Source organism: Pseudoalteromonas sp. Isolate3, from assembly GCF_022398505.1.
GTDB lineage: Bacteria > Pseudomonadota > Gammaproteobacteria > Enterobacterales > Alteromonadaceae > Pseudoalteromonas > Pseudoalteromonas apostichopi.
In genome coordinates, this window is sequence record NZ_JAKEVN010000006.1 from 1 (window position 1) to 57,671 (window position 57,671).

51 protein-coding genes and 1 tRNA gene (1 of these 52 running past the window's edge) are annotated in these 57,671 nt (G+C 40.5%); 48 read left to right on the forward strand and 4 right to left on the reverse strand.

Annotated elements, in window-relative coordinates:
* Positions 1 to 251 precede the first annotated feature (251 nt).
* From L1D46_RS02500 to L1D46_RS02545, 10 genes are all read left to right on the forward strand, one after another.
* The gene (locus L1D46_RS02500; RefSeq protein WP_130050418.1) at positions 252 to 2,486 is read left to right on the forward strand and encodes an ABC transporter permease subunit; all 2,235 of its coding nucleotides are present in this window, start codon (positions 252 to 254) and stop codon (positions 2,484 to 2,486) included.
* A 15-nt stretch (positions 2,487 to 2,501) separates the two neighbouring features.
* On the forward strand, positions 2,502 to 4,151 hold the full coding sequence (gene pstA, locus L1D46_RS02505; protein ID WP_130050419.1) for a phosphate ABC transporter permease PstA: 1,650 nt from the start codon (positions 2,502 to 2,504) through the stop codon (positions 4,149 to 4,151).
* A 26-nt stretch (positions 4,152 to 4,177) separates the two neighbouring features.
* Entirely contained in the window at positions 4,178 to 5,005 is an 828-nt protein-coding gene (gene pstB / locus L1D46_RS02510) for a phosphate ABC transporter ATP-binding protein PstB (protein WP_130050420.1), read from the forward strand.
* A gap of 47 nt (positions 5,006 to 5,052) precedes the next feature.
* Positions 5,053 to 5,754 carry a phosphate signaling complex protein PhoU gene (phoU, locus tag L1D46_RS02515; protein WP_130050421.1) on the forward strand — a complete coding sequence of 234 codons (702 nt, stop codon included), beginning with the start codon at positions 5,053 to 5,055 and terminating at the stop codon, positions 5,752 to 5,754.
* Positions 5,755 to 5,905: 151 nt separating this feature from the next.
* The gene (locus L1D46_RS02520; protein WP_130050422.1) at positions 5,906 to 6,583 is read left to right on the forward strand and encodes a TIGR00153 family protein; all 678 of its coding nucleotides are present in this window, start codon (positions 5,906 to 5,908) and stop codon (positions 6,581 to 6,583) included.
* 42 nt (positions 6,584 to 6,625) lie between these two features.
* Positions 6,626 to 7,894 carry an inorganic phosphate transporter gene (locus L1D46_RS02525; RefSeq protein WP_130050423.1) on the forward strand — a complete coding sequence of 423 codons (1,269 nt, stop codon included), beginning with the start codon at positions 6,626 to 6,628 and terminating at the stop codon, positions 7,892 to 7,894.
* Positions 7,895 to 7,970: 76 nt separating this feature from the next.
* On the forward strand, positions 7,971 to 8,900 hold the full coding sequence (locus tag L1D46_RS02530; protein ID WP_130050424.1) for a hydrogen peroxide-inducible genes activator: 930 nt from the start codon (positions 7,971 to 7,973) through the stop codon (positions 8,898 to 8,900).
* Positions 8,901 to 9,032: 132 nt separating this feature from the next.
* Complete coding sequence (locus L1D46_RS02535; protein WP_239976725.1) at positions 9,033 to 9,575, forward strand: RNA polymerase sigma factor; 543 nt, start codon at positions 9,033 to 9,035, stop codon at positions 9,573 to 9,575.
* Entirely contained in the window at positions 9,568 to 10,167 is a 600-nt protein-coding gene (locus tag L1D46_RS02540; RefSeq protein WP_239976726.1) for a hypothetical protein, read from the forward strand. The genes L1D46_RS02535 and L1D46_RS02540 overlap by 8 nt, the downstream gene beginning before the upstream one ends.
* 1 nt (position 10,168) lies before the next feature.
* On the forward strand, positions 10,169 to 11,077 hold the full coding sequence (locus L1D46_RS02545) for a hypothetical protein (protein WP_167658395.1): 909 nt from the start codon (positions 10,169 to 10,171) through the stop codon (positions 11,075 to 11,077).
* A gap of 29 nt (positions 11,078 to 11,106) precedes the next feature.
* Here L1D46_RS02545 and L1D46_RS02550 read toward each other — a convergent pair whose 3' ends face one another.
* Positions 11,107 to 11,310: a hypothetical protein gene (locus L1D46_RS02550; RefSeq protein WP_054563535.1), complete on the reverse strand. Its 204-nt coding sequence runs from the start codon at positions 11,308 to 11,310 to the stop codon at positions 11,107 to 11,109.
* Positions 11,311 to 11,543: 233 nt separating this feature from the next.
* Positions 11,544 to 14,054 carry an EAL domain-containing protein gene (locus L1D46_RS02555; RefSeq protein ID WP_239976727.1) on the reverse strand — a complete coding sequence of 837 codons (2,511 nt, stop codon included), beginning with the start codon at positions 14,052 to 14,054 and terminating at the stop codon, positions 11,544 to 11,546.
* Positions 14,055 to 14,269: 215 nt separating this feature from the next.
* Here L1D46_RS02555 and queA point away from each other — a divergent pair, with 215 nt between their 5' ends.
* From queA to L1D46_RS02595, 8 genes are all read left to right on the forward strand, one after another.
* Positions 14,270 to 15,301, forward strand: coding sequence for a tRNA preQ1(34) S-adenosylmethionine ribosyltransferase-isomerase QueA (gene queA / locus L1D46_RS02560; protein WP_239976728.1), 1,032 nt, complete (start codon positions 14,270 to 14,272; stop codon positions 15,299 to 15,301).
* A 138-nt stretch (positions 15,302 to 15,439) separates the two neighbouring features.
* Complete coding sequence (gene tgt / locus L1D46_RS02565; RefSeq protein ID WP_058583935.1) at positions 15,440 to 16,567, forward strand: tRNA guanosine(34) transglycosylase Tgt; 1,128 nt, start codon at positions 15,440 to 15,442, stop codon at positions 16,565 to 16,567.
* 29 nt (positions 16,568 to 16,596) lie between these two features.
* Positions 16,597 to 16,935 (forward strand): preprotein translocase subunit YajC, encoded by a 339-nt coding sequence (gene yajC / locus L1D46_RS02570; RefSeq protein ID WP_036973302.1) that lies wholly within the window; start codon positions 16,597 to 16,599, stop codon positions 16,933 to 16,935.
* 22 nt (positions 16,936 to 16,957) lie between these two features.
* The gene (secD, locus tag L1D46_RS02575; protein WP_167658393.1) at positions 16,958 to 18,817 is read left to right on the forward strand and encodes a protein translocase subunit SecD; all 1,860 of its coding nucleotides are present in this window, start codon (positions 16,958 to 16,960) and stop codon (positions 18,815 to 18,817) included.
* Positions 18,818 to 18,825: 8 nt separating this feature from the next.
* On the forward strand, positions 18,826 to 19,773 hold the full coding sequence (gene secF, locus L1D46_RS02580) for a protein translocase subunit SecF (RefSeq protein WP_130050431.1): 948 nt from the start codon (positions 18,826 to 18,828) through the stop codon (positions 19,771 to 19,773).
* Between the two features lie 52 nt (positions 19,774 to 19,825).
* Complete coding sequence (locus L1D46_RS02585; protein WP_239976729.1) at positions 19,826 to 20,377, forward strand: hypothetical protein; 552 nt, start codon at positions 19,826 to 19,828, stop codon at positions 20,375 to 20,377.
* A gap of 87 nt (positions 20,378 to 20,464) precedes the next feature.
* Complete coding sequence (locus tag L1D46_RS02590) at positions 20,465 to 22,255, forward strand: GGDEF domain-containing protein (RefSeq protein ID WP_239976730.1); 1,791 nt, start codon at positions 20,465 to 20,467, stop codon at positions 22,253 to 22,255.
* 83 nt (positions 22,256 to 22,338) lie between these two features.
* Complete coding sequence (locus L1D46_RS02595; RefSeq protein WP_130050438.1) at positions 22,339 to 23,169, forward strand: transporter substrate-binding domain-containing protein; 831 nt, start codon at positions 22,339 to 22,341, stop codon at positions 23,167 to 23,169.
* A gap of 36 nt (positions 23,170 to 23,205) precedes the next feature.
* On the opposite strand, the gene suhB is transcribed toward L1D46_RS02595, so the two are convergent.
* On the reverse strand, positions 23,206 to 24,009 hold the full coding sequence (gene suhB, locus L1D46_RS02600; RefSeq protein WP_130050439.1) for an inositol-1-monophosphatase: 804 nt from the start codon (positions 24,007 to 24,009) through the stop codon (positions 23,206 to 23,208).
* 745 nt (positions 24,010 to 24,754) lie between these two features.
* Here suhB and trmJ point away from each other — a divergent pair.
* From trmJ to L1D46_RS02655, 11 genes are all read left to right on the forward strand, one after another.
* A complete protein-coding gene (gene trmJ, locus L1D46_RS02605) occupies positions 24,755 to 25,477 on the forward strand; it encodes a tRNA (cytosine(32)/uridine(32)-2'-O)-methyltransferase TrmJ (protein ID WP_239976731.1) in 723 nt (240 codons plus the stop codon).
* 192 nt (positions 25,478 to 25,669) lie between these two features.
* A complete protein-coding gene (gene iscR, locus L1D46_RS02610; protein ID WP_130050441.1) occupies positions 25,670 to 26,161 on the forward strand; it encodes a Fe-S cluster assembly transcriptional regulator IscR in 492 nt (163 codons plus the stop codon).
* A 22-nt stretch (positions 26,162 to 26,183) separates the two neighbouring features.
* Positions 26,184 to 27,401, forward strand: a complete 1,218-nt coding sequence (locus L1D46_RS02615; protein WP_036973293.1) for an IscS subfamily cysteine desulfurase — start codon at positions 26,184 to 26,186, stop codon at positions 27,399 to 27,401.
* Positions 27,402 to 27,441: 40 nt separating this feature from the next.
* Positions 27,442 to 27,825, forward strand: coding sequence for a Fe-S cluster assembly scaffold IscU (gene iscU, locus L1D46_RS02620; protein WP_054552501.1), 384 nt, complete (start codon positions 27,442 to 27,444; stop codon positions 27,823 to 27,825).
* Positions 27,826 to 27,836: 11 nt separating this feature from the next.
* Complete coding sequence (iscA, locus tag L1D46_RS02625) at positions 27,837 to 28,160, forward strand: iron-sulfur cluster assembly protein IscA (RefSeq protein WP_054552502.1); 324 nt, start codon at positions 27,837 to 27,839, stop codon at positions 28,158 to 28,160.
* Between the two features lie 78 nt (positions 28,161 to 28,238).
* Entirely contained in the window at positions 28,239 to 28,766 is a 528-nt protein-coding gene (gene hscB / locus L1D46_RS02630) for a co-chaperone HscB (protein ID WP_130050442.1), read from the forward strand.
* A 47-nt stretch (positions 28,767 to 28,813) separates the two neighbouring features.
* Complete coding sequence (gene hscA / locus L1D46_RS02635) at positions 28,814 to 30,676, forward strand: Fe-S protein assembly chaperone HscA (protein ID WP_130050443.1); 1,863 nt, start codon at positions 28,814 to 28,816, stop codon at positions 30,674 to 30,676.
* A gap of 11 nt (positions 30,677 to 30,687) precedes the next feature.
* Positions 30,688 to 31,026 (forward strand): ISC system 2Fe-2S type ferredoxin, encoded by a 339-nt coding sequence (gene fdx, locus L1D46_RS02640; protein WP_130050444.1) that lies wholly within the window; start codon positions 30,688 to 30,690, stop codon positions 31,024 to 31,026.
* Positions 31,027 to 31,130: 104 nt separating this feature from the next.
* Positions 31,131 to 32,558, forward strand: coding sequence for an NAD-dependent succinate-semialdehyde dehydrogenase (locus tag L1D46_RS02645; protein ID WP_239976732.1), 1,428 nt, complete (start codon positions 31,131 to 31,133; stop codon positions 32,556 to 32,558).
* A 530-nt stretch (positions 32,559 to 33,088) separates the two neighbouring features.
* Complete coding sequence (locus L1D46_RS02650) at positions 33,089 to 35,737, forward strand: family 20 glycosylhydrolase (RefSeq protein ID WP_239976734.1); 2,649 nt, start codon at positions 33,089 to 33,091, stop codon at positions 35,735 to 35,737.
* A gap of 547 nt (positions 35,738 to 36,284) precedes the next feature.
* A complete protein-coding gene (locus L1D46_RS02655; protein WP_130050447.1) occupies positions 36,285 to 37,568 on the forward strand; it encodes a sugar MFS transporter in 1,284 nt (427 codons plus the stop codon).
* 487 nt (positions 37,569 to 38,055) lie between these two features.
* Here the strand turns inward: L1D46_RS02655 and L1D46_RS02660 are convergent.
* Positions 38,056 to 38,131, reverse strand: a tRNA-His gene (locus L1D46_RS02660).
* A gap of 279 nt (positions 38,132 to 38,410) precedes the next feature.
* Here L1D46_RS02660 and L1D46_RS02665 point away from each other — a divergent pair.
* From L1D46_RS02665 to L1D46_RS02755, 19 genes are all read left to right on the forward strand, one after another.
* Positions 38,411 to 39,229 (forward strand): mechanosensitive ion channel domain-containing protein, encoded by an 819-nt coding sequence (locus tag L1D46_RS02665; protein WP_054563554.1) that lies wholly within the window; start codon positions 38,411 to 38,413, stop codon positions 39,227 to 39,229.
* Between the two features lie 36 nt (positions 39,230 to 39,265).
* A complete protein-coding gene (locus tag L1D46_RS02670; protein WP_130050448.1) occupies positions 39,266 to 40,045 on the forward strand; it encodes a DUF481 domain-containing protein in 780 nt (259 codons plus the stop codon).
* 107 nt (positions 40,046 to 40,152) lie between these two features.
* A complete protein-coding gene (locus L1D46_RS02675) occupies positions 40,153 to 42,834 on the forward strand; it encodes an SLBB domain-containing protein (protein WP_178926292.1) in 2,682 nt (893 codons plus the stop codon).
* A 33-nt stretch (positions 42,835 to 42,867) separates the two neighbouring features.
* Entirely contained in the window at positions 42,868 to 43,935 is a 1,068-nt protein-coding gene (wecA, locus tag L1D46_RS02680) for a UDP-N-acetylglucosamine--undecaprenyl-phosphate N-acetylglucosaminephosphotransferase (RefSeq protein WP_130050450.1), read from the forward strand.
* Positions 43,936 to 43,955: 20 nt separating this feature from the next.
* Positions 43,956 to 44,351 (forward strand): type II secretion system major pseudopilin GspG, encoded by a 396-nt coding sequence (gspG, locus tag L1D46_RS02685; RefSeq protein ID WP_130050451.1) that lies wholly within the window; start codon positions 43,956 to 43,958, stop codon positions 44,349 to 44,351.
* A complete protein-coding gene (locus L1D46_RS02690) occupies positions 44,351 to 46,000 on the forward strand; it encodes a GspE/PulE family protein (protein WP_239976735.1) in 1,650 nt (549 codons plus the stop codon). The genes gspG and L1D46_RS02690 overlap by 1 nt, the downstream gene beginning before the upstream one ends.
* Positions 46,000 to 47,202 (forward strand): type II secretion system F family protein, encoded by a 1,203-nt coding sequence (locus tag L1D46_RS02695; protein ID WP_130050453.1) that lies wholly within the window; start codon positions 46,000 to 46,002, stop codon positions 47,200 to 47,202. Before L1D46_RS02690 ends, L1D46_RS02695 begins: the two co-directional genes overlap by 1 nt.
* A complete protein-coding gene (locus L1D46_RS02700; protein WP_239976736.1) occupies positions 47,202 to 47,609 on the forward strand; it encodes a type II secretion system protein in 408 nt (135 codons plus the stop codon). Before L1D46_RS02695 ends, L1D46_RS02700 begins: the two co-directional genes overlap by 1 nt.
* A complete protein-coding gene (locus L1D46_RS02705; RefSeq protein ID WP_239976737.1) occupies positions 47,606 to 48,037 on the forward strand; it encodes a prepilin-type N-terminal cleavage/methylation domain-containing protein in 432 nt (143 codons plus the stop codon). Before L1D46_RS02700 ends, L1D46_RS02705 begins: the two co-directional genes overlap by 4 nt.
* A complete protein-coding gene (locus L1D46_RS02710) occupies positions 48,030 to 48,710 on the forward strand; it encodes a prepilin-type N-terminal cleavage/methylation domain-containing protein (protein ID WP_239976738.1) in 681 nt (226 codons plus the stop codon). The genes L1D46_RS02705 and L1D46_RS02710 overlap by 8 nt, the downstream gene beginning before the upstream one ends.
* Positions 48,707 to 49,564 carry a type II secretion system protein GspK gene (locus L1D46_RS02715; protein ID WP_239976739.1) on the forward strand — a complete coding sequence of 286 codons (858 nt, stop codon included), beginning with the start codon at positions 48,707 to 48,709 and terminating at the stop codon, positions 49,562 to 49,564. Before L1D46_RS02710 ends, L1D46_RS02715 begins: the two co-directional genes overlap by 4 nt.
* 8 nt (positions 49,565 to 49,572) lie before the next feature.
* Positions 49,573 to 50,715 (forward strand): hypothetical protein, encoded by a 1,143-nt coding sequence (locus tag L1D46_RS02720; protein ID WP_239976740.1) that lies wholly within the window; start codon positions 49,573 to 49,575, stop codon positions 50,713 to 50,715.
* Complete coding sequence (locus L1D46_RS02725; RefSeq protein WP_178926285.1) at positions 50,712 to 51,278, forward strand: GspMb/PilO family protein; 567 nt, start codon at positions 50,712 to 50,714, stop codon at positions 51,276 to 51,278. Before L1D46_RS02720 ends, L1D46_RS02725 begins: the two co-directional genes overlap by 4 nt.
* Positions 51,271 to 51,768: a hypothetical protein gene (locus L1D46_RS02730; RefSeq protein ID WP_178926284.1), complete on the forward strand. Its 498-nt coding sequence runs from the start codon at positions 51,271 to 51,273 to the stop codon at positions 51,766 to 51,768. The genes L1D46_RS02725 and L1D46_RS02730 overlap by 8 nt, the downstream gene beginning before the upstream one ends.
* 31 nt (positions 51,769 to 51,799) lie before the next feature.
* Positions 51,800 to 53,884 (forward strand): secretin N-terminal domain-containing protein, encoded by a 2,085-nt coding sequence (locus L1D46_RS02735; RefSeq protein WP_239976741.1) that lies wholly within the window; start codon positions 51,800 to 51,802, stop codon positions 53,882 to 53,884.
* A 432-nt stretch (positions 53,885 to 54,316) separates the two neighbouring features.
* Positions 54,317 to 55,663 (forward strand): hypothetical protein, encoded by a 1,347-nt coding sequence (locus L1D46_RS02740; RefSeq protein ID WP_239976743.1) that lies wholly within the window; start codon positions 54,317 to 54,319, stop codon positions 55,661 to 55,663.
* A 242-nt stretch (positions 55,664 to 55,905) separates the two neighbouring features.
* Entirely contained in the window at positions 55,906 to 57,009 is a 1,104-nt protein-coding gene (locus L1D46_RS02745; RefSeq protein ID WP_239976745.1) for a DegT/DnrJ/EryC1/StrS family aminotransferase, read from the forward strand.
* A 26-nt stretch (positions 57,010 to 57,035) separates the two neighbouring features.
* Positions 57,036 to 57,608 (forward strand): acyltransferase, encoded by a 573-nt coding sequence (locus L1D46_RS02750; RefSeq protein WP_178926280.1) that lies wholly within the window; start codon positions 57,036 to 57,038, stop codon positions 57,606 to 57,608.
* 5 nt (positions 57,609 to 57,613) lie between these two features.
* Positions 57,614 to 57,671 carry the 5' portion of a TDP-N-acetylfucosamine:lipid II N-acetylfucosaminyltransferase gene (locus L1D46_RS02755; RefSeq protein WP_239976746.1) on the forward strand. It continues 989 nt past the right edge of the window, so the window shows 58 of its 1,047 coding nt (coding positions 1-58); it begins with the start codon at positions 57,614 to 57,616; its stop codon lies off the right edge, out of view.

The window sequence follows — 57,671 nt, forward strand, 5'->3', positions numbered from 1 at the left end:
GAGTATTGATGTAGTTTTATTGTTTGTCCAATTTTTTCCATATAGTTATAAAAAATTAGTTATAACAATTTGTTAGCTTGTGAATTTGGTCGTTATAAATACGCAGAACAATGTCGCAATTTGGTCATTTGTTAACGTTAAAATACGTTCCTTAAATACATGCTTTATTACACTGAATTATGACGTTTGTAACATTACTGTCATCTTGGTGAAATATAATGCGCGCAACGTTAAGTTTTAAGGGTGTTTTGATGACTTCCAATCCGAATAAACCTACCTTTCATACGGATAGAAGCCGTCTATTTAAAGACAGGTTTGCCAAGTGGGGTATTTCCGCAGGTGGCGTAATGGTGCTAGTAGCACTACTACTCATATTCTTTTACCTTCTTTATGTTGTTCAACCTATTTTTGAGTCAGCAAAAGTAGAGACACGTAACAGTGTAAAACTACAAAATGCGTCAGAAGTTGTTGGTCTTGGCATTGAAGAGCAAACAGAAGTTGCCTTTTTACTTGGTGAAAAAGGAAATGTTGACTTTTACAGTGTTGAAAAAGAGCAGTTTGGTAAAAAGATCACCACTCTTAATACAGAATTACCTAGCGATGTAAGCAGCTTTGCAAGCTCTGCACCGTTCCAAGGTCAATACGCATATGGCCTTGAAAATGGTTCTGTTGTTGTGGTTGCACCAAAATTCTTAGTGACATTCCCTAACAACCAACGTCAATTAACACCACGTTTAGATTACCCGCTGGGTGATTTGGCGCTAGAGGTCGATGACCAAGGTGCGGCAATCACTAAATTTGCATTTAGCCACTATGAAGATAAAACAGCGGTTGTTGCTTTAACGGCTGATAGGCGCGTTTTGTTTAGCAGCTTTGTAGGTGAAGAAAACATGTTCACTGGCGAAGTTGAGTGGGTTGTTGAACGAACTGAGCTTGATATTGAAGGTCGTGTTGATGAGCTATTAATCTCACCTGATACAACACGTACATTCGTGCGTTCAGCAAATCAAATTTACGTATACGATACGCGTTACCCTTCAGAGGTTGAGCAAATCCAACTGCTTGCTGCGAACGAAGAAAACGCGAACCTAGTTTCAACTCAACTATTAGCTGGTGCAAACTCACTGATGCTTGCCAACGATAATGGTGAAGTATCTCAGTGGTTTGAAGTAAACACTGAAGATGGCCGTGAGTTCCAAAAGATTCGTGCATTTGAAACCAGCAAGCAATCTAAACTAAACATTTTTACAGAATTCTACCGACGTACTTTCTTCACAACAGGTGCTAACGGTGAGCTAGGTATTTATTACACAACTAGCGATGCCAAACTGTGGCAAGGTAAAGTAAGTGAAGGTCCAATTCAAAACTTTGCAATTGCACCACGTTCTAACGCGGCATTGATTCTTGCAGATGACGCGTTGAAAGTAATTGAAATTCATAATGAGCATCCAGAAGTCACTTGGTCTGCACTATGGCAAGAAGTATGGTACGAAGGTTATCCAGAGCCGGGTTATATCTGGCAGTCAACGTCGGCAAGTGATGACTTTGAATCTAAGTTCTCATTAGTGCCAATTTCATTCGGTACGATTAAAGCTGCAATGTACGCGATGTTATTTGCGGTACCCATTGCACTTTCAGCGGCAATTTACACGGCGTACTTTATGTCGAGTGAACTACGTAAAGTAGTTAAACCGACTGTAGAAATCATGGAAGCATTACCAACGGTAATTCTAGGCTTCTTAGCAGGTCTTTGGTTAGCACCATTAATTGAAGAACATTTACCAGCGATTGTCGGATTATTAGTGTTGCTACCAATTGGTATCTTATTAACCGCTTTTGGCTGGAACAAATTACCGGCGTCTATCCGTCACCGTGTTCCTGAAGGTTCTCACTCAATATTACTGATTCCAGTGGTTATCTTTATTGGTTGGCTATCGTTTGCGATGAGTAACTCAATTGAGTTATGGATGTTTGACGGTAATGTGCGTCAGTACTTAACCAATGAATTAGGTATGACATTCGACCAACGTAACTCGTTAGTTGTTGGTATTGCTATGGGCTTTGCTGTAATCCCAACTATTTTCTCAATTGCTGAAGATGCGGTATTCAGTGTTCCAAAGCACTTATCAAACGGTTCATTAGCACTAGGTGCAACGCAATGGCAAACATTGGTTCGCGTAGTACTACTAACAGCAAGCCCAGGTATTTTCTCAGCAGTGATGATGGGTCTAGGCCGCGCTGTAGGCGAAACAATGATTGTTCTAATGGCAACAGGTAATACACCTATTATGGACTGGAGTATTTTCCAGGGTATGAGAACACTTGCTGCGAATATCGCAGTAGAGATGCCAGAATCTGAGGTAGGCAGCTCGCATTATCGCATCCTATTCTTAGCAGCATTTGTATTATTCATATTCACATTCGTTTTCAACACAGTGGCTGAGTTTGTTCGTCAGCAACTGCGCGAAAAATACAGTTCAATGTAGGTGGAGAAACACGACATGGTAAAGCAGTGGTTTAAGTCTGGTTCTCCTTGGATTTGGATGACCGGCGGTGCGGTAAGCATCAGTTTAATCTCGGTTCTTGGCTTACTAGCCATGATTGCTTGGAAAGGTTTAAGCTTTTTCTGGCCATCAGAAGTAGTGCAACTTGAGCTGCAAGGTTCAGTAGCAAAGCAAACAGTGATCGGTGAAGTTTATGACCGAGAACTAGTTGCAAAATCACGTATTGAGGCGACGGGCGTTGATTTATCTGATTACGACAAAGAGCAACTAGAGCGCTTACTCATTAAAACAGGTAACCGAGAGTATGTAGATCTAGATTTCCGTTGGGTACTAGAGACAGATATTACATCACGTACTACGCCAGCTGAGCTTGCTGTATTCGAGCGTAGCAAAAACGGTAACTTTTACGGTTATGTTGAACAGGTTATTAAAGACGGTGAAGTTATCACAGATAACAAAATCGAAGAGCTTTATGATCTTGTTGACCGCGCAGTTGACCTGAATGACCAAGCCTTAGATTTACAAAATGGTGAAATTGGCCATATCAACTATGAGCTTGAGCGTTTACGTTTAAAAGAAAAAGCATACCAGCTTGATAACGAACTAACAGATGAGCGTGTTGCAGAGCTTGCACAAGCGCGTGCTGAGCTACGCGCTGAGTACACTGTATTAGAAAAACAGTTATTCGCACTTCGCAAAGCAGCTAAGCGTGACCAAGTAACGGTTAAAGACATGCGTGGTGAAGTGGTTACTTTGCCACTTTATCAAGTTCTTGATGTGTGGTTCCCTAATGACATGGGCTTCTTTGCTAAGCTTGGTCATTACTTTGTACAACTTGGTAAATTTGTTTCGGATGACCCTCGTGAAGCCAACACTGAAGGGGGTGTATTCCCTGCGATTTTCGGTACTGTGTTTATGGTCTTACTAATGGCAGTGATTGTGACGCCATTTGGTGTAGTCGCAGCGATTTACTTACATGAATACGCAGCAAAAAACGCCATTACTAAGATGATCCGTATCGCGGTAATCAACCTTGCCGGTGTACCTTCAATTGTATACGGTGTATTTGGCCTAGGTTTCTTTGTATACATGCTAGGCGGCAGTATTGACCAATTGTTCTACCCTGAGTCGTCGCCAAGCCCTGTATTTGGTACGCCAGGTGTTATTTGGTCAGCATTAACGCTAGCAATTCTAACGCTACCCGTTGTAATTGTTTCGACTGAAGAAGGTTTATCACGTATTCCTAGTACAGTGCGTCATGGTTCACTTGCACTTGGCGCAACAAAAGCAGAAACGCTATGGCGTATCATCATTCCGATGGCAAGCCCAGCGATTATGACCGGTTTAATCTTAGCGGTTGCACGTGCAGCCGGTGAAGTAGCACCACTAATGCTTGTTGGTGTTGTTAAGATGGCGCCAACACTGCCACTTGACGGTAACTTCCCATACATACATTTAGATAGAAAATTTATGCACTTAGGTTTCCACATTTATGATGTTGGTTTCCAAAGCCCTAACGTAGAAGCGGCACGCCCGCTGGTATATGCCACGGCATTCTTACTGGTATCAGTAATTATCGCCCTGAATATCACCGCGATTGGTATTCGTAACCACTTACGCGAAAAGTTTAGAGCTCTTGAGCATTAATACAGAATTTTTATAGGTAGACAGAGATGATTACAGTTGCACCACAAGTAAACCAAGCGAAAAGCGCGGCAAAGCTAGATTTAGATAACCTAACTGCAGAGCAAACTGCATTAGAAATTAAAAACTTAGATCTATACTACGGTGATAAACAGGCACTTAGCAGCGTAAATATGAACATCCCGAAGGGTCAGGTAACGGCATTTATCGGTCCATCGGGTTGTGGTAAATCAACACTTTTACGTTGTATCAACCGTATGAATGACCTAGTTGATAGCTGTCGTATAGATGGTGAGATCTTACTACATGGTCACAATATCTATGATAAGAATGTAGATGTTGCTGCACTACGAAGAAATGTCGGGATGGTATTCCAACGCCCTAATCCATTTCCAAAATCGATCTACGAAAATGTCGTTTATGGCCTACGCTTACAAGGTATTAAAGAAAAGCGTAAACTAGACGAAGTGGTTGAACAATCTTTACGTGGCGCAGCGTTATGGGATGAAGTTAAAGACCGCTTACACGATAGCGCATTTGGTCTATCTGGTGGTCAGCAACAGCGTCTTGTTATTGCTCGCTCAATTGCTATCGAGCCTGAAGTACTACTTCTGGATGAGCCTACATCGGCACTAGATCCAATTTCTACTTTAGTTATCGAAGAGCTAATTAACGACTTAAAGAACAAGTTTACCGTGGTAATCGTTACTCACAACATGCAACAAGCCGCTCGTGTATCTGACCAAACTGCGTTTATGTACATGGGTGAGTTGATTGAGTATTCAGATACCAATACGTTATTTACAACACCAAGCAAGAAGAAAACAGAAGACTACATTACAGGCCGTTACGGTTAGTCAATAAAGTCACTTGGTCTCGTAGACGAAATTTATAGAGGTAGACAATGGAACATAATATCAATAAACACATTTCGGGCCGTTTTAATGAAGAGCTTGAAAATGTGCGAAACCATGTATTGAACATGGGAGGGTTAGTTGAGCAACAACTAAACAGTGCACTAGATGCTGTTAGCAATGGTGATGCAGAACTTGCACAAAAAGTACGTGAAAACGACTATAAAGTGAATGCAATGGAAGTGAACATCGACGAAGAGTGCACGCGCATCATTGCTCGTCGTCAGCCAGCAGCAAGTGACCTACGCCTTGTGATTGCAATTGCTAAAACAATTGCTGATTTAGAGCGTATTGGTGATGAAGCTGAGCGCATTGCTAAAGTAGCGCTGGACTCATTCACAAAAGATCAGCAAGACCTACTGGTGAACATTGAAAACATGGGTCGCCAAGTATCGAAAATGCTTCACGATGTTCTTGATGCATTTGCACGTATGGATGTGCAGTGTGCGTTTGAAGTACACAAAGAAGATGCCAAAGTTGACCGTGAATATGAAGCAATTACACGTCAGATCATGACATACATGATGGAAGATCCACGCTCAATTCCGAAAATTATGGATTTAGTGTGGTCAGTTCGTTCATTAGAGCGAATTGGCGATCGTTGCCAAAATATAGCTGAATACATCATCTATTTTGTAAACGGTAAAGATATTCGTCATACATCTCAAGAAGATATAGAAAAGTCGCTGTAAATTAAGCCGCTCCTTTTCATTATTAAATCGAGCGGCCCTTGGGCCGCTTTGTGTTTTATTGGTGATGTAAGGCAGAAAAAGCGTTCACAATCGAACACAATGCTGTAAAATTCGCAGCTGCCAAAGCATACTAATTTATAAAGGGTCAGTTATGCCTACAAATGCATTTTTAGGGGTTTTTGCTAAATCACCTATTAAGCCTATGGAAGATCACATTAAGAAAGCACATCAAGCAAGTAAAGCATTGATACCTTTCTTTAATCACGTTTTTAAAGCAGAGTGGCAAGAAGCGGAAGAAATCCGCCTAAACATTCGCAATTTAGAGCGTGAAGCTGATGAAATGAAACGTAACATCCGCCTTCAACTACCACGTGGTTTATTCATGCCCGTTGAGCGTACCGATTTGCTTGAGCTTGTTACCCAACAAGACAAAATTGCTAACAAAGCAAAAGACATTGCAGGTCGTGTAGTTGGTCGTGAGATGACTATTCCCACTGAAATACAAGAAGATTTCCTTGTTTATTTAACGCGTTGTGTTGATGCGACTAAACAAGCATCAAAAGCAATCAACGAGCTAGATGAGCTGCTAGAAACTGGCTTCAAAGGTCGCGAAGTTACTTTAGTTGAGAAAATGCTCGTTGAATTGGACGCTATTGAACAAGACACGGATGACATGCAAATCAAAATTCGCCGTCAATTGCGCGCCATCGAAAATGAACTTAATCCTGTCGACGTAATGTTCTTATACAAGATCATTGAATGGGTAGGCGAGCTTGCAGATATTGCTGAGCGCGTAGGTTCTCGTCTTGAGCTGATGTTAGCTCGTTAATTTCAAATCAGTTCAAAAACGAAAAAATTAAAGGTTCACACAATGGATATCATTGCAAATTACGGCACGATACTGGTTTTAACTGCCGCCGCAGTTGGTTTCTTCATGGCTTATGGTATTGGTGCAAATGATGTTGCCAATGCGATGGGTACATCAGTTGGCTCAAAAGCACTTACAATTAAACAAGCAATCATCATCGCGATGGTGTTTGAATTCGCTGGCGCATACCTTGCTGGTGGTGAGGTTACATCTACAATCCGAAAAGGAATTATTGATGCGACGCCATTTATGGACATACCGGAACTTATGATCCTTGGTATGATTGCCGCACTATTCGCTGCGGGTAGCTGGTTATTGATTGCCTCTTTCTTAGGCTGGCCTGTATCTACGACTCACTCAATCATTGGTGCCATCATTGGTTTCGCTCTGGTTGCTGTCGGTAGCGAAGCAATCCAATGGAACAAGGTAATGGGTATTGTTGGTAGCTGGATTGTTACCCCTGCTATTTCTGGTTTTATTGCATACCTGATCTTTATGAGTGCGCAAAAGCTAATTTTTGACACTGATGCACCACTTAAAAATGCTAAGCGTTTCGTACCTGTGTATATGGGTCTAGCAGGCTTTATCATGTCACTGGTAACAATTAAGAAAGGCTTGAAGCACATTGGTATTGATTTAGGTGCTGTTGAAGGCTACGCGCTTTCTATCGCGATTGCAGTTGTCGTAGCTGTTATTGGTAAGATTGCTATTGCGCGTCTGAAAATCGATCCTAAAGCTGACAAAGCAATGCAATTTAACAACGTTGAGAAAGTGTTCGCAGTACTTATGGTACTAACAGCATGTTGTATGGCTTTCGCACACGGTTCAAACGATGTTGCTAACGCGATTGGTCCACTAGCTGCTGTTGTAAACATTGTTGAGCACAACGGTGAAATCGCTAAGAAAGCGGCTATCGCATGGTGGATTTTACCACTAGGTGGTTTAGGTATTGTTGCTGGTCTTGCTATCTTAGGTAAGAAAGTAATTAAAACAATCGGTGAAGGTATCACGCACTTAACACCAAGCCGTGGTTTTGCTGCAGAACTTGCTGCGGCTTCTACAGTTGTTATCGCTTCAGGTACTGGTTTACCTATTTCTACTACACAAACACTGGTGGGTGCGGTACTAGGTGTAGGTATGGCACGTGGTATTGCGGCACTTAATATGGGTGTTGTAAGAAACATTGTAGTTTCTTGGGTAATTACATTGCCAGTTGGCGCAGCCCTTGCTATTGTTATTTTCTACGTACTGAGAACTGCCTTCGGGGTATAAAAAGTACTAAAAGACTTTTAGCTTGAAAAGATCTCAATGCCTTAGGTATTGGGGTCTTTTTATTTTCAGGTAGAGTATGAATAACTTACCAAGTATAAAACAACTACAGTATTTACTAGCAGTCCATCAACATCAACACTTTGGCCGCGCAGCCAGCGCCTGTTTTATTGGTCAATCTACATTAAGTAGTGCAATTCAAAATTTAGAAGAAACTTTAGGTTGCCAGCTCATAGAGCGCGAAAACCGCAGTTTAATGTTTACAGCTATTGGCGAGGAAGTTGTAGAGAAAGCCCGTAAAATTATTGACGACACTCTTAGTCTAAAAGAGCTTACAAAGAGCTTTTTAACGCCTTTAAGCGGGACACTTACTCTTGGTGTGATCCCAACGATTGCCAGCTTTATTGCTGCACCCTTATATCATTTCTGCAAACAAACCTTTACTGAGTTAGAGTTAGTCTTGGTTGAAGATACCAGCGACAAGCTACTCGATAAGCTAGAGCACGGACAAATTGATATGGCTTTACTGGCCTTGCCATTTGATACTGAAAAGTTTCATACCCAAGTACTTGCCAAAGATCACTTCAGTCTAGTGCATCATAAAGATTACACTCCAGCGGATGGTGTAGAAGATTTTAATCTGTTACCTGATGCTAGCGTGTTTTTACTTGAACGTGAGCATTGTATGACTGGGCACGCGCTAAGTGCCTGTCATTTAAATCGCTCAAGCTGTATTAATCCATTTGAAGCGGCAAGCTTACATACTTTATTAAGTATGGTTGAACACCAACTGGGTGTTACTTTCCTACCTCAAATGGCCATAAATGCCGGCATTTTAGATAAGAAAGATATGGTCGCAACGCCATCTCAAGGCGATGCTTACCGAGAAATAGGTATCGTGTGGCGTAAAACCACAGGCCGGATCAGAGACTTTAGGCTGTTTAGCCAACAGTTAGAGCTATTTCTTAACAAGCAATGTAGCTTAGACGGTCAGTGTGACAACGAATAAAGCCTCTACCTCTAAATAAAACCCCAAATAAAAAATTTGGGGTTTTTTATTATTTAAACAAACTATTTTTTTCCTTCCCTCGACTAACATAATAACAAAACCATAAAAGGCAGATCAGATGACGAGGCTAGTGTGTTTTTTCAATCACTTGAAACATTAATTGCTAAAGCGCAGCAAGGTAATAAACGGGCGTGGTTGAAATTAGTCAAGCAGCACGAAACACAGGTGTATAACTATTGTTTAAGGATGCTAAGCCACCCTGATGATGCAATGGATTTGATGCAAGAAGTGTTTATTTCTGTATATAAAAGCTTGCCAAGTTTTCGCGGGGAATCGAGTTTTAACACTTGGCTTTATCAAATTGTGCACAGGCGCAGTGTTGAATATTATCGCCGCCGTAAGCTGCATCAGAGCTTGGATTCTGTACCAGAAGAAAGTTGTGAGCAGAGTGAGTTAGAAGCGAATCGACTGCAATCCGAGCAACATTATGAGCTCAAAGAAATGATGAATAATTTACCCTGGGAGCAACGCTTGGTGGTGGAGTTAAAATTTTTTCAGCACTGTACGTTTGAAGAGATAGCTGAGCAATTAGGTATTTCAACCAATACAGCTAAATCGAGACTATACAGTGCACTTGGTAAGTTAAAAGTGCATTTGGAGGCCGTAGATGGCTAATTTAGATTCATTGTTTAGCGCATGGTTAGAAGGCGAAAGTCTTACAGATGAGCAAATTGCGTTGCTACAGGCCAATGCTGAATATGCATTAATGATGAGTAATGCAATGCAATGGCAACAGCAAAGTCAGAGTTATGAAACGGTGTCAGTACCAAACTGGGATCGAGAGTCCAGTATGCCAAAAGTACAAAAATCGAATCTGTTTTTTGGTTCAGGGATGTGGGCAGTGGCTGCATCAATTGCATTTTGCGCGTGGCTTTTTGTTAGTAATCCACAGCAAGGAAATCAGCAATTACTTGAGCAAGTGGCTAAACAAACCAATTTATTAGAGTCACAACAAAAGCAAATAGATCAATTGCAAAATATTATCACTGCGCAAAATGAAGTGCAGCAGCAACAAATGTATCAGTTAGCAAAAGAAGCTATTAAGACGGGGCGAGTAGAGCGTCAGGAAGATATTGCCAGTGTGCTTGCATATATTAAAACGCAGCGAGCCCAAGACCAAGCGTACTTACGTATGCAATTAAATGATTTAGCAGAGCAAGTGGATGGTAGCCCATTGCCAACCGTTGCCAATAACTTGGAGTATTAAGATGTCAAAATACAAATCAACCACAGCTGCCTTATTGCTTTGCACAGTAGTAAGCTTATCAGCACAAGCAAGTGATGAATTAGATCAAATTCAGCGAGAAGTAGGCATAATGGAAAAAATCCTAACAGCCGCATTAAAACAAGATACCGATAACAAGGTAAGAAACGTGTCTTCAAGTTATTTGCAGCACCAAGGCGTGGTGTTTAGCTTTGATGTGCGAGGTAGCTCACGTTGGTCTTCAGTATTTGCGACTGTGCCTGATGCCCCCCTTCCACCACTGCCAGATATCGATTTTGAAGAGCTGGCTGAAATAGAAGTGCTGGGCGAACATGTGCAAGTGATTAGCGATGCTGTCGTAGTGAAAACCCAAGAGGCCTATCAACAAGCCATGGAAGTAATGCGAGAAAGCGCTGAACGAGTTCGTGAAGTAGCTGAACAAGAGCGCGATGTTAGCCGTGAAATCCGCGACCTTGAACGTGAAAAGCGCGACCTTGAATTTGACCGCCGTCACGATAAAGATGCGAAAGAGCAAGAGCTCGAAAAGCGTAAACAGGCTTTGCAAGCATCTATCAAAGAGCTTGAAAAACAGCAGCAAAAGTTGTCATTAAAACAGCAAGAAATGCGCAAAGAGTTAGCTGAGAAGAAGCAAGCGCGTGTTAAAGAACAAAAACAGCAATTGGCCGCCTTAGCTCAGCAAGTAGATAAAAGTTTATCACTGACCTTATGTGATTATGGTAGCGGCTTAAGAAGTCTACCTAATGATGAGCATGTCAGTTTTATCATTCGTGGTGTTAGCGAAGGTAAAAGTGAGCAAGTAAAAGTGTTTAAAAAATCAGATATTAAAAAGTGTGTGGTTGGTGATATAAAAGCCGCACAATTACTTGATAAAGCATCAAGTTATAGCTTTTAAGCTTTCACACTCCCAACTAAAAAAGCAGCCTAAAGTGGCTGCTTTTCATTCATTGAAAATGGTTTTAAGTCGGGTAAAAACAACAAGTAAACCCACACGACTAAATTAAAGTAAGGTACTAACCCTAGCCCTGTAAATGTTTTTACCGGATACCCTTTAAAGGTCGCATTACGGTAACATTGATACGCTATCCCTAGATTCACAATCAGTAACAAAACGATTAGTTGTGTCATCACTTTTCTCCTTTATACCGTCAATACATGGACTTAACGATGTTAAGTTATATTATGTATGTTTAATATAATATGCAATGTCATGTTTTTTTTGGATAATCACCATAAATGCATGACATTTCATCTTGCTGTGGATTTAAGTATAGATGAGTATTGTCAGTATGGAAGTTTAAAAACTAATAAAAAATGTTTAAAAATGTATTTAATTTAAGCTTTTTAAGGCTAGATAATTGTTAGTTAAACAGATTATTTTCAGATATTTTTTTAAGCTCGTCGTTTATTTTTTCAACCGGTACAGGACGAGCAATAAAGTAACCTTGACCATAGTCGACACCAATCTCTTTTAGCGCTAAGAATATCTCTTTATTTTCAACATATTCAGCAACAGAGCGTTTATCTAAAGAAGTACTAATGTCATTAATCGCTTTCACAAGCGCTAAATCGATGGGGTCATTCAACATGTCGCGGACGAATGAGCCATCAATTTTTACATGCTGAGCAGGTAATTGTTTAAGGTAGTTAAAAGTACTAAAGCCAGTTCCAAAGTCATCAATAGAGAAGTGGCAACCTAAGCCGTTTAATCGCTCGATCATGGCACGGGTAGCAGCAAGGTTATTGATACTTGCAGACTCAGTGATCTCAAAAATAATGCGTGTTGGTTCAACACTGTATTCTTTTAAGCTCGACTCAATATGTGGCAGCAAGCGCTCATCTAAAAATGACTGTGCAGACAAGTTAATCGCAACTTGATTTAGTTCGGGGTACTTGGCAACGCTTTTAATGGCATTACGAATTACACATTGATCCATCAAAAAGGTATCGTTTAAAAGCTCTAGTGCAGGAATAAACTGGTTAGGGTAGATGAGTTCATCATCAAGCGTTAAGCGTAATAAAGCTTCAAAATAGGCAACGTGACCTTGCTTGAAATCCCAAATCGGTTGATAGTGTAATTCGATAGCATCATGTTGTAATGCTTGGCGAATACTGTGGCCCCACTCAAGGCCGGCTTGTAAACTGTTGTGGCTAGAGTCTTCCTTCGAGTAGCAATGAACTAGATTTCGGCCTAAGCTCTTTGCCACATACAGAGCAATATCAGCTTGCTTTAAACACTCACTTGGATCGTTATTTTCAGCGGTTATTTGGGTTAAACCTATCGAGCAGCTAATTGAGTATTCTTGACCTTCTGAGTGAAAACGGTGTTTTTCAATCGCCATACAAATACTTTCTGCAACTAAGTGCGCATCGAGTAAGTTGGTATTTTTTAAGATCACGGCAAATTCATCACCACCTATACGGCAGATCAGGTGCTCCTCACTGATATTTGTAATGAATAACTGAGCAACCTCTTTTAAAACGATATCACCTTGTTGGTGACCTTTACTGTCATTGATAATTTTAAAGTGATCTAAGTCGATATAAATGAGCGCATGCTCGGTATCATTACTGGTGTATTTAGCTTTACAAATACGTTGTAATTGTTGGTCAAAGTAGTAGCGGTTATGCAGCTCTGTGAGCGTATCATGGAGCGCTAAGTGACGTAGTTGCAGTTCAGCTTGCTTACGTTCATGAATGTTATCGATAGTAGCAGTTATCGTTGCTGAGTTTTGGCTATTTTTAATCAGCTGTAAGCGGCACTCAACCCAAATTGCATTGCCATTTTTGTGTTTTAACTGAATTTCAACTTGTTGCTGTAACTCGCCACCACGCAAGATACTCTGAATTGTAGCCTGCAGCTTTGTTTTGCACTCAGGCAAACAAAAGTCAGTTAATGATTTCGCCAAACTAGACTTAATGCCGTAGCCCGTTAGGTGCTCCCATGCTGGGTTAATAAAGCGAATATTACCCTCTTGGTTAAACTCAAGCACCACGGTATTGAGATGTAATAAGATACGTTGGTGAGCTGAAAAAAGCTCTTTATAACGGCTTTGGCTCTGACTTAGTTGTTCTACTTTTTGCGCAAACTCTGCATAGCTCACCATAAAGTCTTCACGACGGGCGGCATGGTCGCAGACTTTACTCAATAACGAATGATCGTAAGGTGCGCGAATAAAATCAGTGACGCCAGAAAGTAACAATTGCTCTGCGTAATCTGCATCATTGTTATCTATGATGGTTACAATTGCTTGTTTAGGGTTGTGCTGTAAAATTTCACTAATCAATCCGGCTGCGGTATCAGAGTGAGATTCAGTGGCATCTATCAGTACAATGGCAAACTTTTGCTGCAAATAGGTGGCAAGGGCCGCTTTTGTTGATGTGGTATGGGTAATAGCGAAGCTGAGTTTTAGCTGTTCGCTAATGTCATTTGCTTTACGGTTATCTGTTTCAAGTAGTAATAAATTAAGGCGACTACTTTTTTCAAGGTGAGTTGATAACACGTTTGCCAGTACTTGCGGTAGCATATCTTGGCGCTCAAACGGCAGTACGGCATCAATACCATAGCTTCGTGCAGTGGTTTCGGCTATACGTTCACAATAAATTGGAGGAGTAAGTAAAATCGGTGTGTTTTTTGGGGTCTTTAATAACCCAGAGCGAATCATGCGCGAGAAGCGCCAGCCATCAATTTTACCGACCTCAAGGCCTGTAATGATAATATCCACAGGGTGGCTTTTGAGAATTTTTAGCGCATCTTGAGAGTCACTAGCTTCGATAAAGGTGAAGACATTAAGCTTATTTAATGTAGTCTTAATTGTTTCACGCTCAGCAACGCTCGCGTTCAAAATTAGCAGCTTTAACTGCTTTGCCATGGCGCTACTACCTCTTACTTAACCCATGTTTAGTGAATAAGCTAGAATAATGACATTTTGCCTAATCTACAAGCAAACTTTACCTAAAAGCGGTTATTAAGCACTTAAGTCTAAAATCGCCTTTAGCGAGCGCTAAGATGGTGCAGTGCTTTGCTTGAGGTAGTGGGCGTATCAGAGTAAACTTGGCGCGTTTTTATTAATGAGAGATATGCTCCATGCGCGTAGCTGATTTTAGCTTTGACCTTCCTGATGAATTAATAGCTCGTTTTCCTAAAGCAGATCGAACTAGCAGCCGTTTACTGACGCTTGATGGCCCGTCAGGGCAAGTTGAGCACAAAGTATTTAGTGATATTTTATCGCTCGTTAACGAAAATGACTTATTAGTTTTTAATAACACCAAAGTGATCCCTGCTCGCATGTTCGGGCAAAAAGAGTCGGGTGGTAAGCTAGAGGTATTGGTCGAGCGTGTGCTTGATGAGCACCGAGTCCTGGCTCATGTACGTGCCAGCAAATCACCAAAACCAGGATCAAAAATCATTCTTGAAGGTAAAGCTGAAGCAATCATGGTTGCCCGTCACGGTGAGCTATTTGAGCTTGAATTTGCCAAAGACGAAAATGTACTTGATATTCTTAATGACATTGGGCACATGCCATTGCCACCCTATATTGACCGCCCTGATAACGAATCAGACCGTGAGCGTTACCAAACAGTATATGGTGAAAAACCAGGTGCAGTTGCAGCCCCAACTGCAGGCCTGCATTTTGACGATAAGTTAATGGCAGCCTTAAAAGATAAAGGCATTAACATGGCGTTTGTGACTTTGCATGTTGGTGCAGGTACTTTCCAGCCTGTGCGCGTTGACTCAGTTGATGAGCATGTCATGCACTCAGAGTACATCGAAGTACCACATGAAGTGGTTAAAGCGGTAGCTGAAACGAAAGCAAAAGGTGGTCGTGTAATTGCGGTGGGTACTACGTCAGTGCGTTCGTTAGAGTCAGCTGCTAAAGTGCACGGCGGCAAATTAGATACATATTTTGGTGATACCGATATCTTTATCTACCCGGGTTATCAGTTCAATGTGGTTGATGCCATGGTGACAAATTTTCACTTACCTGAATCAACGTTAATCATGTTAGTGAGTGCTTTTGCTGGCCAAGAGAACATTATGGGTGCCTACCATACGGCTATTGAGCAGCAGTATCGCTTCTTTAGTTATGGTGATGCGATGTTCTTAACGCGCAAATAACTATAAAAAGCCCAGTTTTTTAACTGGGCTTTTTATTTTCGAATTTAGCCCAATTTATAGTAATAAACCCGCAAACAGGGTAGAATCGAGCGGTTAAATTATAGCTTGTTGGACTGTTTTTCCGACACTGAGGATAATATGAAATTTGAATTAGACCGCACTGACGGTAAAGCGCGCCGCGGCCGCTTGATTTTTGAACGTGGTGTTGTAGAAACGCCAGCATTTATGCCCGTAGGTACTTACGGTACTGTTAAAGGCATGACGCCTGACGAAGTGAAAGATACCGGCGCGCAAATTTGCCTAGGTAACACTTTCCACTTAATGCTGCGTCCTGGTACAGAAATCATTAAGCAACACGGTGATTTACACGACTTTATGAATTGGGATCGTCCAATCCTAACTGATTCAGGCGGTTTCCAAGTATTCAGCTTAGGCGCTATGCGTAAAATCACTGAAGAAGGCGTAATGTTCAGCTCACCAGTTAATGGTGAAAAAATCATGCTTTCGCCAGAAAAAGCGATGCAAGTTCAGCGTGATTTAGGCTCTGACATCGTGATGATTTTTGACGAATGTACGCCATACCCTGCGACAGAAAAAGAAGCTAAAGATTCTATGGAGTTATCACTTCGTTGGGCTAAACGTTCAAAAGAAGGTCATGGCGATAACCCAGCTGCGCTATTTGGTATTATTCAAGGTGGTATGTATCCTGAGCTTCGTGCACAATCACAAAAAGGCCTAGAAGAAATCGGCTTTGATGGTTATGCCTTAGGTGGTTTATCGGTAGGTGAGCCGAAAAATGAGATGATCAATATTCTTGATCACTGTGCTTACAAAATGCCTGAAGACAAGCCTCGTTACTTAATGGGCGTTGGTAAACCAGAAGATTTAGTTGAAGCGGTTCGCCGTGGTATCGATATGTTTGACTGTGTAATGCCTACGCGTAATGCTCGTAACGGTCATTTATTCGTAACAGGCGGCATTGTTAAAATCCGTAATGCAGTCCATAAAACAGACACGGGTCCACTGGATCCAGAGTGTGATTGTCATACTTGTAAAAACTATTCACGTGCATACTTGCATCATCTTGATAAATGTAATGAAATCTTAGGCGCACGTCTAAACACGATTCATAACTTACGTTATTATCAACGCGTGATGGAAGGCTTACGTAATGCCATTAGCAATGGCAAACTAGACGAATTTGTTGCAGATTTTTATGCACGCCGCGGCCAAGAAGTGCCTGAGCTTGCAGATACATCAGATTAAATTTTTAGAAAAATTAAAGAGGAAGTGAAATGAGTTTATTCATCTCAAACGCCCACGCAAGTGCGGCAGGTGCAGCACCAGCAGGTGGTGGCATGGAAATGCTGATCATGTTGGGTATTTTCGGTCTGGTATTTTATTTCTTAATCTACCGTCCACAAGCTAAGCGCGTAAAAGAGCATAAAGCACTAATGAGCGCAATGGCAAAAGGCGACGAAGTACTAACGCAAGGTGGTTTAGTGGGTAAGATTGCTAAAATCGCTGATGACAAAGACTTCATCGTGATTTCATTAAATGACCAAGCAGAAGTAACAGTACAAAAATCAGCTGTTTCTGCAGTATTGCCTAAAGGCACTATGAAGTCGCTATAACAATAAAAATAAGGACTCACACGTGTTAAACAAGTTTCCATTATGGAAGTATTTACTTGTTCTTGTAGTGTTAGTCGTTGGTATTTTATATGCCTCTCCTAACTTGTATGGCCGTGACCCGGCCATACAAGTATCGGGCACTAAAGGTACTGATGCTGACCTCAGCGTACTCGATAAAGTAAATGCGACTCTCAAAGAACATAACGTTACTGTTAAATCAAGTAAACTTGAAGACGGACAAATTCTGGTTCGTTTTAAGAATGTTGAAGACCAACTAAAAGCGCAAGATCTACTGCGTGATTCCCTTAGTGAAGATTATATCTCTGCAATCAATATGGCTCCTGCTCAACCAGAGTGGTTAAAGTCACTGGGTGGTAACCCAATGAAGCTAGGCCTAGATTTAAGCGGTGGTGTTCACTTTACTATGGAAATCGACATGGCGACGGCGGTTGATACTCAGCTTGAGCAAATGGAACAAGATTTCAAAAGTGACTTACGTGAAGAAAAACTACGTTATCGTACTATTCGCCGTGTAGCGAATAGTGAGCGATTACGTGTTGAAATGCGTAACGAAGAAGATAAAGACGCTGCAGAGCGTTTCTTATCAACACGTTACCCATTAAACGTTTATGTTGATGATAGCAGCAGCGATAATGCTTTTTATGCCAGCATGAGCGAGCAAAAGCTTAAAGAAATTCGTGATTACGCTATCAAACAAAACGAAACGATTATTCGTAACCGTATTAACCAGATTGGTGTTGCAGAGCCGAACGTACAGCGTCAAGGTGCTGAGCGCATTATCGTGCAGCTTCCGGGTGTACAAGATACAGCTCGTGCAAAAGAAATTCTTGGTGCAACAGCAACATTAGAATTCCGCGAAGTTGATGAAAACGCAGATGCAAGTGCTGCGCTTCAGGGCCGTTTACCGCCTGGTACTGAAATGATTATGGCTCGTGAAGGTTACCCTGTGGTACTTAAGCAACGCATCATCCTTGAAGGTAGCCACATTACTGGCGCGCAATCAGGTATGGATGAGTATCAACGTCCACAAGTTAGCATCACGCTAGACAGTAAAGGTGGCGCGAAAATGAATGCGTTCACTAAGCGTGCGATCGGTAAACGCATGGCAACGGTATTTATCGAATATAAGCCATCAGGTAAAACAGATGAAAATGGTAAAGCACTTCCACCAATTAAAGTTGAAGAAGTGATTAACGTGGCGACGATTCAAGCGCGTCTTGACCGTTCATTCCGTATTACTGGTATCGATAACCCAGCTGAAGCACATAATCTTAGCTTATTACTACGTGCGGGTGCACTTGTTGCGCCAATTCAAATTGTTGAAGAGCGCACGGTAGGTCCAAGCTTAGGTCAGGAAAACATTGAAGCGGGTATGACCGCGGTTGTGCTTGGTTTCGTGTTTGTACTTTTATTTATGCTTGTTTATTACAAAGGTTTCGGCATGGTGGCGAATATCGCCCTAGGTGCCAACTTAGTACTAATCGTCGGTGTAATGTCGCTTATCCCAGGTGCAGCGCTAACGCTACCGGGTATTGCCGGTATCGTACTAACCGTAGGTATGGCCGTTGATGCCAACGTACTTATCTTCGAACGTATTCGTGAAGAACTTGCAGATGGCCGCAGTCCACAACAAGCGGTTCATTTTGGTTACGACAGCGCGTTTAGCACAATTTTAGATGCTAATATCACAACGCTTATCGCAGCAGTGATCCTATTTGCAGTGGGTACTGGTCCTATTGCTGGTTTCGCAGTAACGCTAGCGATTGGTATTATCACCTCTATGTTTACAGCCATTGTTGGTACCCGTGCGGTAATCAACTTGTTTATTGGCGGTAAGCGCGTTGAGAAGTTGTCGATTTAGGAGTCAGCATGCAAATTTTAAAACTCGGTGGTAAAACACTCCCGTTTATGAAGTTAAGAAAGTTTGCCATGGCACTATCAACTTTGTTGATTTTGGCTTCTTTCGTATCGTTTTTTACTAAAGGCTTAAATTTTGGTCTCGACTTCACTGGCGGTACCGCTGTTGAGGTAGGCTTTACACAGGCACCTGATCTTAAAGAAGTTCGTGATGCAATCACTGAAAGTGGCTTTGAAGATTTTTCGGTGCAACTGTTTGGCTCAAGTAAAGAGATTCTAGTGCGTCTTGCTCCGCAAGGTCCTGGCGTAAAAGCAGAAGTAATTGGTAACCAAATCATTACGGCATTACAAAAAGTTGAGTCGACAGTAGAAATGCGTCGTATCGAATTTGTTGGCCCAAGTGTTGGTGAAGATCTGAAAGAGCAGGGTGGCCTTGCCATGTTAACTGCGCTTATCTGTATCTTAATTTACGTTGCGTTTCGTTTTGAATGGCGTTTTGCGGTCGGTGCAGTATCAGCACTATTACACGACGTTATCATTACATTAGGTTTATTCTCAGTGCTTGGCCTTGAGTTTGACTTAACGATTCTTGCGGCAATTTTGGCGGTAATAGGTTACTCACTCAACGATACCATCGTTGTATCTGACCGTATCCGTGAAAATTTCCGTAAGGTGCGTATTGATGACACGATTGAAATTATCGATATTTCATTAACGCAAACGTTAAACCGTACCCTAGTAACTTCAATCACCACTATCTTAGTATTGATTGCGTTATTTGGCTGGGGTGGTCAAACGATCCACGGTTTCGCAACTGCATTACTATTTGGTGTATTCATCGGTACTTACTCATCTATCTATGTTGCCTCAGCTGTAGCAATTGCAATGGGTGTAAGTAAAGAAGACTTAATTCCAGAAGTAATAGAAAAAGAAGGTGCGGATCTCGATCCTATGCCTTAACCAGTGTTACAAAAAAAAACCGCCCTAGGGCGGTTTTTTTATGGGAGAAATTATGAAACACCTGATGTTTAGTGTGTTTATACTTTTAATGCTTAGCGCTTGTGGCAAAAAAGCAGAGCCAGAACAGACTGAAATACAACAATCACCTGAGGTGACTCTAGGGCAGCAGTTCGACAGCTATCAAGGGTTGGCTTGGCAAGTTGTAGTAGCATTACAAAACCAATCAACTGCTCAGCAATTACAAGATCTGACGCTTAAGCTAATTAGTTCATCAACTGGTTTGTTTTTAAACCTTAAAGCACAGCTGCCAGAATGTGAGGCAAGTTTGCAAGCGATGGCAAACGCAACAGAGTTTCAGCAACAGCAAAGTGATGATACAGAAGCGTTGAAGAATGAAATTACGATTAACTTAGAACCGGAGCTTCCAGAATTTGCAGCTGCAAGTTGCTATCACGCGCAGCAGTTATTACTTAATCCGCTTGCAATTTATAAATTAGCGCAACAAGCTGATTTAGCACAGAGTGATTACCAAAAAGCGAATCTAAAAATGATTGATAGTTTTGCCCGTATTAAACAGCTTGAGCTGATCACTGCCATTGACTAGTCTGCACTCGTCATCGCCTTGCCATAAAATTGTCATACAAGGTTGCTAATTTAGCCTCCTATTTGTATTTTTTAGGCTAGGTGTAAGGTGAACGCACAACTACAGCAGATCTTAGATAACAGTGCAATTGAAACCTTGTTTCAACCTATCTTTGACATTTCTAATCAACATATTTTGGGCTACGAGGCGTTAAGTCGCGGCCCGAAAGGGTCTGAGTTAGAAATGCCGAGTAGATTGTTCAGCGCAGCCATTGATTGCAATAAGATCTCTGAATTAGAGCTACTTTGCCGCAGTAGAGCAATTGAAAACTTTGTTAAGCTCAATCTTGAGGGTAAGTTGTTCTTAAACGTAAGTCCTAAAACTTTACTCGACCCTTGCCACCCTAAGGGTGAAACATTACATCTAGTTGAACACTTTGGTCTTGCAACTAATCGCGTGGTTATTGAGGTTACAGAGCAAGAAAAAGTGGATGATGGCTTTTTATTGTTAAAGACCATTGCCCATTATCGTGAGTTAGGTTTTTCGATTGCCATTGATGACTTAGGCGCTGGCTATTCGGGTTTAAAGCAATGGTCTGAGTTATGTCCTGAGTTTGTAAAAATAGACCGCTACTTTATCGATCATTGTGACCAGAGTGTCGTTAAAAAAGAGTTTTTAAAGTCAATTATTGAGCTTGCAAAAGCCACCAATACGCAAGTGATAGCAGAAGGCATTGAGCGGGCTGAGGAACTTCGTCTACTCGAAATTTTGGGCGTGCAGCATGCACAAGGTTTTTTACTGGAAAGGCCGAGCTTGCAGCCTAGTTACGAAATTAATATCCACTGCTTAAAGCACTTGGAGTCATCAGACAATAGCAATACATTTGAGCAGTCAATGGCGATTGGTTGGTTAGCGGTAGAGCACGCTAATATTGAAGCAACAACACGCTGTAAAGATGCTCACAGTATTTTTGAACAAGATAAAACCCTAACTAGCCTTGCCGTACTAGAGCACAATATCCCCGTTGGTTTATTACATCGAGATCAACTTACTGAAGTATTTGCCGCTCCTTATGGCCATGCACTTTACGACAAGCAACCAGTTACTTCTTTAATGGATAAGCAGCCGTTAGTGGTAGACGAAAACGAGTTACTCGATACGGTAAGTCAGCAAATTACCGAATTTGAGTTTGATATTCGACGTCACATTGTGATCACCCGTAGTGGCGAATACTTAGGCTTGGCACCACTACGTAATATCTTAAAACACATTACAGAAGAAAAAATCCGCCATGCACAACATGCCAATCCGCTAACTATGTTGCCGGGTAATGTCGCTATTAACGAAGCAATTGAACTTAGACTTCGCAATAATTACCCATTCTCGTTAGCCTATGTTGATTTAAACCACTTTAAACAATTCAATGACCTGTATGGGTACGCCAGTGGTGATAGCGTTATAAAGCTGCTTGCAGAAGTAATCGTAGAGGCCTGTAGTATTAGCAAAGGCTTTGTGGGTCACATTGGTGGTGATGACTTTATGGTAGTGTTTGATAAAAATGATGCAGAGCAAGTATGCCATGACATTATCGATAAATTTGAGCTGCAGTCTCGCGCCTTTTTCACCCCAGAGCATATGGAGCAAGGGGGTTACTGGGCAAGTAACCGAGAAGGTAAAAAGCAGTTTGTGCCATTACTTACATTATCAATAGGTTTGGTTAAGCCTGATTTGAAGCTTTGCATCAACAGCCACCAAGTTGCAGCGCTGGCTACTGATGCGAAAAAAGAGGCCAAGCGCTATCAGAGTAGCCACTTGTTTGTATGTAAACGCAGCCGGCCAGCTCCTGCAGTGGTGCGTTTAAGCTGTCAAAAAGATGAAGCACTTACTATTAACTCATGAAGAAATTTGAAGTTTGTTTAATTTTACTTGTGTCCCTGTTTAACTGGGTGTAGCTTAAAAAAAACACATTAACAAAAATAACAATGAAGCGACTATGTAGTGCAATATTAATATTGCTGAGCCTAGGATACAGCCTTGCTACTGAAGCTAACAATGTGGTGAATTTAGCGGTTGAGCAACGCCCATTTTATAAACGTGATTATTATCTTCATGAATTACTGACAGCGGCGTTACGTGCCGGTAATTACCAAGCAGAAATCAATGAAGTACTTGTTCATCCTCACCAACAGCGTACTTTGCTTATGCTTGATGCAAAGCAAGCCGATTTGTTTTGGAGTATGACAAGCCCAGAGCGTGAACACTTAGCCATTGCTGTACCCGTCCCTTTGTTTAAGGGTTACATAGGCAAACGAGCGCTACTTACCAAACGAGCGTTTGTGCCTCGTTTTAAAGATGTAAAAACGAAACAAGATTTAGCACCGTTTACAGCCATACAGGGTCATGATTGGCCTGATACTAAAATTCTTGCGCAAAATGGTCTATCTGTCAGGCCGTTAGCAAATTATCAAGCAATGTTTAGTTTAGTGATCAGAGGGCGAGTTGATTATTTTCCGCGTTCGTTCATTGAAGTCATTTCAGAAATGGAACAAGTAAAGAGTGACGAGCTGGTTATAGTGCCTGACCTTTATATTAGTTACCCAACAGCATTTTACTTTTTTGTCAGCAACCACAGGCCAGAACTCGCTGAGGTGTTATTGAAAGGACTCACCAAGATGAAAAGCACGGGCGAGTTTGAGCAATTATTTGCGAGCTACTTTGCTGAGGACTTAGCCAAATTGCCATTTAAAGAAGGTGAAGTAACAGAGATAGAACTCGATAACGATTATTTTCAGCCACAAAAAAAGGAGCCTTAGCTCCTTTTTGTATGTAAATCTGTATTACAACCGCTATTAGCGAAGTAGTGATTCAGTTAACACTGGGCGAATTTCACGAATGATCGCTTGAGTTAACTTAGGTGCGCCACAAATGATGTTGCCGCTTTGGTTATAGTTAATACCACCTGCGAAATCAACAACCATACCGCCAGCTTCTTTAACTAAAAGCTCGCCTGCCGCTGTGTCCCATGGCTTAAGGCCAATTTCAAAGAAACCATCAACACGACCCGCAGCAACATAAGCCATATCTAACGCAGCAGAACCTGCACGGCGGATATCAGCAGTTTGAATGAAAAGTGCTTTAAACGCTTCAGAGTATGCGTCTAAGTGGTGCTTTTGTTTGAATGGGAAACCAGTTGCAAGTATAGAACCTGCTAACTCGTTAGTTTTAGTTACGCGTAAACGCTTGCTGTTAAGCTGTGCGCCTTGACCACGTGAAGCAGTGAATAATTCACCGCGAATTGGATCATAGATAACAGCTTGATCTAAACGACCTTTAACTTTAAGTGCAATTGATACTGCGAAATGAGGGATACCCTTGATGAAGTTAGTTGTGCCATCAAGTGGATCAACAATCCATTGGTAATCTGCATCTTTACCTTTGTGCTCACCAAGCTCTTCACCTACGATACAGTGATCAGGGTAAGATTTTAAAATGGTATCACGAATTGCGGCTTCAGCTTCTTTATCGATGTTAGTCACTAAGTCGTTAGTGCCTTTTTGTTGTACATCAACTTTTGATAAATCTTCACTTGCACGAAGTAAAATTTTGCCTGCGTTACGCGCAGCGCGAACCGCAATGTTTAACATTGGATGCATAGCATTACCTTTGGGTTGTAAAAGAACGAATATATTTAAGCCGGCGTATTCTAGCGATTTCTAGCGTAAAGTAAACAATAAACTCGAATAAATTAGGTTGTTTTTTGTACAGGGTTGAAATGTAAGGGGATCCTATTGCACAACAAGCGGTAAGCTTTAAGTTTGAAGTCGAACGGTGTTGTTTTTCAGGGGGTTGTCAAAGGCCTGCCTCGTAGGAGGTACTTTAGTGCCGAAAATATTTACACAAAGAGAAGTGAATGAGAAGAAAATGAGGAATTGATAATTATGTTTTCTCAAAAGCGCAGCGCCTCTTATCCTCTTTTTACGATTGATGTAGGCGTGAAATTTATTTCGCGCGAAAATATACTCACAAAGAGAAGTGAATGAGAAGAAAATGAGGAACTGATAATTATGTTTTCTTGTTTTCTCTAAAGCGCAGCGTCTCTTTATCTATTTGTGATAATTTGGTTTTCTCAGTGTAGCGATAAACGCCTCTGTGTTCTCTGTGGTTCAAATATGTTTTTGCAAAAGAGAAGTGAGCGAGAAGAAAATAAGAAAGTGACAATAAGGCTTTTTTTGTTTTCTCTAAAGCGCAGCGCCTCTTATTCTCTTTGTGAATCATAGAAGTGTTGCGCGATGTAAAATCGTACCTACAATGCTTGCTTACCGCCCAAAGCATATCGCCTAGCGCTTGCAGCCATGCTATAATCCCCGCAATTTTTGACTTTCAGTAAGTAACAACGCAATGACACTTGATGATATTCGTATCGTATTAGTAAACACATCACATTCTGGTAATATTGGCTCAGCGGCACGTGCTATGAAAACGATGGGCTTATCAAATTTATATCTTGTTGATCCTGCTTGTGAAATTGATAGTCATGCGAGTGCGCTTGCTGCAGGTGCCACGGATGTTTTAGGTAAAGCTGTGGTTGTTGATACGCTATCTGATGCAATTGCTGATTGTAGTTTAACAATTGGTACGAGTGCACGCTCACGTACTTTATCTTGGCCTATGGTTGAGCCGCGTGAATGTGGTGAAAAACTAGTGGCTGAAGCTGAGCATGGTCCAGTAGCATTGGTATTTGGCCGCGAAAATAGTGGTTTAACTAACGAAGAACTACAACAATGTAACTACCACGTATGTATTCCTGCGAACCCTGAATACAGCTCGCTAAATCTAGCAATGGCTGTGCAAACATTGTGTTATGAAACACGTATGGCTTATTTAAACAAACAGCCAAAAGCACAAGAAGAAGACGAAGCAACCTACCCAAATGCAAAGCAAACTGAGCTGTTTTACGAGCACTTAGAGCAAACTCTAAATGATACAGGTTTTATCATCAAGCAACACCCAGGTATGGTGATGACAAAACTTCGTCGTTTATTCAACCGCGCACGCCCAGAAGAAGCAGAGATGAACATCTTACGCGGTATTCTTACCTCAATTAATAAGTCTATAAAATAATCACAGGTTATAAGTATAATACTTGACTAAATTACTCAGGTAATTAGAATAGACCTAGTACTTGACCATTTTTGTCAGGTATTAGGTTTTATCAGTGGCAAGTATCAATTTTTATCAAGTGATAATACTTGACTATTTTGGTCTGGTAATTAAAATTTGCACACCTTAGCGTGCAGTAACATCGGGGGCTCTATGAAGTTAACATCAAAAGGCAGATACGCAGTAACCGCCATGTTGGATGTTGCACTACATACAAATGTGGGTGCAGTTCCCCTTGCCGATATTTCTGAACGCCAAGAGATTTCGCTATCTTATCTCGAACAATTATTCGCCCGTTTACGTAAAAACGGCCTTGTGACCTCTGTGCGTGGCCCAGGTGGCGGATATTTACTTGGTAGAGAAGCAAACGAAATTTCTGTCGGCGATGTGATTAATGCCGTAGATGAGTCTGTTGATGCAACACGTTGTCACAATGCAACGGGTGGTTGCCAAAGCGGCATGCGCTGTTTGACTCACACCCTATGGTCGGACTTAAGCGCACGTATCGAAGATTTTTTAAATAGTATTACCCTTGCTGAATTGGTGGAAAAGTCAGATGTGAAAGAAGTCGCATCTCGCCAAGATAACAGCATCAACACTGCAATTAAGCAACTGGAAAACATTCAAGTAAGCTGTCAACTGTAGCTTGACGAAAGCGGAGAGAGAAATGAAGTTACCGATTTATTTAGATTACGCAGCAACCACGCCTGTTGATGAACGTGTGGCAAAAGAAATGATGCAATGCCTGACTATGGACGGTAATTTTGGTAACCCTGCATCACGCTCACACCGTTTTGGTTGGCAAGCAGAAGAAGCGGTTGATCAAGCGCGTACAGATATTGCTGATCTGATCAACGCTGACCCGCGTGAAATTGTTTTCACTTCAGGTGCTACAGAATCAAATAACCTAGCAATTAAAGGTGCTGCGCAGTTCTATAAAAAGAAAGGCAAGCACGTTATCACTGTTAAAACTGAGCACAAAGCAGTGCTTGATACGTGTCGTGAACTAGAGCGCCAAGGTTTCGAAGTAACCTATATGGACGTTGAAGAAAACGGTTTACTTGACCTTAAAAAGCTTGAAGCTGCCATGCGTGACGACACGGTGCTTGTGAGTGTAATGCACGTAAATAACGAGCTAGGTGTTATCCAAGATATCGCGACAATCGGCGAAATGTGCCGTGAGCGTAAAATTATGTTCCATGTTGATGCTGCACAAAGCGCAGGTAAAGTACTTATCGACGTGCAACAGTTAAAAGTAGATTTTATGTCGTTCTCTGGCCACAAAGTATATGGCCCGAAAGGTGTAGGCGCACTTTATGTTCGTCGTAAGCCTCGCGCACGTTTAGAAGCACAAATGCACGGTGGTGGTCATGAGCGTGGTATGCGTTCAGGCACACTTGCTACTCACCAGTTAGTAGGTATGGGTGCGGCATTTAGAATCGCTAAAGAAGATTTCGAAAAAGACCATGCACACATCAGCGCACTTCGTAAGCGTTTGGTTGATGGCATTATGGCTGATATGGACGAAGTTTACTTCAATGGTGAACCAAGCCAGTCAGTTCCGGGTATTGTAAACATCAGCTTCAACTTTGTTGAAGGTGAGTCGTTATTAATGGCTGTTAAAGACATTGCTGTTTCATCAGGTTCAGCCTGTACCTCAGCAAGCTTAGAGCCTTCTTATGTACTACGTGCATTAGGCCGTAATGACGAGTTAGCACACAGCTCAATTCGTTTCAGCATTGGCCGCTTTACGACTGAAGAAGAGATTGATTACACCGTTGAACTAATCAAAAACTCGATCGGCCGTTTACGTGAGATGTCTCCTTTATGGGAAATGCATCAAGAAGGTATTGATTTAGATTCAGTTGAGTGGGCGCATCACTAATCAGTGATTGCCGCCGCTAGCAGGTAGTGAGGATAGTATTATGGCTTATAGTGATAAAGTAATCGATCATGTTGAAAATCCACGTAACGTGGGTGCTTTAGACAAAAATGATCCGTCAGTTGCAACAGGCATGGTGGGTGCACCAGCATGTGGTGACGTAATGAAATTGCAAATCAAAGTATCACCAGAAGGTGTAATTGAAGATGCAAAATTCAAAACATATGGTTGTGGTAGCGCAATCGCTTCTTCTTCACTTGTAACTGAGTGGGTAAAAGGCAAAACATTAGATGAAGCTGCAACAATCAAAAACACTGATATCAGTGCTGAGCTTGAATTACCACCAGTGAAAATTCACTGTTCAATTTTAGCAGAAGACGCGATTCAAGCAGCAATTGCTGACTACAAAAGCAAACAAGCGAAGTAAGAGATAAATTCATGGCAGTGACATTGACAGATGCGGCAGCAAACCGCGTAGAATCATTTTTAGCAAATCGCGGCAAAGGCATTGGCCTACGCGTTGGCATTAAAACGACGGGCTGTTCAGGTCTTGCTTATGTTCTTGAATTTGTTGATGAGTTAGCTGACGGCGACGAAATTTTTGAAAGCCGTGGCGTGAAAGTTATCGTTGATGCCAAAAGCTTAGTTTACATTGATGGTACTGAGCTTGATTACACCAAAGAAGGTTTGAATGAAGGGTTTAAATTTAACAACCCGAACCAAGCCGATGAGTGTGGTTGCGGCGAAAGCTTCACCGTTTAAGCTTAACAAACTTTCTTTGCTTGAAGCCCTGCCTATGTAGGGCTTTGTTATTTCCTGTTTACCGAGTTGGATTATGTAATGCGTTACTTTGAGTTATTTGCAATTCCAGTAGATTACAACATTGATTTAGCGACTATTAATAAAAACTACCTCGAGCTGCAACGCGCAGTTCATCCAGATCGCCACGCAAGCTCCAGTAGCCGCGATAAACTACTCGCTGTGCAAAATGCAGCTGAAATCAATGATGCATTACAAACTTTAAAACACCCGGTAAAACGTGCTGAATACATGCTAAGTGAACTAGGTGTTGATATTCGCGCCGAGCAACAAACATTGCAAGATCCGTTATTCTTAATGCAGCAAATGGAACTGCGTGAAGAATTAGAAGAACTTGAAAATGCCGCAGATCCTGATGCAGCAATTGCCCAGTTTGAAGCGCAAATTAAACAACTCGATAAACAATACAGCAGCGAATTAGCCGCTCAGTTGGCAAGTAACGACGAGCAACAATGGCAAGCTGCCGCTGACAATATTCGTAAATTGAAGTTTGTTTATAAGTTACGCGATGAACTAGAGCGTATTGAAGACAGTTTATTTGATGATTAATCGTTAGTTGTTTTAAAGCAGCTATTTAAGAGTTTAAAAAGAGCATTATGGCATTATTGCAAATTGCTGAGCCGGGGCAGAGCGCGGCACCACATGAGCACAAATTAGCAGTCGGTATAGACCTTGGTACGACTAACTCGTTAGTTGCAACAGTGCAAAGCGGCGAAGCTCGCACACTGACTGATTTAGCGGGCAATGCGATGCTTCCATCGGTTGTGCAATACCAAACTGATAGCATTATTGTAGGTGAACGAGCAGCGGCTGCTGCTACTCAAGACCCTGCAAACACATTAATCTCGGTGAAACGTTTCTTAGGTAAAACGCAGGCTGAAATCGAAAAAAGCTATGGTCAACTGCCTTATGAATTTTGTGAGCATGATGGCTCATTAGCAATCAGCACAGTTGCGGGTGCAATTAGTCCTGTCACTGCATCGAGTGAAATTCTAAAAGCATTAAAACTGCGTGCAGAAGACAGCTTTGCAGGCCAAGATATTCTAGGTGCGGTAATTACTGTACCAGCGTATTTTGATGATGCGCAGCGACAAAGCACAAAAGATGCTGCAGAGCTTGCCGGTATTAAGGTTTTACGTTTATTAAACGAGCCAACGGCTGCGGCTGTTGCTTACGGCCTTGATTCGGGTCAAGAAGGTATTATCGCTGTATACGATTTAGGTGGCGGTACCTTCGATATTTCTATTTTACGTTTACACCAAGGTGTATTCGAAGTGCTTGCCACTGGCGGTGACTCGAGCCTTGGTGGTGACGATTTTGACTCGCTATTAGTTGATTACTTTAAAACACAAACTGGTGTGAGTGAGCTTTCTGCATCGGTGTTACGTTTATTCATCAACAAAGCCAAAGCATGTAAAGAAGCATTAAGCCAATACCAAACTGTTAATGTCGGTTTAGAGTTTGATGGTCAAAGCCACAAAGTTGAAGTTACCCGCGAAACCTTTGATGAGCTCGCTCTTAGCCTTGTGAAGAAAACACTCCGTTCTTGTCGCCGTGCCGTAAAAGATGCCGGTATCGAGAACGAAGAAGTACTACAAGTTGTAATGGTTGGCGGCTCGACTCGTATGCCAATTGTACGCTCTCAAGTTGCTGCATTTTTTGATAAAGAGCCACTGACTTCTATTGACCCAGATCGCGTGGTTGCACTTGGTGCGGCACTTCAAGCAGATGTACTGGTTGGCAATAAGCCTGACTCAGACATGCTGCTATTAGATGTATTACCACTGTCACTAGGTCTTGAGACTATGGGTGGCTTGGTTGAGAAAATCATTCCACGTAACACCACGATTCCTGTTGCACGTGCCCAAGAGTTCACCACTTTCAAAGATGGTCAAACAGCTATGTCACTGCATGTATTACAAGGTGAGCGTGAGCTAGTTGATGATTGTCGTTCATTGGCTAAATTTAGCTTAAAGGGTATTCCGGCAATGGCTGCAGGTGCTGCGCATATTCGCGTAACCTTTAAAGTTGATGCTGATGGCTTATTAAGTGTATCGGCAATGGAAAAATCAACTGGTGTACAAGCTGAAATTCAGGTGAAACCATCATTTGGTTTATCGGACGACCAAGTTGCAAACATGCTTAAAGAATCAATGACTAACGCTAAAGACGATATGCAAGCGCGGATGCTTAAAGAGCAACAAGTTGAAGCGTTACGTGTTGTTGAAGCGCTTGAAGCATCACTCGCAACCGACAGTGCATTACTTGATGAACAAGAATTAGGTGCGTTAAAAGCAGAAATTGCTAAACTTGTTGCCGTACGCGAAAGCGCAACAACACCTGCAGAAATTAAAGCAGCGATTGAAGCTGTAGACAATGCAAGTAGCGAATTTGCTGCTCGCAGAATGGATGCATCAATCAAAAAAGCGCTGCAAGGGCAGTCAGTAGACGAAGTTTAACGAGGTAAGGTATGCCACAAATTATTTTTCTTCCACACGAAGAGTTATGCCCAGAAGGCGCTGCAATTGAAGCTCCTGCAGGTGAAACAGTATTAGATGTTGCGCTAAAAAATGGTATTAGCATTCCACATGCGTGTGAAAAATCATGCGCGTGTACAACATGCCACTTAATCATCCGTGAAGGTTTTGACTCTCTAGATGAAAGTGATGAGTTAGAAGACGACATGCTTGATAAAGCATGGGGTCTTGAGCCAGAGTCACGCCTTGGTTGCCAAGCAGTGATTAAAGATGAAGATTTAGTGGTTGAAATTCCAAAGTATAATCTCAATATCGTTAATGAAGAGCATTAATTTTTAACGGCTTTGATTTCGTAAAAACCGCTGTAGTTGCTTGGTCTCTACAGCGGTTTTTTGTTTTTAGAGCTGATAGCTGACAGCTTTTACTTGGAGGTTCTATGTCTGATTTGGTTTTTTCTGATTCGTTTATCGACGGTGACTTTTACTCTACAAGCCAGCGTTTTAGTGTAGATAACCCTGCAACTGGACAAGCAATTACGCAGGTCTCTAATATTGATGAGGCTGGCGTTGAGCAAGCAATAAAAAGTGCTGACGAGGCATTTAGCAAGCTAAAGAAAACAACTGCCACAGAGCGCAGTGAAACGTTACGCCGTTGGTATGAGTTAGTCATTGAGCACAAGCAACAGCTCGCTGAACTAATGACCAAAGAGCAGGGCAAACCATTAAAAGAGTCGTTAGGTGAAGTTGAATACGGTGCGGGCTTTATTAAATGGTTTAGTGAAGAAGCTAAGCGTAGTTACGGCGATAATATCCCTGCCACCGACAGCCAACATCGTTTATCAACCATAAAACAACCAATCGGTGTGGTTGCTGGGATCACACCTTGGAATTTTCCGATCGCGATGATCACCCGTAAAGTGGCACCAGCATATGCGGCAGGTTGTAGTTTTGTGATTAAACCTTCTGAGCATACACCATTGTGCGCCATTGCCTTGGCATACCTTGCTGATAAGGCTGGATTTGTGAAAGGGGCGTTGAATGTTGTGGTCTCTGAAAATGCAAAAATGGTTGGCGAAATCATGACAGAATCTGAGCGAGTGCGTAAGTTTACCTTCACGGGGTCAACTGGTGTAGGTAAGCAGTTACTTTCGCAATGTGCCTCAACTATTAAGCAAACTTCGATGGAGCTTGGTGGTAATGCGCCGTTTATTATTTTCGAAAATGCTGACTTAGATGAAGCTGTTGCTGGCCTCATGGGTGCAAAATTTAGAAACGCCGGCCAAACCTGTGTAGCTGCTAACCGAATTTTTGTGCAACGTTCAGTACTTGAAACGGTGCTTGAAAAACTTGCAGACAAAGTGGCAGAGTTAAAAGTTGGCAATGGCCTTGATGAAGGGGTGGATATTGGCCCACTAATTTATCCTAAGGCTAAAGAGAAAGTACAAACTCTCTTAGATGATGCAGTTAATAAAGGCGCGTCATTGATCGGCGATAACAGCGAACTTGAAGGCAGCTTTCAAGCACCGCTGATTTTAACGGATGTGACACCAGAGATGGATATCTATCATGATGAAGTATTTGGTCCAGTGGTAAGCATTATCGCTTTTGATGATGAAGAAGAAGTGTTGAAGTTAGCAAATGATGTGCCTTATGGTTTAGCTGCATATTTTTATAGTGAAAATATCAAACAAGTTTATCGCGTAAGTGAAGCACTCGAATACGGCATGATTGGTATTAACGAAGGTTTAATCTCAAATCCAGTAGCGCCATTTGGCGGTGTTAAACAGTCTGGCTTAGGCAGAGAAGGCGGCCACCAAGGGTTAGATGAGTACCTAGAAGAGAAGTATCTTTGTATTAAGGTTTGAGCGATAAGTGCGCGCGAAATAAATTTCACGCCTACAATACCTCGCACCTCGTAGGAACGGCTTTAGCCGTGAATAGGTCAAATCTATTCGGCGTTAAAACGCCTCCTACCATGTAGGCGTCACGTTTGCTTGGCGCATTTTATATTCAATACCATGACGGTAAATCCGAAGATATCGCGCGAAATAAGTTTCACGCCTACAATACCTCGCACCTCGTAGGAACGGCTTTAGCCGTGAATAGGTCAAATCTATTCGGCGTTAAAACGCCTCCTACTTTGTAGGCGTCACGCTTGCTTGGCGCGTCTTATATTCAACACTCTTTCGATGGACTAACGCCTTACCAACAAACAACACAATTCGGCTTCAAACTTACAGTTTGGGGCTTAAAGCTTCTAACTCCTCACCTATATTTTTCATAAAATGATAGCGCTGTCATTTTAGTTTTTATATGATAGGAACGAATTATTAACAAAAATGACAAATAGTACGCAGAAATACCGTACACTCAGGGCTTAAACGAGGAGAATGTAATGGGCTTTAAAAGGTCAGTATTCGCGGTAATGCTAGCAACTGCGCCTGTGATGGCAAATGCAGCGTTGACCCAATCGCAAGTTAATCACTTTGCTAAAGATACCGAGTTATTATTTTCGGTTGAAGATAACTTTCGTAATAAAGATGCGGGCTTTTTAGGGAAAATTACCCTCAATAATCGTTCTGATGTGCCATTACCTGCGGGTGAAAGCGACTGGCAACTTTATATTCACTCAGTGCGTAAAATTTCGACAGAGCATGTTGCTGGCCTTAATATCGAGCACGTTAATGGCGATTTACATCGCATTGTACCAACCAGTTCATTTAAAGGTTTAGCGGCTGGCGAGAGCTTAGAGCTGCCGTTTGATGCACAAGTGTGGATTGTCGCTTACAGTGACTTTATGCCACGCGCGTTTTTTGTTTCAGGTAAGAACAAACCCGCGGTATTCGCAAATACCGACACTGAAGACTTTAAACAGTTTGTAGCACCATTTACCCGCGAAAATCAGTTACGTCGTTACAATGAACCAAAAGATTTATCGGTTTTAGCAACAGCTAAGATCCGCTATGAACGTAATAGTGCTGATAAGTTTTCGGTCAGTAAAGACGATGCTTTAAAGCGCATTATTCCTAAACCACGTAAAGTCGATTTTAATCGTGGCAGCGCGACACTCAATAGTAATTGGCAAATTAGTTATCAAGGGCAACTTAAACACGAAGTCATGGTGTTTATGCAAGACTTACAAGATGACTATGGCATTAGCCTTAAAGCACAACCTGACCATATTAATGTAGGCAAAGACAAAGTTATTCGCCTGAAAGTTGACCCTAAGCTCAATAATGCAAAAGCAGAAAGCTATACCCTTGAGATTGATGATGAAGTAATCACAATCGTGGGTAGTGATAACGCAGGTGTATTTTATGCGATGCAAAGTTTATTGAACCTGATCCCTGCAAACAGCCAAGGTAGTGCGAGTTTACCGCAGTTAGAGTTAGAAGATTCACCGCGCTATGGCTGGCGTGGCATGCATTATGATAACGGTCGTAACTATCATGGCAAAGAAGCCATGTTCAAGCTTGTTGAGCAAATGGCACGCTACAAAATGAATAAGCTGCATTGGCACTTTTCAGAAGATGAAGGTTGGCGACTTGAGATCCCTGGTTTACCTGAGCTCACTGACGTTGGCGGTTATCGCTGTTTTGATTTAGAAGAGCGCGAGTGCTTATTAACTCAGCTTGGTACTGGGCCATTTAAATCTGGCTCAGGTAATGGCTATCTGAAACGTGAAGAGTTTGTCGAGTTACTAAAGTTTGCCAAAGATCGCCATATTCAAATTATTCCTGAAGTTGAAGGCCCGGGCCATGCGCGTGCCTCAATCAAAGCGATGGAAGCACGCTATCACAACATGCTAGAGCAAGCTGAAAAAGCCGCTAAAAATAATATTAAAACTCGTTCAGCGAACAAAGAAGTTCAGCACATCGATATGGGACCAGCAACACAATACTTGCTAACCGATCCTAAAGATACCTCTGTGTACATGACGGTACAAAACTACAAAGATAACTCAATGAATGTGTGTATGGACTCGACCTACGCATTTTTAGATAAAGTGACCTATGAGCTTCAGCAGATGTATCGCGAAGCAGGTGTTCAGTTAAAGAACCTGCACATTGGTGGTGACGAAGTAGGTGCTGGTTCGTGGATTGGCTCACCAATCTGTCAGGCGCTATTTGCAGATCCTAACAATGGTGTGTCTGGCCCCGCTGATTTAAAGCCTTACTTTACCCAGCGTGTTGCAACCTTACTTGAAAAGCGCGGTATTTCTCCGGGTATTTGGGAAGACGGCATCATGTATGACCGCGAAAATTCGTTTAAACGTGATGAGTTCCCTAATAAAACTTTTACCGTTAATACCTGGGATAATATTTGGGAGTGGGGTGTTGCAGATAGAGCATACCGCCTAGCCAATGCAGGTTACCAAGTGGTGCTATCACATGGTACTCACTTGTATTTTGACCACCCATATGAAGCAAGCCCAGAAGAACGAGGTTATTACTGGGCAACCCGTTACACAGATACTAAAAAAGCGTTTAATTATATGCCAGATGACGTGTATGCAAATGCTGATTACACGCGCACCCGTGAGCCAATCGTTAATTTAGAAGCTTTGGTTGGTCGTCCATTACCTAAACTTGAAAAGCCTGAGAACATTTTAGGTATGCAAGGTCAGGTATGGTCAGAAACGATTCGCACTGAAGATCAAGTATTAGCAATGATCTTCCCGCGTATTCTGTCAGTAGCAGAGCGCGCATGGCATAAAGCCGATTGGGAAGGTGAAAGTGTAGATACTAAAAAACAAGCAAAAGATTGGGCTGAATTCTCAAGTGCAGTAGGCTTAAAAGAGCTTGATAAATTAGCTAAAGACGGCATCAACCTGCATTTACCAGTACCGGGTGGTGTGATTGAAAATGGTAAGTTATATGCCAACAGTGCATTTGGTTATTTGAGCATTGAATACAGCTTAGATAACGGCCAAAGCTGGCAAACTTACGCTGAACCAGTCAAAGTTGATAGCAATGCAAAAGTTACGTTACGCACTCGCTTAAACGCACAGCAAGCCAGCCGCGTGACCGTTGTGGGTGAGTAATCCCTTCGTTTTGCGATAAATAAACATGACGCCTGCAGTAAACCGCAGGCGTCATTTTTTGTTTTAAACCACTTATTTTCACAAAGAGGATAAGAGACGCTACGCTTAAGAGAAAGTAATGTTTTGGTTTCCTCATTCTTTTCTCATTCATTACTCTTTGTGCAAAAAATTATTGAACCACAGAGTACACGGAGGCGCTGCGCGCTTCACAGAGAAAGCCAAATGATTACAAAGAGGGTAAGAGAGCGCTACAAAAAGCATTATTAGTACTTCCTCATTCTTTTCTCATTTACTTCTCTTTGTGAATAAATTTTCGCGCGAAATAAATTTCACGCCTACGGTATTGACTATCACTTCAGTTACGTATCCGCACATTCGGCTCAAAACTGACAGCTGAAAGCTGACCGCTCCTAGAAACCACTTAAAAGAAATATGTCAGCGCTGTCATTTTTGTTGCAGTAGTGTTATAAATATTTAATATACCTTTTATATAATCATCTAAATGAGCAGCGCTATAGAATTGAACTGTGCTGTTACGGGAAATGTTATGTCTGAAATGAATAAACAAAGCAGTGTTGTGCCTATGGCAATTGTTGCCACGCTGTTTTTTATATTGGGTTTTGCTACGTGGTTAAATGGCTCATTGATGCCGTTTCTACAGCAAGTTTTACAGCTGTCACCTTTTCAGGCATCGCTGATTATTTTCTCATTTTATATTGCAGTGACCTTTACTGCCCTACCTTCAGCAATGATCATTAGAAAGGTCGGCTATAAAAATGGTATGGCACTGGGTATGGCAACTATGATGGTGGCAGGCTTGCTATTTATTCCTGCTGCAAAAACGCAGGTGTTTGCGCTATTTTTATTTGCGCAACTTGTTATGGGAGCTGGGCAGACATTGCTACAAACAGCAGTTAACCCGTATGTTGTAAGAATCGGCCCAGAAGAGTCAGCTGCAGCCAGAGTAAGTATTATGGGTATATTAAATAAAGGTGCTGGTGTTGTTGCGCCGATTGTATTTACCGCATTAATACTGAGTGATTTTAAAGGTTTTGTCGGTAAAGAACTTAGCCAAACGGATATTGATGCCATGGCTAATGGCTTAATATACCCCTATTTAGGAATGGCACTTTTTATTGGTATACTTGGTTTTGCAGTAACGAAAATGCCACTACCAGAACTTATTGATGATGCTGATGAACAAAAACCAGGGCAAGTAAAAGAAGCACTAGCGCATCCAAGCCTTGCTTTAGGTATTGTAGCATTATTCGTATATGTTGCTGTTGAAGTGATAGCAGGTGACACAATAGGCAGTTTTGCGTTGTCGTTAGGTGTTGAAAAATATAGCGTGATGACCTCGTACACCATGGGTTGTATGGTGTTAGGTTACTTTTTAGGGATTTTACTTATCCCACGAGTACTGTCGCAGCAAACAGCGCTGACTATCTCAGCAATATTGGGTTGTGTGTTAACGTTAGCGATAGTCACAGGTAGTAATGAATCTGTATTTATATCAACATTATTTGGCCTAAAATCGGTACTGCCTGATACCCTATTGCTCATTGCTGTGCTAGGCTTTGCTAATGCGATTGTTTGGCCAGCCGTTTGGCCGTTAGCACTATCTGGTTTAGGCAAACTTACAAGCGTAGGTTCTGGTCTGCTTGTTATGGGTATAGCCGGTGGCGCATTTGGCCCATTATTTTGGGGCCTTGCAAGTGGTGGTGTAAAAAGCGCTGAAGCGCAACAAATGGCTTACATTGTTATGTTGCCTTGTTATTTATTCATACTTTTCTATGCTGTGAAAGGCCACAAGATGAAAAGTTGGAAGTAATTATGAGCTTGAGGCTAGATGTAAAACCTAATGGCCTTGAGCTTTGAAAAGCATTTCTAGTAAATAGAAATAATCCCGTGTGTAATGCCACCGAAAGGTGGCATTTTTTTGTTTGGGATTTGAGAGATTAGGTTGTAGGCTTTCGCGCGAAATAAACTTCACACCTACAATATCTCGCATCTCGTGGGAAGGGCTTTAGCCGTGAATAGCTCAAATCTGTTCGGCGTGAAAACGCCTCCTACAATGTAGGCCTCACGCTTGCTTGGCGCGTCTTCCATTCAATACCCAGGCGGCAAAACAATACGGTTCCAACAAACAAAACAATCTAGCTTACAGCCAACCGCTTAAAGCTATTACCCACAGACAATACAGTTCGGCTCAAAACTGACAGCTGAAAGCTGACGGCTTTTTGAATTGAAAGCAGGTGTTAAAGATAGATCTTGGAACTTAAAATAGAAAAATATATGGATTTACTAAGGGAGAGAAGTGGGGCGACTGATGGGGCTTGAACCCACGACAACCGGAATCACAATCCGGGGCTCTACCAACTGAGCTACAGCCGCCACTGAGATACACCTCGTTTGGTGTGGCGCGCATATTACATAATTAAGTTTAGCTTGTGAACCCCTAAAATGAAAAAAGTCGAAAAAACTTACTTGTCTCAGAAAATTCAGAAATAACCCTTTGGTCAGCTGGCGTTCAGTTTTGCAGATTAGACTTGCGTTTTTTGTAATTGAGCAAATACTCATTTCTTAGTTTTGCGTGTAATTTAATGATTTTTTAACCAAAGATCATATATAATTTGCACAGCGTCATGCTACAAATGAACTTCAGGAGAGAACATGGATACAATAATGAACTGGATCAACGAGAATTCAGGTTTAATCATACATTACGCCGTTCAGGCGGTTCTAGCGCTAATCATTTTCTTCATCGGTGGTCGCATCGCTAAATTCTGCGAAGGCTTAACCGAAAAAGCATTTGATAAAAAGAAAGTCGATAAAGCTGTAGGTTCATTTGTTGCTAGCATTGTCTATGCAATTGTATTTGCTGCAACAATCTTAATGGCATTATCTCAACTTGGTATTGAGACAACATCGTTCATTGCTATTTTAGGTGCGGCAGGTCTAGCTGTAGGCTTAGCACTTCAAGGTTCACTTTCTAACTTTGCATCAGGCGTTTTAATCATCTTACTTCGTCCTTTCAAATCAGGTGACTATGTAGAAGCTGGTGGTAAAGCGGGTACAGTTAAGAAAATCGAAATTTTCTCTACAGAATTACGTACACCAGATAACAAAGTAATTATCATGCCTAACTCATCAATTATGGGCAGCCCAATTACTAACTTCTCTCGTGAATCAACTCGTCGTATCGATTTAGTTATCGGTGTTGGTTACGATGCAGATCTTAAAGAAGCGAAAGCAGTACTTAAATCAGTTTTAGATAAGGAAGAGCGCTTATTAAAAGACCCAGCATACACAGTAGCTGTATCTGAGCTTGCAGATTCAAGCGTAAACTTTGTCGTTCGCCCTTGGGTTAACTCAGCTGATTACTGGCCAACGTATTTCGATTTAATGGAAAACATTAAGATCGCATTAGATGATGCCAACATCACAATCCCATTCCCGCAAATGGATGTTCATTTGCATAAAGAAGACTAATAAGTCTAACGTACAAGTAGTAAAGGTTATTTTTTAATGAAATTAAAAGCTTTATCAGTTCTAGTTGCAGCAAGCGCTGCAACTAGCGCATTCGCAGCAGATGAAACCAAAACTTGGGATGTAACCAGTGAATTAGGTGCTATCGTAACAAGCGGTAACACTGAAACAACCACACTTAAAGGTGGTATCAAGGTTCTACATAACCTAGAAAACTGGAATAACGAGTACAAGTTAGACGGTCTTTATAAAGAAGATGAGATCGAAAACGACCAAGGCGTTAAAGAAACACAGCGCACTAACGAAAAGTACTCAATCTCTGCACAAGGTAACTACAAGTTAAACGAAAAGCATTCACACCTATTCATTTACGGTTCGCACGTATCTGATTACTTTGGTGCATATCGCAACGAATCTGTTATCTCAGCGGGTTACGGTTTACGCTTAATCGACCGCTCTGATATGTGGTTAAACGCTGAAATTGGTCCGGGTTATAAATACTTCCAATACCCTGATAACAGCACAGAAGTTGATGACAACGGTGAATCACTTGCTGGTGAGCGTGAAGGCGAAGTAATCGCTTTAGGTAAAGTTGACTATAACTGGCAGATTTCAGACAGCGCACGTTTTACTCAGTTAGTATCAGTTGAATATGGTGATACCAACACTAAAACACGTTCAGAGTCTGCAATCCTTGCTAAGATCAACGGCTCACTACAAATGAAAGTAGCATACAACATTACTCACAACTCAGATGTTGCGGATGATAAAGAAAACACAGATACAGAAACGTCACTAACGCTAGTGTATAGTTTCTAATGTTTTTCAGTTGAGAATGAATGGGTAAACTTGTTTACCCATTTTTTTTGTTTATAAAATGATGTAGTATGCGGCGGTTATCTTTATTTTCTTAGAAGGGAAACTTTGTGAAGTTTTTTAGACTTGTAATTGCGCTTTTTATCTCGCTTTTATTTATTACTGAAGCTCATTCAGTCACTCCAACTAAGCAACAAATCGAACAATTTAAAAAACTCCCCAAATCTCAACAAGAAGCACTTGCTAAGAAGTACGGCTTAGACCTCAGTATGTTAGTCTCGGCAGACCAAAACGAAAATCAATCTACGAATGAAGTCTCAGATACTGTAATGCCTAGAGGCATGTTTGACGATAACGAAGATAACAAAAAAATTACAGCAGAAGAGAAGTTCAAACCAGAAGAAGATGAGTTAAAACCATTTGGGTATGAGCTTTTTTCTGGCGAACCAACCACTTTTGCTCCGTCAGAAAGTGCACTTGTACCTGATAGTTACATTGTTGGGCCTGGTGATACTTTTACTATCAACTTGTTTGGTAAAGAAACGTCCGCAGAAGAGGTTATTATAGATCGCGAAGGTCGCTTAACTATTAGTAATCTTAAGCCGGTTACAGTTAGTGGCATGCAGTACAGTGATGTCGTGAGCTTAATAAAAGCGAAAGTTAAACAGGAAATCATTGGTACAGAGGCTTATGTATCAATGGGAAAAACGCGCTCAATCCGCATAATGGTTTTAGGTGAAGCTTATAAGCCTGGTGCATATACAGTTCCTTCTCTAGCTTCAATTACACATGCATTATTTGTGAGTGGTGGCGTGTCTGATATTGGCTCACTTAGAAATATACAATTAAAGCGTGCAGGAAAAACAGTAACAACTCTCGACTTATATAACCTATTGATAAAAGGTGATAGTAGTAACGATGTCATTTTAAAGCCGGGTGATGTTGTATTTATTCCACCAGTTGGTATGCGAGTGAGTGTTGAAGGTGAAGTACGTAGACCAGCCATTTTTGAGCTTAAAAAAAATGAATCTAGTCAAGATTTAATAGCTATGGCAGGTGGCTTTAATGCAGCTGCATATCCGCAGAAAACAGTTGTAGAACGCTACACAGGTAATAGTTCGAGAACCGTCCTGCAACTTAACTTATCTAAAAGAGATGCATATAAACCAAATGATGGAGATGTAATTCGCGTTCCATCTTCTAGTAAAGAATTAGACAATGCAGTGACTCTGCTTGGTGCTGTTGCTCATCCAGGTAACTACGCGTGGCATGAAGGAAAAACTGTCAGTCAGCTATTTGGTTCTCTAAAAGCAGATTTACTGCCAATTGCAGACTATGATTATTCATTAATTGTTCGCGAGACTAACTTACGTGGTGATATTGAGTTACATCAGTTTTCCCTCATAAATGCAGTAAGTGGTGAAGAAGACCTAGAGCTAAAGCCTCGCGATATTGTTGTTGTATTTAGTCGTTTCCAATCTTTAGAAAGTGAAGAAAATGCCCTCGCAGGCATGGCTTTGACTAAAGAGCAGTTAAAACAACAAGAAAAAATCAAGCTTTGGGATGAGTACGAAGAGCGAAAGTTTTATGAATTTATCGATCTTGGTTCAGCTTTGGATAAGGAACTAGCTGAGACACTCTCTAAAGAAAAAGAGCAAGAAGTTCTTTCTATCACAGAATTGCTCACAAGTAAGGAAGAATTAGAAGAGCATGAGTATGCTGTTTTTAGTAGAAAAAGGTTGCTTAAACCTATTTTGGCTAAACTGAACCAGCAAGCAAATTCTGATGACGGATTACAAATTATAGGTATTCGTGGTGAGGTATTTTACGAAGGTGTATATCCAAAACCTGTGAATGCATCAGTGAAAGGAGCGCTGCTAGCTGCTGGTGGCCTAAAAGAATCTGCCTATTTGAAGAGTGCTGAAATTACTCGCTTTGCAGGGAAATCTAATTTGGAACACATTAGTATTGATTTAGCTAGATTAGTTAATGATGAGTCAAGCTCATCATTTGAGTTACAAAGCAAAGATACAATTAATATTTACCCGATTCCAAATTGGCAGCAAGATAGAAAAATTAATATTGTTGGCGAAGTAAAATTCCCTGGTGTTTATAGTATTTCAAAAGGCGAAACGTTAGCCGAAGTAATTGAGCGAGCAGGCGGTTTTACTGAGTTTTCTTATCCTGAGGGGGCTATTTTTACGCGTGAGGAAACTCGAAAACAACAGCAGCAACAACTAAAGAAGTTATCTGAAGACTTACGCCGAGATATTGCTTCTAAAAGTTTTAACAACTCTATCACGGATGCGTCACTATCGTATCAAGATATGAATAATTTAATAAATGACTTAGCGAATGTTAGGGCCGTTGGTCGTTTGGTTATAGATCTACCATCAATTATGAATGGCCAGCGTCATTTAGAGGTAGAAGATCAAGATGTACTATATATACCTTCAAAACGCTCAAGTGTAAGTGTTGTAGGTGAGGTTAACTTTTCAGGCTCACACCTTTATCAGGAAGAGCTTAGCCTTAATGACTATTTAAGCCGCAGTGGTGGTTTAAAGCAACGTGCTGATGAAGACCGTATTTATATCATTAAGGCAAGTGGTTTAATTGAAGTGCCAAATGAAGGGTCTTGGTTTGCGGTTAATAATAATTCTCAGTTATCGCCAGGTGATACTATAGTAGTACCTTTAGATTCTGATTATATTGATAACCTGACTCTTTGGAGCACAGCAACACAAATAGTGTATCAAATGGGCGTAGCTGTAGCGGCTATTAGTTCATTATAACAATGAAGTATGTTTCTTAATTAAGGCTTCATAATGACCTTTGAATTCATAACATTGATGTTTGCATTTGTTTTTTCATACATCATAATTTTGGCGATTACGCCATTAGCTGTAAAATTTGGCTTAGTCGATAAACCATGCCTGCGTAAACAGCATACCGGCACCATCCCTTTAATTGGTGGATTGTCAATCTTTTTGGCTGTGGCAATTTCGATTATGGCATTTCACCCACTAACAGTGAAAATTGTAAGTTACTTAGCTTGTGCTGCGGTTATTGTAGTTTTGGGGGTTATAGATGATTACCGTCAATTAGGTGTAAAAATTAGGTTAGGCGTCCAAGTTCTAGTTGCTCTTGTGATGATCTATAGTAGTGAAATATACATTCATAATCTGGGCAATCTATTTTTAATGGGTGATATTGACCTTGGTTGGTTTGGTATAATATTTACAGTGATTAGTGTCATAGCTTGTATTAATGCCTTTAATATGATCGATGGCATTGACGGTTTAGCTGGCTCACTTAGTATTCTCACCTTATTATCTGTTTTTATTTTAATGCTGTTTAGTGGTAACTATGCTTTGGTTTATTTACCGCTTATTATTGTTGCGACCGTACTACCTTATTTAGCGTTTAATTTAGGTATTAAAGGCCATAGAAATAAGAAAATTTTTATGGGTGATGCGGGTTCTATGTTTATTGGTTTGAGTGTTATTTGGTTTCTAATGGTAGGCACTCAGACAACCGAATCAGCATTTAGACCTGTAACAGCGTTATGGATTATTGGTGTGCCTTTAATGGACATGATGGCAATAATAATTCGCCGTAAACGTAAGGGGCTATCCCCGTTTAGTGCTGACCGCGATCATTTGCACCATATCTTTATGCGGGTAGGATTTAGTCCTCGCAGGGCGTTGAGCTCAATATTGTTTTTTGCCATAATTTTGAGCGGTGTTGGTATTCTTGGGGAAGTTTTAAATGTTCCTGAATGGATAATGCTTGCCCTATTTTTGATTGTATTTGTGTTTTATTCTTTAGCACTACAACACTGTTGGAAAGTAGCAAGATTTCTAAGACGAAAAAAAATAGACGTCAAAAAATAACTAAATTTAAAGAGAGTTTTATGAAAAAAAATAATGGTTTTACGATGATGGAGCTACTTGTTGTTATTGTCATCTTAGGGCTTTTAATGTCACTGGTCGCGCCTAAGTTTTTTTCTAAGTTAAGTTCATCAGAGCGTAAAATAGCAGCAGCACAAATGTCATCATTTGAAACCGCTATTGATACTTATCGACTTGATTTAGGTAAATACCCAACAGAACTTTCTCAGTTACGTAAAAGTGATGATCCACGTTGGGATGGCCCTTATTTACCAAAAGATATCCCGTTAGATCCTTGGGGAAACCCTTATGTCTACAAGACCCCTGGTGAAAATGGCAATCCATATTCACTAAAATCATACGGTAGTGATGGTAAAGAGGGTGGTACCGACAACAACGCGGATATAATACATCAATAATGCAATTACATGATTTATTAATAGAAAAGTTTAGTGTTGACCCTCAAGATCTTACTCGAGCCTTAAATTATCAGGCAAAATATAGCGGAAGGTTAGAACAAGTACTTGTAAACATGGGGAGCTTGCCAGAAGATCAAGTTCCTTTGTTACTAAGTGAATATTTAGGTATCCCACTGTTTACTAGTGAACAATACGCTAACTTTTCTGCACTAGACATCGATAAGCCTATGCTTGATATGTTTGTTGAGCAAAGCTGGTTACCAATAACTGACAATAAAGAGCACATTTCCTTTGCTTGTAAGGATCCACTTAATCAAGTAATGAATGATTGGTTAAGTAAAAATAATCAATCTTATTCTTTATTCATTGCGAATGAAGTTGATATTCAATTATTAGCAGCAAAGTACGAAGAGCCTTTAACAGATATCGATGATGATAGTCCTTTAGATGAGGAAGAACGCCTAAAAGAATTAGCTACAGAAGCCCCTACTGTAAACTTACTAAATTCACTAATTAGTAGAGCATTACGCCAAGGTGCATCAGATATGCACTTAGAGCCTTACCAAGGCCGCTACAGGGCGCGTTTTAGAATTGACGGTGTGTTGCATGAAGCTGAAACTATTTCGGCTCGTAAACAATTGCCAATAATTACGCGTTTGAAAATCTTGTCGGGAATGGATATCGCTGAAAAGCGCCGCCCGCAAGATGGCAAAATCGAAATGAAAATTGCCAATCAAGAGCTTGATATTCGTGTATCGTCATTACCATTAAATGATGGTGAATCAGTAGTTATGCGTTTTCTAAGAAAAGAGAACGTACGTTATGATATGTCCGTTTTGGGTTTATCAGATGACATTAATGAATTGATCCGCCAAGATATTAAAACAACTGCAGGGGTTGTGTTATTAACCGGTCCTACAGGTTCTGGTAAAACAACAACCTTATATACATTTTTGAACGCACTAAATAATGATGATGTAAAAATTATTACTTTAGAAGACCCGGTAGAATACCAATTACCAGGTATAAATCAGGTGCAAGTTAATAGTGATATAGGTTTTGACTTCTCAGCGGGCCTGCGCTCTATAGTTCGTCAAGATCCTGATGTAATTATGTTGGGTGAAATACGAGATAAAGAAACTGCTCAAATTGCATTACAGTCTGCATTAACTGGCCACTTAGTATTTAGTACTGTTCATACAAATGATGCTGCAAGTGCTTATACTCGATTACTTGACCTTGGTGTAGAAGAGTTCTTGCTCAATGCTGCACTGGTGTCGATAGTTGCACAGCGCTTAGCACGAAAAGTATGTAGCAATTGCAGTGAACCTGATCCAGATGCACAAAAGCTTATAGAAAAATATAACCTGAATCAGTTTGCAGAACGCTTTAGTATCGATACGATTAATTTAGTTCGAGGTAAAGGTTGTGAGCATTGTGCTCATACCGGGTATAAAGGCCGAATGGCTGTAACAGAGTATTTACGTTGTGATAATGAAATTAAAGCAATGCCAAAAGATGCTGATTTCATACCTAAAGCTAAAAATCATAACCACTCGCTTAATCGCCGAACCTTACTCGAGGATGGTTTACACAAAGCGGTACTAGGTCATACAACTATTGATGAAGTAATACGGGTCGCAGGTTAATGGCGCTTTTTAATTACAAAGCCTATGATTCATCTGGCGCAAAATCAGAGGGGCTTATTGAAGCAACCTCTGAGCAAGATGCAATTAACAAATTAAAAGTTCAAAAGTTACTGCCATTTGAAGTTAAAGAAGAGCAAAAAAGAGCAACGACCGGTGTGCTTTTTCAAAGCAAGGTATCCTTAGCCGACCTAGAATTTTTAACAGCAGAGTTAAGTTTGTTACTTGCAACTGGAGTTAGGATTGATCGTGGCCTAGACATTATTAGGCGAACAAAAGCTAAAGCTGCATTAGCACAAATGCTTGCTAATATTAGCAGTAGCATAAAGAAAGGGAGTAGCCTTTCTCAAGCACTCAGAGCTTATCCTGATGTATTCGATAACCTTTATTGTAACTTAATTGAATTAGGTGAAGCTTCAGGAAACTTAAGCGAAATATTTGCTGGTATCGCCAAAGATCTTAAGTTTAAACGTGAACTACAACGAAAAATTGTAGGTTCACTTACTTATCCATGCGTTATTTTATTTGTTTGTATTTTAAGTATTTTTTTCATATTTAATTTCATCATTCCAAAAATGGCTGATATGTTTGGTCAATTAAGCTCGCTTCCTTGGTATACCCAGCTTATGTTATCTATTAGTGAGTGGATGAATGACTATCAAGTGTTCTTGGCATTAGCAGTTATTGCTTCAGTCCCTGCCCTTATTTGGGCAAGTAAACGTAAAGGTTTTCAGCATTGGTGGCATAAAACAGCACTAAAATTACCTGTAATAGCGAATGCGAGCGCCACAGTTGAGCGCATACGTTTTAATAGTGGTTTAAGTTTGATGTTGAAAGCTGGTGTACCTATTGACCAAGCATTAGAACTGGCTGCGGGTAATATCAAAAATCACGTATTACATCATGAAATGACAATTGCGCGAAAAAAAGTAAAACGTGGTAGTCAATTAACCCCAGCATTACAGCAAACTTCTTTATATCCACCATTTTATATTTCACTGCTTGAGGTGGGGGAAGAGTCAGGTAATTTAGATATCGTTTTCGATGAAATAGCAAATCGTTCACGGCAAGATTTTGAAACCTGGACAGACAATATGACCTCGTTAATTGAGCCATTAATGATTTTATTTATGGGTGGTTTCGTCGGTGGTATCGTCGTGATAATGTTGATGAGCATGATCTCTCTAAACGACGTAGGTTTCTAATGCACACTGCAAATAATAAATTTGCATATGGTTTTACCCTTATCGAGCTTATTATCGTTTTAAGTATTGTTTCATTATTACTGTCGGTTGTGGCGCCAATTTCAGTAAAAGCAGTAGACAAAAGTGCAGCAAGAACTGAGCTTCTAACAACACGGAATTGGATTAAAAGTATTGCATTTCAATCTTTTGTAGAATCGCGTTCGTATCAACTTGAGCTCAAAGACGATATGCTTTATTTATACCAAACAGATACAAACCAACTAATAAAAACAAAAAAATTAGAATCATTACGGTTTGATGCACTGCAAGTAAACTTCAATAATAATGGACTCGTTTCACCTACACAGCTCCAAGGCTATTTTCGAGATGAACCGCTAATGATAAGTTTAGAGTCCTCATCAAAATGAAAACAAAGCACCAGTTAGGCTTTACATTAGTTGAGCTGCTTATCGCGACTATTATTTTATTCTCTTCGCTTGCAGCCGTTTCGCTTATTTATAGGGGCGCCTTTATTGCCAGTGAAAAAGCGAGCAACCATGTAAAAATGGTTGCTAACCTCCCTGCACTAATAACGCAAATCCAACAACAAATAAAGTTATCAACTTCAGAACAGTCTACCTTGTCAGGCAGTGGAGTCGGCTGGGGAGTTGAATATCAATGGCAGGCTGCAATTGTGCAAAGTAAAGTTGTTATAGATGAGGCAATGACTCTTGAATTTGGTAGACAGGCTGCTGAAAAAAAACAAATAAATTTGTGGCAAGTCACTCTCATAGTTAAACGAAATGGTATTGAAAAAAGCTATACATTTAATGAAGTGAGTTGGCACAATGCATAAACAGCAAGGGTTTACTTTAATCGAGCTGCTGATTTCAGTGACGTTGCTTTCCCTCATAATGTTTACTGGAAACTATGTATACATGCAATTGGCTTCTCGTTGGGACAAGGAGCTTGGTAGCTTTGAACAAGATATTGAACAAACAAAATCAATCTATATATTGCAAAACATCTTAGAGGGTATAGAACCGTACCTGATCAAGAATAATCGAGGACGCCCAGAGATGTTTTTTGTTGGCGCTGAAGACAGCCTACTGATGATGACCAAAAATGGTTATACAGATACCAAAAATCCTGAGCTTGTGAGATTAACAGCTGTTCAAAATCAACAAGGTCGCTTTGAGTTAGTTTATCAGTCGATTTCAAGTGCTGACATGTTATTAATTAACTCTGAACAAGACATCGAATTTTCAAATAAGTACACACTCTTGAACGATCTTGATAGCGTTACTTTCAGTTATTATGGTTGGAGTTCTCTTGAGCAAAAAGCACTGCAAGAGCCAGGCGAAAAACCTTTTTGGCAACCGACTTATTCAGGTCTAGATCAACAGCTAACACCTTTAGTAATCAAGCTAACCTTAGTCAAAAAACAGCAGCCAATGGAATTTTACTTCCAATTAGATAAAGAGCCTAATCGTTGGTTTGGTAATTACATTCAAACGGGTGAATTATGACAAAGCAGCGTGGAATAGCTCTTGTACAAGTATTATTAATCGTCGCAGTCGTTTCTATATTAGCCTTATACTTTACGCAGTCAGCCCGACAGCAAGTAAAAAGCGCAACTATGATGGTTGATAAGGCCCAAGCCTTAGTTGAGTTAAATAACGCCCAAGCGAATATCGTATTTTCTCTGCTGACTGAAAAGTTAACACCTATCCCTAGTCCTCCGGCTAACAATCCGCAAATTACAACGTGGAACTTTTATGGTGAGCCTTTTAAAACAACCAACAATGTTGAAGTTCGGTTACAAGATTTACGTGGTTTGCTAAATATTCACTACCCAAATCAAGCACGCTTAAAGCGATTGTTGACCTACAGCGGCTTAAATGATTATGATGCCCAGCTTGCGATGTTGCAGATTATAGCTTGGCAGAGTTTAGAGAAGTATTCTGACTACATTAGTGATGGCACTGTTGCGCGTAATGCAGCTATTCATGATATTGAAGAGCTTGGGCATTTGGGGTTGCCGTCGAAGCAATTGGCAGTACTTGCTGAAAACACAACGCAATATAAAAAAGGCACGTTCAACCCTATGAATTCGCCTAATACGTTACTTTATGCATTATTAAGTAACGAAGTTGCAGAGTATGTTATTATGCAACGTAAAGCCAATAGGTTAACGGTTAAAGACTTTGTCCAAGCAACTGGCATAACTGAAAGTGATGATATTATTTTGTACCCATCTAATTTATTCAGGGTATCGTTAACATCGAGAGTTGGGCAGGCGGTAGTAAATAAAACAATATACTTTCATTTGCAACCAACAAAAGATCCCGTGATCAATGAAGTAGCTGTGAAGACGCGATAGAGAGCATAATGATTAATAATAAAATTAAGCTATTGTTTAAAAAATGGCTATGTAAAGTGGTTGCTTTTTATACTGATCAACCCTACGAACTTGTGCTAAATGAGCACCATCAATTTGCTTTAAAACCATCATCAGACACACAATCAACGAAGTGGTTCTTAGTTGTTGGGCGTCAACACTACAATGAGCAACTCAATGCTTACCCTATTGGTAATAAAAAAGAATTAAAGCAGTTACTAGAAATTGAGAAAAAAAGTAAAGATAAACAGCAAGCGACTACCCAGACCTTAGTAACTGTGATGGCGGCAGAACAAAGCCAAGTAATGCAATGGCAATTTGCTAAAGACTTACCTAAAGCGTGGTTTACGCTACCTGAGTCGTTATTAATGAGCCAAACAGTCAATGATGGAGAAGTGATTTTAAATACTCATCATAATGCTAGCTTCATCACTAAACATCAGAAGAATGTTTGCTCATCATTGCAAAGTAAAATTATAAATAGCCCTGAACGCTTCGCTAGTATGTTTGGTATTCCGTTAAGCAAAGTAATCAATATTAATACAGAGCAAGAATATTTAGAGCGGGTAATCAATGGCTTGTATGCTGTACCTAAGCAATATTTACAAGCCTTCTTAAATATTCCAGTCAACATATTTAACAAACGCCTAGCTCTTCGATACAGTGCTATTTTTGGCGGTATATTTGTTGTCTATGGTTTATTAACTAGTGGCTACTTAGTTTTCAAAACGCATCAGCTAGAAAGTCAACTCGACGCTAACAAAGCAACAGTCAACAGAGCGTTAAATACATTGAATGTATATATGACCAGTCGTGATGCTTTACAACAGCGACAGCAATTGTTGCAACAACTTCCTATAACTAGCCCGGTTTTTTTGGTTATAAGTGACTTATTTAATTCTGCAGAATTGAGTAGTATAAGCTGGCAAGAAGGGCGCTTTGTTTTGAGAGGTAAGGCAAATAAAGCGACCGATGCACTTGCGACTGTTATGCAAGATAGTCGAGTGGAAGATGCTAAGTTTGATTACCCATCGCGTAAAGAACGCGGTGGTGAAAGCTTTGTTATTAGTTTTGTTCTAAATACAGGTAATGATCAAGTGATACCTGCGGTGTCTGAGCAGGGGGCGCAATGAGTCAGTTACAACCTAAGCAGCAAATAGCTTTAGCATTGTTAGCGGTTTTATTAGTGCTTAAGTTTGCGGTAGTCCCACTACTTGATTGGCAAGATGAGCAAATAGGCATAATTAGCAACTTACAAAAGCGTGCTACAAAATCGCAAACTGTAATCGATAATCAAGCTACTATTGATTCTCAGCAACAGCAAATTAGTAAGCAGCTAGAGAGTATTAATCGATTATTTGTCGAGCCACAAAAAGATACAGAGTTCAAACTTGCTATGCAGCAAAAAGTTGAGCAGTTGATGGCAACGCATAATCTACAGATAAACAACAGCAACTGGTTGGTCAGCCTTAAAGTAGCAGAAGACAGCTTGATGCGTCATCAACTTACATTAAACATAAGTGGTAAACTGATAAACTTTCAAAATGTGTTGGTGCAACTAGAAACGAACACGCCATTAATGCAAGTTAGTGATTTTAATATGCGTATGAAAGGTCAAACTGCGCAAGAACTTGGTCAGGTTGATGGTACAATTCAGCTAAGCTTTTATATGCAACAAGGAGAACCTAATGAATAGAGCAATACTTATTCCTAGCGTTCTTATTTTATTGTTATTAGCTTTAGATTTTAGCAATCGTTTAATTTTAGAAAGCACCAAAGCAGATAACGACTTTAACCAGAAAAGTTTAAAGGTTATGCCTTTGCCGTTACTATCTGAGACAACAAGGCAAACACTAGAGCAAACATACAAAAAATACAGCCAACCCGTGCAAAATACACAAGTAGCAGAAAAAGGCTTGTCCGCGGCTGAACAAGCAGAGCAAAATGGTGAACTAATTAGCGTATTTGCTGGCGATTATGAACTTAAACTAAAAGCTGTAATCACCACAAATGAACCTTATGTATTAATAGAACAAAAAAATATCAATGACGATAATACACAACTTGTTAAGTATGCCGATATGCAAACAGTGCATGGTTATAGCTTAAAAGTATTGTCAAATACCGAAGTTGAGCTTACTAAAGGTCAACAAAATATTACTTTAATCATGTACCAACGTGGTTGATAAACAACTAGTTATAGTGTCCGGAAAATTTATGAAACATAGCAAGGCCATTTTTTTAGGCATGGTTGCGATGAGTGTACTTACAGGGTGCGCAAGCTCAAATAGCGGTATTACCGCGGCGCCATCGTATTTAGAAAAAGCACAGACAAATAATGTTACAGCAACAGACGTAGACAAAGTTGAAGATACGCAGCAAGCTAAAAAAGCAAACCAAGGAATTGTTTACGTAGAGCCGTTACAAAATAAAAGCAGCCTAAAATCAAGCCAAACAGACCTTGCAAGCCAATTTAGTGATACTGAGCAAGTTAAGTTAACTGCTGATAGCTTACTAGTTAAAGATTACCTGCATTATGTGTTTGGTGAGTTATTAAAAGTTAATTACATTTTGGGTGAACAGCTAAATGCGAGTAAAGCTCAAGTCACATTAAATCTTCAAGATGCGTTAAGTAAGCGTAAATTGTTTACAATCAGTGAGCAAATGCTGCAAGAAAGAGGCATTGTTATTCGTTTTCAAGATGGTATTTATTACATCCATAAATCAGAAGATGGTATCTCAAATAACTTAGTGTACGGTTATGGTGCTAACCCTGAAGATGTACCTAATACTTCGAGCGAAATTGTACAACTCGCGCCTTTTAAAGCTGGTGTGCAGACATCGTTAGCCAACACTATTAAGCAACTAACCCAAGTGAATGCAAAGGCTATGTTTGAACAACAGGCGATAATGCTAAAGGGTAAACGTAATGACATTATCAAAGCGCTTGAATTTATGCAGCTTGTTGATCAGCCAGTATTTCGTGATCGTTCAATAGGCATGTACAAATCAAGTTTTGTCCCAGTTGATGATTTGAGTAAACAATTACAAGATTTACTTAAGCAAGAAGGTATATCAGTGAGTATAAATGCGTCAAGTGAGCAAGCTATTTCTATTGTGCCGCTTGAGCGCACGAATACCATGGTGTTTTTTACAAACAACAAAGATTTTTTGAAGCGAGTGTCGTTTTGGGCAAAACAACTTGATAAACCAGCTGACGGTAATCAAGAGCAATACTTTGTATTTGTACCAGAGTTTGCAAGAGCTGTAGATTTAGGCACAAGTATTCAAAATCTTTTAGGTGGAGGCAGCGCTCAGACTTTATCGAATAGCACCTCAGCTGCGAGCCAAAATCAACAACTAAATACTTCTAGCCAGTCAAAAAAATCAGCTTCTGCAAATGTTTCAGTTCAATCTGATGGTATTAAGATGGTAGTTGATGAACGTTCTAATTCATTGATTTTTTATACAACGGGTGATGCCTACCGTAACTTACTTCCTATGATTAAGCGATTGGATATTATGCCTAAACAGATCATGCTAGAAGTAATGATTGCAGAGGTCAGTTTGACCGATGTGTTTAAGCAGGGGGTTGAATTTGCTCTTACAAACTTAGGAGCAACAGCACAAGGTGGATTTAGACTAAACGCAAATACACAAAATAGCCCTGGTCTAACTTACGCCTTATCAGGAACAGCTGGCAGCTTGGCGATTAACTTATTACAAACGAATGACTATGTTAATGTACTATCAAGGCCAACACTTGCAGTGCGAGACGGTGTACAAGCAAATATTAGTGTAGGTGACCGTATCCCTGTTGTAGGTGAAATAGTGACTGATTCAACCAATGGTTCTCGCGCTTCTGTTAGTTATTTAGAAACTGGTATCGATTTAAAAGTAACGCCAACTGTGAATGCGCAAGGTGTCGTTGTTTTAGAAATAAGCCAAGAAATAAGTACCCAATCAGAGGGAACGGGTGCAGAGGGTAACCCAATTGTGTTTGAACGCAGTTTACAAACAGAGGTAATTGCTGCAAACGGTCAAACAATTATGCTTGGAGGACTAATTAGCGAAAACAGTACGTTAAGTGATACCTCAGTGCCTTTCTTTTCAAGTATTCCATTATTTGGAAAGTTGTTTGATAAAACTAATAATAACTCTACTAAAACAGAACTTGTTGTATTAGTGACACCTCGTATCATAGGTAATACAGCTGAGTGGGAAAGTATTTACGAGCAATTTAAGCAAGGTCTAACAGAATTAAAAATATCCACACCAGCAAAAAATGTGAGTATTAATTAGAAAAGCAAATGCAGGCACTAAAGTAGCCAAATAAAAGATTTAATACCTTGAAGTATTTTTGTAATTTATATAAATACAATGCTCCCAAATCATTGAAGCTTTTATGTGCACAAAATATATACAAGATAGGTGCAAAACAGGGTGTGTAAACAATTGTAACCAAAGACTTTTTTTTTCAATAAAAAAACTGCGGTATATTTAAGTGTATGAAAGTAAATGATTTTAAAAGGTGTACATAGAATCCATAAAACGGTAATATAAATTTGTTAGTGTAACGACTGTTAATTACTTGACAATAAACTAACATTCATTAGACTAATTCTGAATTTGACTAGTAGTCACTTAGGTGACGGCCTATGGTGCATGGTCATTCAAAACTAAAAAAAAGGGACAATGAAGGTTCCTGTTTCATGAAACTTTGGAGAATATAAAATGTTCAAAAAAACACTTGTTGCCTTAGCGCTATCAGGTTTATCTACAGCAGCTTTAGCCGCATCAGTTACTGGTGCTGATGAAAAAGTATCACTTGAAGGTGTTGCTGTAGTTGGTGAGTTAACTCAAGCAGATCTAACAGCTCCAGCATTTGTTCAAGGTGCTGAGTACATTGTTAATGACGTAATCGCTATTACTGTTACTGGTGCTAAATTTGATACATCAGTTGATCCTGCATTATCTACAAACAGTTCTTTAGCTACAGCCGACCAAGCTACTTTCGCGTTTGTTGACTTTCAAGGTGACAACGTTGCTCGTTTCCGTGTTAGTACTAACAACTCAGCTAAAGGCGATACGTTAACGCTTTCAACTTTTACTCTTGACACTAGCGATGCTGTTGCAAAAGGTAAAGTATCATTCAGCTCTAAAGCTATCTCAGTTAACCCTTCTATCGGTGACTATGATGCAAGTAAAGCTACAAGCACAGCCCCTGCATATACATATGTATCACAGCTAACTTCAGACCTTACTAAGTTTGACGGTGTAATTACTACAAGTAAAGGTCGTCAAGAGTTTACTACAGGTCTTAGTGATGTGTTAACTGTTGACCTAGCAAACGCAACAAGCGCTAAAAAGCCTCTTACTTTCACGAAGTTAACTCACGTACTTAAAGGTTCTGATTTTTCTTTCGCGATGGATTATGATGCAGATAAAGACGGCAAACTTTCTGCAGCTGAACTTGGCAATGCTTTAACAATTGCTACGAAAGAAGGGACTACTGCTAACAAAGATACATTTGCAGCTAAACTTAACGACAACATGACTGAGTTAACAATTACTCAAACTATTGACACTGCTGGTACTAAAAATGTTGATAGCTTCACAGTTACTGCTAACGTTAAAGGTCAAACAGCGAAAGGTTCAGTACTTACTAAGCAATCTTTCACTTTTGAATCTACAGCTGTAACTGCATCTACAGGTTCAGCTTCAATCGCTGCTGCTTCTGCAGGTGCTTGGACGCTAGACGGTTCTTCAGATGACATCGAGCTTATGCCTTTCGGTACTGAGTACGCTCAATCAATCACTGTTGCTAACCGTGGTACAGTTGAAGGTGCAATCACTGTAACTCTTAAAGCTGAAGGTAAAACTTACACTAAAGAGCTTACTCAAGTTGCTGCTGCTAACTCTGTAACAAACATCAGCCTAGAAGTTGCTGCATTTGCTAAAGAGTCAGGCATCACTGGTAACGCACACGTAAACGTAGTTGTAAACGCTCCATCAGGTAACATTGGTGTTAAAGGTGTTTACTACCACAAAGCTTCAGCTGACCGTGTATTAACTTACTAATAAGTATTTAGTACATAACCAGCTATGGTTTTAAAAAAGCGAGCCTAGGGCTCGCTTTTTTTATGTATAACGTTTACTTGCTCTAAATGAGAAATTGTTAATCTAGGAGGCGACAGGTTTTATCCCTAAAAAGGTTAAGTATTATTGCGGATTGCTATTAATCAAAAATTCCTTTCTCCGCTAGCCCCTGTAATCGTTGTTTGCTACACTTCGACACTGTTTTTGTTTTGTGAGCATGATGAGTGAAGTATCCAATAGTAAAACCGTTTTTGCCTTCAATCGACGCGTACAAAGCGCAAATTGATGGTGTATTTGAACGCTGCTGGTTAACAAATAATGGCCCGTGTTTGCAGCAATTTGAGCAACAACTAGCAGAATATTTAGGTGTTGAACATTTACTATTGGTTGCTAACGGCACATTAGCATTGCAAGTCGCATTTGCTGCATTAGATACTAAAGGAACGGTATTAACCACACCTTTCTCATTTGCTGCAACAGCAAGTTCTCTCAAGTTTGCGGGTATTACCCCCGAGTTTATTGATATAGACCCACGTACTTATAATTTAGATATTAATAAAGCAACGCATTCACAGCTTAATAGTGCGACAGCGGTTTTAGCAGTGCATGTTTTTGGTAACCCATGCGATGTAGAGGCGATAGAGAACAAAGCAAAAGAATATGACTTAAAAGTTATATATGATGCTGCTCATGCTTTTGCGAGCGATATTGATGGGAAAACGGTGCTTGATCATGGTGATGTAGCAACGTTAAGCCTACACGCTACAAAGTTGTTCCATAGCGTGGAAGGCGGTGCCATCATCTTTAAGCATGAATCTGATTATTTAAAAGCAAAGCAATTAATTAACTTTGGTTTTGATGCAAAACTATACCCAGAACTGGTTGGTATTAATGCTAAAATGAGCGAAATGCACGCTGCTATGGGGTTATCTGTATTCGAGCATGTTACTGAGATAACCCAGAAAAGGCGTGATCTTGTTGCTCATTACCATCTACTTTTAAAAGCGACTGCAGAGCAAGGCCTATTGAGTTTACAGGCTTGGCACCCTCAAGGTGTAAATAATGGTGCATATATGCCTGTAGTCCTTAAAAGTGAACAACAATTGTTACAAGTACAGACTAAGTTGCTCGAACAAGGTATTCAAACAAGACGCTATTTTTATCCGAGCTTATCTACAGTCCCTGCTTATGGAATGCAGGGCAGCACGCCACATGGTAATGAGTTAAGTTTACGAATTTTATGTTTACCTATGTTTACTGATTTGACATTAGAAGGCGTTGAACAGATTTGCAGTAGTTTAATTTCAGCACTTGAAAGCAGTTGTTGATATACACCCATTTAATAGGAAGCTAGATGGCAATTTATACGCGAGATGAATTACTCAGCCTGGGTCTTTCAAAACTCGGTGAGAACGTAAAAATATCAAAAAAAGCGTCTATTTATGGTGCTTCAAGAATCTCTATAGGCGACAACGTCCGCATAGATGATTTTTGTGTTCTCTCTGCTGGAGAGGGCGGTATTACATTAGGCAGTCATATTCATCTTGCCGTATACAGCTGCCTTATTGGCGCTGGGCATATTCAATTGGCCGATTTTTGTAATATTTCTTCAAGGGTTGCTATCTACTCAAGCAGTGATGATTATTCAGGGGCTTTTTTAACTAACCCGACTATTGATAGTGAGTTTACTAACGTTGAACATGCCCCTGTAACACTAGCTAAGCATGTAATTGTTGGAAGTGGCAGTGTTATTTTACCAGGTGTTACGTTAGAGCAAGGTGTTGCTGTTGGCGCATTAACTATGGTGAATCGTTCTTTAGCTGCTTGGGGGATTTACGCAGGTCAGCCTGCAAAATATATTAAAGCGCGAGAAGATGGCTTACTTGCGCATGAAAAATCTTTCCTAGCAGCCTACCAAACTAAATAATCGATATGACAAAACGTATAATCCATATCTTTGCTGATACGCCGCATCACTATAAACCGATGC

What these genes read in the sequence shown, in the direction of transcription:
- L1D46_RS02500 (WP_130050418.1), top strand. Translation starts at nt 252, where the DNA reads ATGACTTCCAATCCGAATAAACCTACCTTTCATACGGATAGAAGCCGT.
- pstA (WP_130050419.1), top strand. Translation starts at nt 2,502, where the DNA reads ATGGTAAAGCAGTGGTTTAAGTCTGGTTCTCCTTGGATTTGGATGACC.
- pstB (WP_130050420.1), top strand. Translation starts at nt 4,178, where the DNA reads ATGATTACAGTTGCACCACAAGTAAACCAAGCGAAAAGCGCGGCAAAG.
- phoU (WP_130050421.1), top strand. Translation starts at nt 5,053, where the DNA reads ATGGAACATAATATCAATAAACACATTTCGGGCCGTTTTAATGAAGAG.
- L1D46_RS02520 (WP_130050422.1), top strand. Translation starts at nt 5,906, where the DNA reads ATGCCTACAAATGCATTTTTAGGGGTTTTTGCTAAATCACCTATTAAG.
- L1D46_RS02525 (WP_130050423.1), top strand. Translation starts at nt 6,626, where the DNA reads ATGGATATCATTGCAAATTACGGCACGATACTGGTTTTAACTGCCGCC.
- L1D46_RS02530 (WP_130050424.1), top strand. Translation starts at nt 7,971, where the DNA reads ATGAATAACTTACCAAGTATAAAACAACTACAGTATTTACTAGCAGTC.
- L1D46_RS02540 (WP_239976726.1), top strand. Translation starts at nt 9,568, where the DNA reads ATGGCTAATTTAGATTCATTGTTTAGCGCATGGTTAGAAGGCGAAAGT.
- L1D46_RS02545 (WP_167658395.1), top strand. Translation starts at nt 10,169, where the DNA reads ATGTCAAAATACAAATCAACCACAGCTGCCTTATTGCTTTGCACAGTA.
- L1D46_RS02550 (WP_054563535.1), bottom strand. Translation starts at nt 11,310, where the DNA reads ATGACACAACTAATCGTTTTGTTACTGATTGTGAATCTAGGGATAGCG.
- L1D46_RS02555 (WP_239976727.1), bottom strand. Translation starts at nt 14,054, where the DNA reads ATGGCAAAGCAGTTAAAGCTGCTAATTTTGAACGCGAGCGTTGCTGAG.
- queA (WP_239976728.1), top strand. Translation starts at nt 14,270, where the DNA reads ATGCGCGTAGCTGATTTTAGCTTTGACCTTCCTGATGAATTAATAGCT.
- tgt (WP_058583935.1), top strand. Translation starts at nt 15,440, where the DNA reads ATGAAATTTGAATTAGACCGCACTGACGGTAAAGCGCGCCGCGGCCGC.
- yajC (WP_036973302.1), top strand. Translation starts at nt 16,597, where the DNA reads ATGAGTTTATTCATCTCAAACGCCCACGCAAGTGCGGCAGGTGCAGCA.
- secF (WP_130050431.1), top strand. Translation starts at nt 18,826, where the DNA reads ATGCAAATTTTAAAACTCGGTGGTAAAACACTCCCGTTTATGAAGTTA.
- L1D46_RS02585 (WP_239976729.1), top strand. Translation starts at nt 19,826, where the DNA reads ATGAAACACCTGATGTTTAGTGTGTTTATACTTTTAATGCTTAGCGCT.
- L1D46_RS02595 (WP_130050438.1), top strand. Translation starts at nt 22,339, where the DNA reads ATGAAGCGACTATGTAGTGCAATATTAATATTGCTGAGCCTAGGATAC.
- suhB (WP_130050439.1), bottom strand. Translation starts at nt 24,009, where the DNA reads ATGCATCCAATGTTAAACATTGCGGTTCGCGCTGCGCGTAACGCAGGC.
- trmJ (WP_239976731.1), top strand. Translation starts at nt 24,755, where the DNA reads ATGACACTTGATGATATTCGTATCGTATTAGTAAACACATCACATTCT.
- iscR (WP_130050441.1), top strand. Translation starts at nt 25,670, where the DNA reads ATGAAGTTAACATCAAAAGGCAGATACGCAGTAACCGCCATGTTGGAT.
- L1D46_RS02615 (WP_036973293.1), top strand. Translation starts at nt 26,184, where the DNA reads ATGAAGTTACCGATTTATTTAGATTACGCAGCAACCACGCCTGTTGAT.
- iscU (WP_054552501.1), top strand. Translation starts at nt 27,442, where the DNA reads ATGGCTTATAGTGATAAAGTAATCGATCATGTTGAAAATCCACGTAAC.
- iscA (WP_054552502.1), top strand. Translation starts at nt 27,837, where the DNA reads ATGGCAGTGACATTGACAGATGCGGCAGCAAACCGCGTAGAATCATTT.
- hscB (WP_130050442.1), top strand. Translation starts at nt 28,239, where the DNA reads ATGCGTTACTTTGAGTTATTTGCAATTCCAGTAGATTACAACATTGAT.
- hscA (WP_130050443.1), top strand. Translation starts at nt 28,814, where the DNA reads ATGGCATTATTGCAAATTGCTGAGCCGGGGCAGAGCGCGGCACCACAT.
- fdx (WP_130050444.1), top strand. Translation starts at nt 30,688, where the DNA reads ATGCCACAAATTATTTTTCTTCCACACGAAGAGTTATGCCCAGAAGGC.
- L1D46_RS02645 (WP_239976732.1), top strand. Translation starts at nt 31,131, where the DNA reads ATGTCTGATTTGGTTTTTTCTGATTCGTTTATCGACGGTGACTTTTAC.
- L1D46_RS02650 (WP_239976734.1), top strand. Translation starts at nt 33,089, where the DNA reads ATGGGCTTTAAAAGGTCAGTATTCGCGGTAATGCTAGCAACTGCGCCT.
- L1D46_RS02655 (WP_130050447.1), top strand. Translation starts at nt 36,285, where the DNA reads ATGTCTGAAATGAATAAACAAAGCAGTGTTGTGCCTATGGCAATTGTT.
- L1D46_RS02665 (WP_054563554.1), top strand. Translation starts at nt 38,411, where the DNA reads ATGGATACAATAATGAACTGGATCAACGAGAATTCAGGTTTAATCATA.
- L1D46_RS02670 (WP_130050448.1), top strand. Translation starts at nt 39,266, where the DNA reads ATGAAATTAAAAGCTTTATCAGTTCTAGTTGCAGCAAGCGCTGCAACT.
- wecA (WP_130050450.1), top strand. Translation starts at nt 42,868, where the DNA reads ATGACCTTTGAATTCATAACATTGATGTTTGCATTTGTTTTTTCATAC.
- gspG (WP_130050451.1), top strand. Translation starts at nt 43,956, where the DNA reads ATGAAAAAAAATAATGGTTTTACGATGATGGAGCTACTTGTTGTTATT.
- L1D46_RS02690 (WP_239976735.1), top strand. Translation starts at nt 44,351, where the DNA reads ATGCAATTACATGATTTATTAATAGAAAAGTTTAGTGTTGACCCTCAA.
- L1D46_RS02695 (WP_130050453.1), top strand. Translation starts at nt 46,000, where the DNA reads ATGGCGCTTTTTAATTACAAAGCCTATGATTCATCTGGCGCAAAATCA.
- L1D46_RS02700 (WP_239976736.1), top strand. Translation starts at nt 47,202, where the DNA reads ATGCACACTGCAAATAATAAATTTGCATATGGTTTTACCCTTATCGAG.
- L1D46_RS02705 (WP_239976737.1), top strand. Translation starts at nt 47,606, where the DNA reads ATGAAAACAAAGCACCAGTTAGGCTTTACATTAGTTGAGCTGCTTATC.
- L1D46_RS02710 (WP_239976738.1), top strand. Translation starts at nt 48,030, where the DNA reads ATGCATAAACAGCAAGGGTTTACTTTAATCGAGCTGCTGATTTCAGTG.
- L1D46_RS02715 (WP_239976739.1), top strand. Translation starts at nt 48,707, where the DNA reads ATGACAAAGCAGCGTGGAATAGCTCTTGTACAAGTATTATTAATCGTC.
- L1D46_RS02720 (WP_239976740.1), top strand. Translation starts at nt 49,573, where the DNA reads ATGATTAATAATAAAATTAAGCTATTGTTTAAAAAATGGCTATGTAAA.
- L1D46_RS02725 (WP_178926285.1), top strand. Translation starts at nt 50,712, where the DNA reads ATGAGTCAGTTACAACCTAAGCAGCAAATAGCTTTAGCATTGTTAGCG.
- L1D46_RS02730 (WP_178926284.1), top strand. Translation starts at nt 51,271, where the DNA reads ATGAATAGAGCAATACTTATTCCTAGCGTTCTTATTTTATTGTTATTA.
- L1D46_RS02735 (WP_239976741.1), top strand. Translation starts at nt 51,800, where the DNA reads ATGAAACATAGCAAGGCCATTTTTTTAGGCATGGTTGCGATGAGTGTA.
- L1D46_RS02740 (WP_239976743.1), top strand. Translation starts at nt 54,317, where the DNA reads ATGTTCAAAAAAACACTTGTTGCCTTAGCGCTATCAGGTTTATCTACA.
- L1D46_RS02750 (WP_178926280.1), top strand. Translation starts at nt 57,036, where the DNA reads ATGGCAATTTATACGCGAGATGAATTACTCAGCCTGGGTCTTTCAAAA.